The organism is Lysinibacillus sp. NPDC059133, from assembly GCF_042755925.1.
In the GTDB taxonomy this organism is placed as follows: Bacteria; Bacillota; Bacilli; order Bacillales_A; family Planococcaceae; genus Lysinibacillus.
Genome location: NZ_JBHZDH010000002.1, coordinates 115344 through 173014, shown reverse-complemented (window position 1 = coordinate 173014; position 57671 = coordinate 115344). Strand labels below are relative to the sequence as shown.

The following is a 57671-nucleotide window of genomic DNA, read 5'->3' as shown; positions in this document are numbered from 1 at the left end:
AAAATTCGTGCTGGACAAATGTAAGCTAAAACAAAAAGTGTATCCATTAGATAAGCTAATGGATACACTTTTTGGACTTTTTAGTTCTGAATAATATAACTCCAATTACAAATAGAACAAAAAGTGAAAAGGTGCTTTATGAACAAAGACCGCCTTTATCCACTGGTAATTTTCTTTTACTGCAATTGCAATGGAAGTTGATGTCCCTTTTATTTTGGATAATAGTTTAAGGCGTCTCCGTACTATTTTCCAGTCATATCATTGGTCTTTACTTTCCCTATAAATATCGCTAACCTCCACCGCTTGTTTTTCAAAAGTATCTTCACTTCTAATAGGTAAGTTGTAATCACTAATTATTTTGTGAAGCTGTTTAAGTTCTTCCGCGCGAGAATAAAATATCAAGCATCGTTTTTCCGTACTTCAGAGTCCTCACTTATATGACACCCTCTTAAAATTTATAGACTTAGTGATTAGTCATCCAATTAACTTTTGTATGGCTCATTTTTTGATTTTATATTTAAAAAGTAACTATTTCTAACAATATTCAACTTATTATGTCTGTATTTGTTGAACGATTTTTAAAGGTACGAAACCTTTTTTGCGAAATTTATATATAATAGAGGTGAATGTTATGTCTGATATAGTCGTTATAACTCATACATTAATTGGAAATAATTAACGTTTAATAGAAAATAGTTTCGTGGAAATATCGGAGCTACGTCTGTCTTGCTTGACTTAAAAAAGTTGTGTGTTCAAAATAATAGAAAGTAGTGAATTCTATACAATAAATCGAAAGTTTTTTCATTGAGGGATACCATTAGCAAATGCCGTTAAGGATATCAATATAAAATTCCAATATCTCAATGATATACATGAGAATTCTGGGATTTTAATTTTCTTAAAAAAGCATAAATACTAAAGCTTTTTAGATTAAATTTATATTATTAAGAAAATGGTCTGAGAGGACGATGTTATGTTAAATGGTGAAAAGTTAGTACAATCTATAATTAATATATTTGGAGACTTGTTACAAGTGGAAGTAGCTTATTTTACTTCAGAAGGTGAAATTTTTATAGCCACTGATGAATATAGAAAACGAAAAGGAGTGCAAGTACATTTACCATTTTTTCAAAAGTACTACTCTGAGCCAATTCAATACGTGCAGAGACCTGGAAAAATGAAAACATGTTCGGGGTGTAGGTTTCAAAACAATTGTCCTTCCAAAGTAGAAATACTTATGAACTTAGTCAAAGACGGTCGGCATTTTGGCTATTTAACGTTTGTAAGTTTTACAGATGAGGGTGAAAAAAAATTATCTACTGAACAAAAAAAATATCAATACTGGTTAGCTCGTTTAGGTGAAATTGTTATCAATGTTCTAAATAGTGAAGGATCTTATTTATTATTTGAAACAAAAAATGGATTTGACACAAAGTATGCGCTGGGCAATGCTCCCCATTTTCAATTTATTAAAAGCAAACTAAATAGTATTGCAAATAGTTCATCTTCAATAGTCATAACTGGAGAAACGGGGACTGGAAAAAGTTTGTTAGCTAAGTATATTCACTCAAACAGTATTACACATAAAGGTAAGTTTGTGGAGTTAAACTGTGCTAGTATTCCAGAAGCTTTATTTGAAAGTGAATTATTTGGCTATGAGGAAGGGGCATTTACTGGCGCTAGGAGAAAAGGGAAACAGGGGTATTTTGAAGTTGCAGATAAAGGTACCTTATTTCTTGATGAAATTACAGAATTACCATTGCATCTACAAGCTAAACTACTAACAGTTTTACAGAATGGTCTTATTTATAGAGTGGGAGCAATTGAGCCTAGAAAGGTAAACGTAAGAATTATTGCTGCAACAAATAGACCGTTAGAAGAAATGGTGAAAAAGGGAGAGTTTCGGGCGGATTTATACTATCGATTAAATGTTATTCCTTTAACTTTGCCACCTTTAAAAGAAAGAAAAGGTGAAATGGATTACTTAATTTCTACATTACTGGAAAAGGTTCAGCATAAAACAGGTAAATTTATAAAGGATTTTTCAGATGAATTTTTAGAAGAATTGAATGCTTATCATTGGCCTGGTAACATCCGGGAATTAGAAAATGTTTTAGAGTACAGTATGGTAATGGAAGATTCCTTGCAATTAACTAAAGAAAGTCTACCAAGTTATATTATCGAGCATAATAGAATGCAAAATTCTCACGTAACGCCTCAGTTGTTAAGAACTATGGAAATGGAAATAATAAACCAAAAACTATCTGAGTACGGAAATGATGCTGCGGGCAAGGAACGTGTTGCAGAAGAGCTAGGTATCAGTACAAGGACTCTTTATAGAAAATTAAAAAGTAATTAAAAAAGTTACGCTAACTGTTAAAGAGGCTGGGACAAAAGGATTTTAGCCAATAAAAAACCCGAACTATATCATGAAACGCTCATTCTGTGTTTCGTAATAGTTCGGGTTTTCTGTTTATATTCTTTGTTAATTTAAAAATTATCCGTCTTTCATAAAGGACAAATTAGTTTTGTCCCATCCTCTTTATTGTTTACTCTTATTCTACTACCACAGATTTATCTTCAAGAGGTAGCTGATACCGTCAATTATTAAGTTCAACTCACTTTACAATTAAATGCTTTTTCTACTTTTGAACGGAGATTTCACCATATTTATAACCCCATTATTCCCCATCGTTGTCTCTCGTAACAAAACTTCATAATACTTATTTTTCCGCATGTCGTTACAATAGCAACTTTAAATAACTAAAATTAAAAAAGTCTTGTTTTTGTCATGACAATCAAATACCGTTCTTATTCAAATGTCTGGATTTTTTGTCAAAGATGGAATTTGAAATGACAAATGTGACAAAAAATTAAGGATTTATTATTTATGAATCTCGCAAAATCAACTTTTTAAACTTGGCATGATTTTTGCTTTATATATAGTGAGAAAAAAAGGGGGTATATTTATTTGCTAGATTACTTTCAATTAGGTGGGAAGATTGCTGTTGTAACAGGAGGTGCTTCGGGAATAGGTCTTGCAACCGCTAAATTACTGAGTGAGGTGGGGACTAAAACCATCATTCTCGATATCGATCAGCAAAAGGGAAAGGAAACAGAAGAAACACTTCGAGCAGCTGGCTTAGATATTGAGTTTGTAAAGTGTGATGTGACGAATTCACAAGATTGCCAAAGTGTCGCGAAGTTAATAGGAGAAAAACATGGAAAAGTCGATGTGCTCTTTAACAATGCAGGCATTATTCGTAGAAAAACAGTGGTGGACTTAGATGAATCTGATTGGGATGCCGTAATTAATGTCTCTTTAAAAGGTGTTTATCTACTTTCTAAATATTTAATTCCACTTATGCAAAACTATGGTGGCGGCAGTATTATCAATACCGGTTCTGGTTGGGGATTAAAAGGTGGAGACAAAGCAGCATCTTACTGTGCTGCGAAAGCAGGGGTTGTAAATTTAACAAAAGCTATGGCTATTGACCATGGATCAGAGAATATTCGTGTAAATTGTATTTGCCCTGGAGATACAGATACGCCGCTACTTCGAGGTGAAGCAAAACAACTAGATATAGAGGAATCAAGTTTTTTACGTAGTTCGGCGGTTGATAGACCATTGGCAAGGTTGGGAACACCTGAAGATATTGCTAAGGGGGTATTATTCCTTGCAAGTGATTTATCTGCTTGGGTTACAGGAACTACATTAACCGTTGATGGTGGCGGTTTAGCATAAAAAATACAGAGGAGGTATTTTAAATGAGTAAAAAAGTTCATCCATACATTCCAAACATGGTGCCTGATGTAAAACAAAAGATGTTAGATGAAATTGGTGTGCATTCAATTAAAGAACTCTATTCTTGTATTCCAGAGAAATTAAAGTATAAAGGTACGATGAATATCCCGAAAGCTTTGAACGAATTAGAGTTACGACGACATATTGAAGGGCTATTAAATAAAAATTTAAGTACTAATGAATATCTTAACTTTTTAGGGGCTGGTTGTTGGCAACATTTTATACCAGCAGTATGTGATGAAGTGAATCAAAGAGCAGAATTTTTAACTGCTTATGCAGGGGAACCTTACGAAGATCATGGCCGTTTCCAAGCTTTATTTGAATACCAAAGTTTAATGGCAGAACTTGTGGATATGGAAGTAGTGAATGTCCCAACATTTGATTGGGCACAGGCTGCAGCTACATCGATTCGAATGGCTAGTCGTATTACCAAACGTACTAGGGTCTTATTTGCTAATACAGTGTCCCCTGAGAGAAAAAAGATAATTACAAACTATGGTACACCTCAATTAACATTTGAAGATGTGAATTTTAATCTTAACACAGGGTTAATGGATTTAACCGATTTAGAACGGAAATTATCGAATGATGTTGCGGCGATTTATTTTGAAAATCCATCATACCTAGGATTTATTGAATCACAAGGCCAAGAAATTTCAAATCTTGCAAAAAAATACGGTGCGATAATGATAGTAGGAGTAGATCCAATTTCTCTCGGAATACTTGCACCACCAAGTCAATATGGAGCTGGTATTGTTTGTGGAGATCTTCAACCACTAGGTATGCATATGAATTTCAGCGGAGGGCAAGCTGGATTCATTGCGACACATAATGATCCAACATTCATCAATGAATACCCATCTCGATTATTTGGTATTATTCCGACCGTAAAAGAAGGCGAGTATGGTTTTGGAGACATTGCGTATGACCGTACGTCTTTCGCAGATAGAGAAAACGGTAAAGAATCAGTGGGTACGCAAACAGCTCTATGGGGCATTACAGCAGGTGTTTATTTATCGTTAATGGGACCAAACGGTATGTACGATTTAGGTCAAGCAATTATGCAAAATAGTCAGTATGCAGTGATGCAACTTAATAAAATTAAGAACATTAGAGGTTCAAGAATCACATCTCCATTTTTCAAAGAATTTATTATCGACTTTAATGATACAGGGTTAACTGTAGAAGAAATCAATAAACAATTATTAGAACACAAGATTTTCGGAGGGAAGGATCTATCGAAAGAGTTTCCTCAATATGGTCAGTCGGCGCTTTGTTGCGTAACTGAAGTGCATACCAAAGAAGATATCGACAAACTAGTAAGTGTTTTATCAAAAGTTGTGACGAAATAGTGAGACAGAAAGGAGTATTAACATGATAAAAATTCAAAGACAGTCTGTAAATATAGATTTTCATCAAGCCAAGTGGAATGAGCCTATTATTTTCGAACTACATCAGCCTGGTGAAGTTGGAGTTGAAGTACCGCAAGCTTCCCAGGAAGTTGTAGATGTAGTGGGAGATGGTGTTTCAGTTCTACCGCAAAGTATAAAGCGAGCAAGTAAGCCGAACTTACCAGAAATCGGGCAAGCACGTGTTTTACGACATTATGTTCGCCTTTCACAAGAAACATTAGGTTCGGATTTTAATGTGGAAATTGGGCAAGGCACTTGTACGATGAAGTACATTCCAAAAATTAACGAGTTACTAATTCGTAATACCAAAATAACGGAATTACATCCACTACAAGATGTTAGGACCGTACAAGGTATGTTAGAAATCATTCATAATATGGATTTAGCGATGCGTGAGATTTCAGGTATGGATGCATTCTCTTTCCAACCGAGTGGTGGTACACAAGCGTTGTTTGCGATGGCATCGATTGTACGTAAGTATTTCGAAGTTAAAGGTGAGGCAGATCAACGTAATGAAATCATTACAACCATTTTCTCTCATCCATCTCAAGCAGCAACGGCAGTTGTAAAGGGATATAAAATTATTACCCTACACCCAGATGAAAATGGATTCCCTGATATTGAAAAGTTAAAAGAAGTTGTATCCGAAAGAACTGCTGGCTTTGTCGTAGCTAACCCAGAAGATACAGGAATTTACAATTCGAAAATTGAAGAATTTACAAAAATTGTACATGATGCTGGTGGTATCTGTTACTACGATCAAGCGAATGCAAACGGCTTATTAGGAATTACACGTGCAAAAGAAGCAGGTTTCGATATGTGTTTCTTTAATTTACACAAGACATTCGCAGCGCCACACATGTGTGGGGGGCCAGCAACGGGTGCATTAGGAGTAACAGAGGAATTAAAATCGTATTTACCAGGACCTATTGTCGAAAAAAATGGTGATCAGTATGTATTAAATGATCAATTAGAGCACTCCATTGGAAAAGTACGTGCTTTCCACGGAGTAGCACAAACCATCTTACGTTCTTATGCATGGATTCGAGCTTTAGGACAAGAGGGACTTAAAGCAGTGGCAGAAATCGCTGTACTAAATAATAACTATTTATATAGTAAAGTATCGAAAATTCGTGGCGCAAGTGTACCTTATGTACAAGGACAACGTCTGGAGCAGGTTCGTTATAGTTGGGAGCAGCTGGAGAAAGAAACAGGTGTAACAACAGAGGATGTACAACGTCGTATGACAGACTTTGGTTTGCATTATTGGACAAGTCATCATCCATATATTGTGCCACAACCATTTACACTAGAACCAACAGAATCCTATTCTAAAGCAGACTTGGACGAATATATCCATGCACTTGAGCAGATTTCGAAGGAAGCATATGAAAATCCAGAAGTTGTTAAAAACGCACCGCAAAATAGCACAATTCATCAATTAATCGAAGCAGATTATTTAGATGATCCTGCTAAATGGTGTACTTCATGGAGGGTATATCAAGAAAAGGTGAAAAATGCGGCGGAAATAACAAGTTAAAATCATTTGGGGGTGTTTTAATGAGATCGAGGCATAGTAGTTTAGAAAAGAAGAGGGTTGTTATTACAGGAGGGGCTAGTGGTATAGGATTAGCCACAGCACAACGTTTTGTAGAAGAGGAATCAGTAGTAGCTATTTTAGATATTAATGAAGAAAGTATTGAAAAGTCGATAAAAAAAAACCCTGGAATTACTAAAGGGTATGTAGCGGATGTTAGTAACCCTGAAAGTGTAAATGATGTCTTTAAAAATATTAAAGAAGATTTAGGAGGAGTGGACATTTTTATAGCGAACGCAGGTATTAGCGTTCGCTCTAAATTTCTTGATATTACTCCAGAACAATGGAATAAGGTTTTAAATATTAATCTAAATGGTGTGTTCTATACTTCCCAAGCGGCCGCAAAAATCATGGTTGAACAGGGCAAAGGCGTTATACTCATGACAGCATCTACAAACGGAGTTACGGGACATCCATTCTATGCAGATTATAACGCTTCAAAAGCAGGTGTTAATCTTTTAGCAAGAACGATGGCATTAGAACTGGCACCAATAATTCGAGTTAACACAATATGTCCGGGGTATGTATTAACGCCGATGCAAAAGGCTGAGTATACACCTGAGATGTTAGCGGTTGTAAATGAAGGGATTCCTTTAAAACGGCATGCAGATCCAAAAGAAGTAGGGGCGTTATATGCCTTCCTTGCTTCAGATGAATCAGCTTATATTACTGGGCAAACAATTGCCATTGATGGCGGAGAATTAGCTTAAACATAAAACAAGGGGGATGGGTTTTTATGAAGAGAAGTCTATTCTATTCTTTATTGGTGTTAGTCATTTCATTGATGGTTGCGTGTTCAGAAAAAGATTCAAATGTACAAACTGATACATCTGCAAGTAGTGGAGGAAAAACAGAAGAAGGAAATAGCGCAACAGCAGATATGAAATTAGTGAATGATGGTAAGTTAACATTTGCAATGAGTGGTTTACTAAAACCTTTAAACTATAAGGAAAATGAAAAATTAGTTGGTTTCGATGTAGAAATTGGAAACGAAATTGCAAAGCGAATTGGTCTTGATCCCAACCCTGTTACAAATCCATGGGAAACGATCCTCCAGGGGTTACGAGGAGAGAAATATGATGCAATTATTGGGAGTATGACAGCTACTGAGGAGAGGAAAAAACAGGTTGACTTCTCAGTTCCATATTATATTTCTGGAGCCACAGTATTTATTTCAAGTAAAAACAAAGATATCAAATCTTTAGATGATTTAAAGGGAAAAACTATAGGTGTTATGCAAGCTAGTACTTACGTTGAAGATGCAAAAAAATATACAGATAAAATTAAAGAATTTCCTAGTGAGATCTATGCATTACAAGACCTTCCTCCAGGACGTTTAGATGCAGTAATTACAGATAAAATTGTAGGTATTACGGCGATGAAAGAATCAGGTCTAGAAATTCAAACATTGGGAGAAGAGATTAAAAGAGAAGAAATTGCAGTAGCTATTAATAAGAATAATCAAGTGTTATTAGAAGCAATTAACAAAGCAATTGCAGATATGGTTGCAGACGGAACTTATAAAGAAATAAGTACAAAATGGTTTGGCAAAGATTTATTGGAATGATCAAATTATGGAAATGGAGAACGCTTAGTATGATAGAAACATACTAGAATTGGCTATTAAACTTGTTCTTGGATATGAGATTATATAAAATAGTTTGAAAATTCATTCAATTTCACTTCTTTGAACAGTGTCTAGTTTCATCGCCAAAGCCCTCCTTGAGATTGTTTCGGTATCTATCTTTGTGCGAGCATACTTTCGTCAGGTACTGTCAGCACTTATCGGAGCTAAGCAGGGCACTTGCGCTTTTCATCATTAAACAGATTTTAGCTTAAGGTAAGACAAAATAAATGTCCGCCTTCTACACCCACACAATTAAAAAGGTTAGGTGATTTATATGGAGTTTTTAGTCAATATAGCATCTATATTCGAAAAACATGGGGTTGAATTTTTAAAAGCAACTGTTTTGACAGTTGAGTTAACAGTTGTTTCCCTATTAATTGCTTGTGTTATTGGGCTGATTTTTGCCTTCTTCAAGGTTTCTAATATAAAGGTATTAGAAAAGATTGCTAACGCTTACATTTTTATTATTCGTGGTATGCCACTTATCGTACAACTTATGTTCCTGTACTATGGTATTTCTAGTATTTTTGTTCTATCTGATTTTGCAGCTGGAGCTCTTGCACTTGGAATCCATTCTGGGGCCTATATTGCAGAAATTTTTCGAGGAGCCATTCAATCTATTGATAAGGGCCAAATGGAGGCAGGGCGATCTTTAGGAATGACATATTTTAAAACAATGAGACGAATTATCTTACCACAAAGTTTTAAGAGAGCTATTCCTGCATTGGCCAATCAATTCATTATTGGATTAAAAGATTCTTCTTTAGTAGCCTATATTGCAGTTTCAGAATTATTTAACCATGCCTTATCGGCTCAAGCATACAATTACATGCCTTTAGAAACATACTTTGTAGTAGGCGTATATTATTTAATTTTAGTTCTAATATTCACACTATTGTTTAATAAACTTGAAAGCAGAATGGATGTTGGAAAGGGGAAAAAGCATGATAAAGTTGAGGTCGCTTTCTAAATCATTTGGTAAATTGCAGGTTTTAAAAGGCATAAACCTCGAGATAAATAAATCAGAAGTAGTTGTTTTAATTGGAGCCAGTGGTTCGGGAAAAAGCACTTTGTTACGTTGTATGAATTTTTTAGAGATATTAGATGAGGGTACTATAAGCATTAACGATGAGATCATTGATATAGAAAAAACTAATTTAAATAGTGTCAGAGAAAATATGGGCATGGTATTTCAACACTTCAATTTATTTCCGCATTTAAGTGTTTTACAAAACATAACTGAAGCACCCATTCAGGTGAAAAAACAAAGTAGAGAAGAAGCGAATAAAAAAGCAATGGAGTTATTAACTAGGGTTGGGCTTGTTGATAAAGCTAATTATTATCCTGAACAATTATCTGGGGGGCAAAAGCAACGGGTTGCTATCGCAAGAGCACTTGCTATGAACCCAAGCGTTATGCTGTTTGACGAACCAACATCGGCGCTAGATCCTGAATTAGTTGGCGAAGTATTAGAAACTATGAAAAGTTTAGCAAGAGATGGTATGACAATGGTAATTGTAACGCATGAAATGGGCTTTGCAAAGGAGGTTGCGGATAGAGTAATTATGTTAGCTGATGGAAAAATAATTGAAGAAGGACCTCCAGCAGAATTCTTTAAAACCCCAAAGGAAGAGAGAACAGTTAGGTTTTTACAACAGGTTTTATAATGATTATCTTAAGTTAGGGGTTGGTATGATGTTAAAAACGTATGATGAAGTATTAAAAGTTACTAATGATCTTGTCAATATTGAAAGTATTGTAAATACCGAAGGAGAAATCGATATATCAAAATCACTTGCGAAAACGATTTCTAACCTACCATACTTTCAAAAAAATCCAGACTATGTGTTTACTTCACAAACGGTAGATGATGAGGTTGAGAGATATAACGTATTTGCTTTTGTAAGAGGTACAAAAGCAAATAGTGATAAAACCATTGTATTAATGGGACATACCGATACGGTAGGAATAGATGATTATAATAGCTTGAAAGAGAAAGCCTGTTTTCCTAATGATCTTCAAGAAGCATTAAAACACGAAAAGGTTCCTCCGTTGGTTAAAAAGCATTTGGAATCGAATGAATGGTTATTTGGCAGAGGAACACTAGATATGAAAAGCGGTGTTGCAAGCAATTATTATCTATTAAAGCATTATTCAGAACACCCTGAAGAATTGAAAGGAAATATTGTGTTTTTTGCTGAGTGTGACGAGGAGGATAGTTCGCACGGGGTATTATCGGGTTTAAATGATTTGAAAAAAATTAAGGGAGAATATGGATTTGAATATGAAGCATTAATTAATTCTGATTTTGTTGCACCTAGGTATGAAGAGGATGAAAACAGATATATTTATAAAGGCAGTGTTGGGAAGCTACTTCCATCTTTTTATATAACTGGAGCTGAAAGTCATGTGGGGTCTAGCTTTGAAGGACTTGATCCTAACTATATCGCAGCAGAGTTAACTAGACAAATTGCATATAATCCGGAGCTATGTGATAAATCATTAGGTGAAACACCTATGCCACCAGTAACGTTGAAGCAAACGGATTTTAAAGAAACTTATACAGTTCAAACAGCACTTGCTTCATATGTATATTATAACTTCTTTGTTCAATCATGGTCTCCTAAAGATGTCCTTGAAAAACTAAAGATTCAAGCTGAAATTGCATTTAATAATGTAGTGAAAAATCTAAATAGTCATTATAAGAGGTATTGTGAAATTAGCGAACAGGAATATACAAAATTACCATGGGTAACTAGGGTGTTATTCTATGAAGAACTAGAACAATCGATTATTTCACAATCTGGTGAAAGTTACAAAGAGCATATGAAGAGATTTAAAGAAGACTTATTAGAAAATAAAGAATTAGATGTACGTATGTTTTCAGCGAGAGTCGTAGAAGAAACATGGAAATGGGCAAAGGACAAGAGCCCAGCTATCATTATTTTTTATTCTTCACTTTATTCACCACGCGTAGAGGTGACTGGAAAAAATCAAAAAGAAAAAAATCTATTAGTAGCTTTAGATTATGCTATTGCAAAAGTTCAACCACATTATAATAAGCCAATCGTACAGAGAAATTATTTTCCTTATATCTTATATCTGTGACATGAGCTGTGTAGCTATAAATGACGATGAAGAAAGCATAAAATCAGTTATTAACAATAACCCAAGTTGGGGAACAAAACATTTTGTTGACTATAATGCAATTAGAGACCTAAATATTCCAGCAATTAATATTGGACCATATGGTTATGACGCACATAACAGATACGAAAGAACTGAATTAAAATATACAATGGAAATAATGCCTAATTTAACGAAACTAGTAATAGATAAGTTACTTGATTATTAACTAATATCTGCGATTATAACCCCTGTTACTGCATTAAGAAGAGGCTTTACTCTCTTTCGTAGTAAAGCCTTCGTTCTTTAAAATTTATAAACGGTTGCTTTACTCGTATTTAAATAGATTTAAAAAAATTGCGAAAAGTAAAGTTAATTCCACGATTCCTCTTTTTGTGTATGTAAGATTATTCATTTAAAGAAGGATACATTTTCATAATGAAATATCTATCTACAAAAATCATACATGATGGGAAAACTGTATAAGATGAATAAACGAATACAAAACGAATAAAATAATTCCATCTAGAGAAACTAAAAAATAAATACATAATAAATTTGAAAAGCGGGGTGTTTTCGTGGATCCAACAAATTGCGATTTTTCACCAATGAAACAAACATTAAAGGAAGAGCTTCTGCAGGTCATTCATTCATTACAGCAAAGTGTAGAAGCTATGGATACTGATGCAAACTGTCTTCTTGGAAATTTCGAAAAAATTAAAGAGAAATTTGTAACGATTGAAATGAAAGCTGCAACATTTTATTTAAATTGCTATCTTTCCCCGTTTACTGAAAAATATCCTGAGCTTTCGCATTGCGTACAAAATATGTCTAAAAGAAGACACGGTGGACTAATTGTGATTGAACGGGAGGATTCGCTGACACCTCATATACAGCCTGGTATTCATATTGGCGCAGAAGTGACGCATTCCTTATTAGAATCTATTTTTTTTCCTGGAAATCCGCTACATGATGGCGCAGTTTTAATAAGCCAAAATCAAATTAAATCAGCAGCAAATGTACTGCCACTGTCAGAGAGATATACGGGGGAAAAGAAATTAGGTACAAGACATCGAGCAGCATTAGGGTTAAGTGAAGTAAGTGATGCGCTTGTCATGGTAGTGTCCGAAGAAACAGGGAGAATTTCCTTTGCCTTTAAAGGAAACTTATATCCAATTACGACGCATGGCATTATATAAGTGTGAGCTTCACACTGAAAAATATCTCGAATTCAAGATATTTTCCTTGCTTATTTATCGCTTGCGTTGTAAAGTGATGAATGAGAGGAGGAGGAAGCGATGCGAAAACACACGCTCGGATCACTGACATGGATTCGGATGATGCGCTTTACAAATCAAAGTAACCAGCTATCCAATGAGTTTTTAAAGCGCTTTGACTTAACGACTGCACAATTTGATGTCCTAATACAAATAAAGACATATGCACCGTTAACGCAATCACAATTAGCAGAGAAAGTGACAGTGACGCAAGGTGGTATGTCTCGGATGCTTGCTCGTCTTGAAAAAGAGGAACTTATTGAACGTAAGCAAAATTGGAAGACTAAAACAATCTCACTAACAGCTAAAGGCGAGCAAATGATTGATGCGGCAACTCCAAGTCAGCTACAATTTCAATCTTCATTGTTTGAAGAAGTATTAACAGAAGAAGAAATGAAAACTTTAAATATACTCATGTCAAAATTAGAGAAGCATAGTCGTGAAAAAAAATTACCACCAGCGTGATTTTTTTTACAACATCACTTGCTTAGTCAAGTGAAAATGAGGAGGAAACATTCATGAACAAATTAAGTGGACATCATCATATATCAATGCTAACAAAAAACGGCAAACGTAATAATGATTTTTATACAAAAATTCTCGGCTTACGTCGTGTTAAGAAATCAGTAAACCAAGATTCGCCTTCCATGTATCACTTGTTTTATGGAGACTTAACAGGTGCTGCAGGTACAGAATTAACATTTTTTGAAATGCCTGTAGCAGGACGGACAGTTCGAGGAACAAATGCCATTACACGTATTGGACTACTAGTGCCAAGCTATGACAGTTTGCAATATTGGAAAAATCGTTTTCAAGAATTAGAGGTTGAACATAGTGAAATTACAACTTTTGCAGGAAAAGATGCATTGTTTTTTGAGGATCATGAAGGGTTACGAATGGTGCTTCTAAACAACCATGGTCACGAAACACCAGCTCATTGGCAACCGTGGGACGGCTCTGATATCCCGGCGGAACATCGCATTTTAGGGATGGGTACAATTGAAATTACAGTTCGTTACTTGCAACGGACAGTTAGCTTATTGAAAGAGCTATTTAATTACACAGCTGTAGCAGAAAGTGAAAAAGAAGCAGTCTTGCAATCCATTCCTGGTGAAGTGCTTGGAGAAATCGTCGTTCAAGAATTAGAAGGACCAAGTGAGAAACCTGGTCGTGGTAGTATTCATCATCTTGCACTACGCGTCGGAACAGTGGAGGAATTACAACAGTGGGATCTCAAAATTAAGGAGCTAGGCTTTGATAGTACTGGCATTGTGGATCGTTATTATTTCCAAAGTCTTTACTTCAGAGATCGTAATGGAATTTTATTTGAAATGGCGACAGATGGACCAGGGTTTACCGTTGATTCGGCAGTAGAGGATCTTGGAAAAGAACTTGATCTTCCACCATTTTTAGAAGAAAGACGTGCAGAAATCGAAGCTATTTTAGAACCACTAGATTAAGGAGAGGTTTAATCATGGAAAAATACCGCATTGATCAATCGAAAGGCATCGAATTTGGCCTCTATTCATTAGGGGATCATATTCCAAATCCATTAACAGGTGGACGAATTTCAGCTCAGCAACGAATCCAAGAGCTAGTTGAAGCAAGTCAGCTTGCAGAACAAGCAGGTATTGATGTGTTTGGTGTGGGAGAAAGTCACCAATCGTACTTTACTACACAGGCACACACGGTTGTTTTAGGAGCGATCGCACAAGCTACATCAAAAATTAAATTAACAAGCTCCGCGACAGTACTAAGTGTTTCTGATCCGGTACGTGTATATGAAGATTTTGCAACGATTGATTTAATTTCAGATGGACGTGCAGAAATAGTCGCAGGGCGTGGCTCTCGAGTTGGTGCATATCAATTACTAGGCGTTGATTTAAAGGATTACGAAGACATTTTTGAAGAAAAATTAGAGTTACTGAAAAAAATAAATGACAACGAACTGGTCACTTGGGAAGGACAATTCCGTGCACCACTTCATAATGCGCAAATTTTGCCACAACCTAAAAATGGCTCGTTACCAATTTGGCGAGCTGTCGGCGGACCACCTGCAAGTGCCATTAAAGCAGGTTATATGGGCATTCCGATGATGCTAACGACATTAGGTGGTCCTGCAGTTAACTTTAAGCCATCAGTAGATGCCTACAGAGAAGCGGCAGAGAGAAGTGGCTTTGATCCGCAAGAGTTACCGATTGCTACAGCAAGCCTATTTTATGTTGCTGATACGACACAAGAGGCACTAGAAGGGATGTACCCACATTTAAATGGTGGATTCCAAGCAATTCGTGGCGCCGGTTATCCAAAGCAACAATTGGCGCAAGCGCCAGATACACGCGACGCCTTAATGGTCGGAAGTAAGGAACAAATTATTGAAAAATTACTATATCAATACGAGCTCTATGGCATGCAACGATTTATGGCACAAATTGATTTTGGCGGTGTGCCGTTCGATAAATTAATGAAGAACATTGAAATTATAGGGAACGATATTCTACCTGCGATCAAAAAATATACCGCGAAATAAGGAGAGTAACAGATAGAAGATAGCCCGACGCCCACAATAAAGCGCCCAGCCGGAACGGAGATCAACCCCTCGTTTTGTCGGAGGGCCATACTTTATGACGCTGCATGAGATTAAATCTTATGCAGCGTTTTTGTTAATGTTTAGTTTTGGTTGGACCACTTGAACCATCGAGCATGACCATCAGGGCGTTCCATTATTCGTATAGATTCTATTTCCCCTTGATCAATAAAATCTTGATGTAGTTGCATATCAAATAAATTGTTATAACAATGGTAAAGAGATCGTTCCATACTGATCTCTTTTAATTGCTCCATTAATTCAAGGCGTAACTCCATGGGGATTTGATTGGCCACATGTGTATGGTAAACAACTAATATCGCATCTTTATTAATATCTCTACTAATCTCTTTTATAAGTTTAATGGCATCTCCTTTTATCAGTTGTAAATCGAGCTCTTTTAAAATAGGGAGCGCTTGATTTAACAAAAGTCTTCGTTCTTGATGCTCTGGCCAAATTAATGCTTGGAGCCATTGGAGCTCTTCCTCATTATGAATATCAATAGGATTTAAATCGATGCCCACTCGCTGACAAACAACGGGAGCATTTGTAATGGAAGCTGGGAGCGGTTGTCCTTGATTTTCTGAGGACAAAACAAAATCGCTATTAGAATTGTTTATATGAAGCTGTTGATTATAGCAGTAATTGTATTGATCCATTCCAAGTTGAAGCCCTGCACTTGCTCCGATTTCAATGAAGGCTAATGGTTTTTGGTGGCGTTTGTAAATTTCTGTCATCATCGGATAAAGGTAAGAACAACGGCGAATTTCATTAGTCTGAACAAGTTTTTCTTGAAATAAAGTCTTCAATTCTTCTAAATGGGATAAGACGAATGCTTTAAAAACTGGGTACACTTCATTTAATGCTTTGGGTGTTGACGTTAAAGATGGATAAAAATGAACTAAATCGTCCTTTGATGATGACAGCAAATACTGAACAACAGCTAATAATAAATTAGGTGCAGGTTGTCCTTGAGGTATAAATGTCGCAACTTTTAATAGTTCATCATCATCGGCAATCTTATTCGCTAAATGTTCATACAGTGGACTTGAGTTTGCACATTCATCTTTTGCAAAAGTACGAAATTGCTTACTTAATTTAGCTAACATACGATTCTCCCCTTTGTGTAAAAGTATCGATCTAATTTTAGTTTATTATTGTTGGATAATTTAGTAAATTAAATATAGTTAATGAAGTTGATTAAGAACATTAATGAAAGAGGTGACATTTTGGATTATAAATGGATACAGTCTTTTGTAGTAGCCGCAAAATCTTGTAATTTTCGAGTAGCCGCAGAAGAATTACATTTATCGCAGCCAAGTATTACAGTTCATATTCATCAGTTAGAACAATTTTTAAATGTCAAATTATTCAAACGTGAAAAGAATCGTGTGCAATTAACGGAGGCAGGGCAGCTTTTTCTAATAGAAGCTCAGCAAATCATTCATCAATGGGAAAAAAGTATAGAACGTTTCCAGTTAGCAACAAAGGGAATTGAAGAAAAGCTAATTATTGCAATGACCCCGTTAATGGTGGAAACAATATTGCCCCATGTTATCTATCAGTTTATCAATGAAAATCCTACCATTGAAATATCGATTCTAGTGGAGGAGTCAGCAAAAATTGAAGATTTAATAAATAGTGATAAGGCTCATATTGGTATTTCCTTATTCCCAACGCGTTACCGCCATTGGCACCAAGAGCTTCTTGTAGAGAGTCCTTTAGAATTGGTTATTCCACTGGATGCTTCCGATGATGAGACAGGGGCTTATATTGATTATGAGGAATTATTTCAAACCTACACTTTATTTACACACCATCATCCAACTATTTGGGAGGATTTATTACATAAACTACAGGAAAAATATGTAGTGACCAAGCAAGTGTCCATATCCCAATCCTATGTGGTAAAGCGCTTGATAAAAGATGGATTAGGGATGTCATTTTTGCCACGGATGATTGTGAGAAGAGAGCGGATGGAAGGTCGGTTTAATATCGTTCCCTTCGATGAAATTACTTTGCCAAGTGTTCCTGTATATCTTTTTTATAAGGATTCAGTAAATGTTCCTGAAGAGTTATTATGTTTATTTCAGACGAGGGATTATTTGTGAAATTATAAGCAAACCATTCCTATTTATAGGGCTCAGAACACTGTGATACCGTATTCGTGATACCGACGCTATGCATTCGCAGAGTGAAGTAACTATCAAGATGTGATAAGAGGAACATATATAAATCTGTTTTTAGAATCCGATTGACGAAAATATCCAACTAAATCCTAATTAGCTTTTTGATTGATTTTATACAACAGACAATTCCAGACGTGAAAATACTGGACTAGGGTTATCTATTGTCAGGTTGCTAGCAGAAAAATTAGGTGGAAGTGCAACAGCCAAAATAGAAGATGGAGTGATTGAGTTTTTAGTGTGCTTAAAAAAGAATTTGTAATAATAGTAGCCAAGAAGCTTAGTGCATCTTTGCTACTATTATTACATAAAACGTTTACAACAATGTTGTAACTAATGTGGCAATGTAAAATTATTTATGGTAATTATAGTATATGTGGTAATGATTATGTTGGTGGCGATTTCATCATTTAGTGGATTCACTGGAAAAGTTCGACTATTTTTTATCTGTATGGCTGGATGAACACGATGATAACTACTATAAATGCGGTGAATATCAATCTAATTTTTATGAGTTAATGGAGAAGGCATGGAAACTAAATTAAATAGTGATGAAATAAAAAATATATGCGGATTTCTTCCTATTGCAAAATCAAAAGAAAATTTTACACCCATTGAGCAACGAATTAAAGAAAGAGTTGGGAAATATTGTGTGTATCTTGATGGTCCAGGTGAAAATAAATCAAAAGTGCTCTTAGCAGTAAAAAAAGAGACTGGTCTATCATTCAATGAAATACGAAACCGATTAAATAGTAATGGATTTCTACTAGCTGAGTTGGGGAAAATACTTTAGTTTTGGCTGACTATTTTATTTCGTTAGGCGCCAAAGTAAGAACTGAGCAGAAATGAAATATTCTAGTGGGTTAAATAATAAGAAATGGAGGCTTTATGAGAAAATTAAATCCTAGTCAAGAAATGTTTTTTAGGGCATTACATGAAATTCAAGAAGATGTGGTTCAGGTTGCTCTTTGTAAATGTAAATGCAGTTGTGAAAATATTGAAAAAATATTATACGATGTAACCTATGACACCATTTTCAATATAATGGAACTTTTTGATGGCTATACAAAAGATGATTTACAGTTAGATATTATTGAAAAAGATAGTAAAAAATCTTTGAAGGAAAATATTCAGCTACATGATGTATGTGTAGATTTCATCAAAGCGTGAGTTTCAAATTCTAAAACATTATACATATATCCTTTCGTATATACCAGAAAAAATTCGTGGCTGAATTGTGAAAGTGAAAATATGGAATTTATTATGAGTGACGGAAAAATAATTGTGGGATTTTGAAACTATACGGGGATCTCCAGATGATGAAGATATGGTTTTAATAGAACTCTCAATTTCTGGTGACACAAATATGTTTTAAACATGAAAATATTTTCCTAGTACTTCAAGGTAGAGTATACACACATTTGTACATATCATTAGTTAGTAAGTACTTGTCTGTAATTGTGTACGGGTTGGTTTATTAATTTAAAATTTCTTTGTTGGTTTATTTTTTGTGTACATAGATAATGCGTAAAGGGGTATAAATTCTTGAGAAATAAAAGCGATGTGTTATAATTAGGGTAAGAAAAAGACCGTATGGTGCGGTAACACCATACGGTCAAGTAACAAAACAAACGCTATAAGAGCGATTGGCAAGACGAAAGTAAAAGCACTTTAACCCTGCTTAGGTTTTAAAGGGTGCTTTTACTTTTTTTGTGAAAAAGTATATGACAATGCAAGGATAGCAATAATTAAAGTACCAAGACCAATAGCTACGCTTAATGCTTCATATGTTGTCATAAGCAATCCCTCCTTTCTCTCCTAGAACTAAATAGCAAAATTTGAATTAGGAGTAGTAGAGAAGATCGCCAATCACCCTTAAATACCTTTATTCTGTTACTCTTTAATTATATCATTTCCTCTATTATTATCATAGATTTGCTATCTCTTACTAGATTCTAATTCCTCTAACAGATAAGTTATTCTCTTCCTCGATTTTATAAACTTCATCACTCAATAGCTCAATTGATTATTCTCCAATTAATTCATTTATCCATGGTTTGTATTTGCCAATTTACAGATTACGTGTAATGGGGCTGCGTTAAATGTGATTCTTCAACAATGCAGCTATCGATGGGATCGGACGTTTAGCATATAAAATGAAGTTTAGAAAACCAGCTTTAATAAAAGATATAGTTGACATATTTGAGTTTGACGAGGATTTGAGCTTTGTAGAAATCGAAGAACAATACAGTTACTATATTAGCTGGTTAAAAAGTTTAGAAGGTTAGGTTTGTTAGTTGAAGAAGAGTTATCGCTATATAAGCATATGCAAGAAGGTGTTCGTAATTCTTCTTTTACATATGCTTTTTTCGTTTTACATTGGCATCAGAACACACAGGTAAGTAAAAACGAATTAGTTATTTTACAAAAGTGAGTAGGGGTAGCTATATATTTGTGATACTAATATTTTCGAATGCAGTTTCATTGATGGAAGCCTTGAAACTTAGGTTTTTGATTCAGATACTTACTTTTGCTAAAATTACAATTAAGGTAATTTATAGTATTGTTGTTAATGATATAAGTATATGTGTTGGATCGACTAACGATAAACAAGTTTGGTCAAGTGAGTTAGGTATTTATTGTCGGAAAAAAACAGCTGTATAGATAAGGTGGTAAATATTGACTAGGAAGTTATAAATAAGGGTGGTGTTGAAAAATGTCAATGGAAGTTATTTTTAAAGATGTGGAAAATGAATCCATTGTAGCTCGTCTTGGCGGATATAGCTTTTTGCCTGAAAATATTGATTGGCCATTAAATCCAGATGGAGATAAATTAACACTTGTATTATGTTTACCAACGGATTTTCTTAATGAAACTCTAAATGTAAATTTACCAAAAGAACGAGTGCTATCCGTTTTTACAACGTATAAAAAAGATGATTACTTTTTAGATTCAATCACTTTTCATGGAGATCAAGAAGAGTTGAAAAATATTAAAAAAGGATATACAAAAGTTTTATTACACAAAGCTGGTGATATTCGAAATGAATCAGATTTTCTAATACCAGCACAAAAGTTCATTCTGGGAGAAGAAGTAGATTTAGAAGAAGTTGATGAAGAATGTTTAGATGATATAGAGATTTACTGTGGTTCATTGATTGGACATAAACCATCTCTGTTACAAGTAGAAGATATGGGTTTGGATGGTTATCAATTTTGCCTACAAATTTATGGAGGTGATTTTCCTGAAGGATTCCATGATGTGTTTAGCCTTAGTGACTCGGTCGGATATTTGTTTTTAAATAAAAATGTTGATCAGAATCATGCAGGTGTATTTTTTACACAATGTACTTAAGAAAAGTAGGAAGTAGAACTCAAATGAACAATAATACTAAAGGTAACATTAATGAATTTCTGAATAAAGATATTTTATTTGGAAATTATTGGAATGTGATATCAGCTTCCAAGATTAACGAAATTGTATCTGACGAGTTTCCAGGGAAAAAAGATTTTATAGCGTTTTATCTTGCTAAAAAATGGAGGGGTGTTTACTGACGGGGCCTATATTTACCTTGATCATTTTTATGAACTATCCAACGATTATTTCTCGATAGGGCATTACCTTTGTCCCTTCAAATGAAGCTGATGTGTATAAACCTTAATATAATAGCGATTATTTTTCAGAAATAGCGAACTGTTAGTATTTTGTTTAAAAATTTTTGTTTGAGAGAGTAGGGGAGATCAAAGGATGGTATTTTCTCTTTTTAAGAAAAAGAAAGAGCCACAGCAATTGAAAAATAGAGTAGAGTTTTGCATCACAAACTTATCACTGGGTGCAGCAGATGCCTATGATGTACTAGTTGAAAGATCCGATATTGAAATTGAAGAATCCGGCTGTACATCACATTGTGAAATTTGTGAGCAAGGGATCTTCGCCATCGTCAATGGAGAAGTCGTCACTGCAGATGATGCAGTGACGTTAGTGAAGGCAATTGATGAAGAAATTAAACAAAATCCTCTTTATTGAATGAAAACAGCTTGTTAACATAAATCAACAAGCTGTTTTTTACATTATGGTGAATCTATCCTGTTTTTTACCAGCCTCGTACGTATTGCATTGGTGGTTGAACTTCTTCTCCTAACTCCTTGGCCGCATGAAGTGGCCAATAGGGTTCACGAAGAAGAACACGTGCTAGCAAAATTAAGTCAGCACGGTTATTTTGTAAAATTTCCTCTGCTTGAATGGCTGTCGTAATAAGGCCGACCGCTCCAGTTGGAATATCAGCACCATGCTTAATCTCTTCAGCATGAGGCACTTGGTAGCCTGGAAAAACATTTATATGAGCTTGCACGACACCACCTGTAGAAACATCCACTAAATCGACACTCTGTGATTTCATCCAGCGACTGAAGACGATAAAGTCATCCATTGTTGTACCATCTTCTGCATAGTCTTCAGCGGAAACACGCACAAGCAAAGGACCTTCCCAAACACTACGAATAGCATCGATGACCTGGCGTAATAATCGATAACGATTTTCTTGAGAGCCACCGTATTGGTCATTGCGTTTATTCGTTGCTGGTGATAAAAATTCACTAATTAAATAGCCGTGTGCTCCATGGATTTCTAGAACGTCAAAGCCTGCTTTAGTTGCTCGAATAGCTGCTTGCTTAAATGCTTCTATAACATATTCAATGTCTTCTAATGTCATCTCAGTTGGCGTTTTATAAGCATCGCTAAATGCAATGGCTGATGGCGCAAATATTTCTCCATCTACAGTTGCTTTACGTCCAGCGTGTGCAAGCTGTATGCCGATTTTTGCTCCGTATGCCTTCATTCCTTGAACTAATTGGCTTAAACCTTCTATATGAGCGTCATCCCAAATTCCGAGATCGTTACTAGATATACGACCTTCTGGTACAACACCAGTAGCTTCGACGATGATTAAACCAACTTGACCAGCAGCCCGTGTTGCATAATGTACTTGGTGGAAAGGTGTGACAAGTCCATCATCCTGCGCCGAGTACATACACATCGGTGCCATCACAACACGATTTTTTAAAGAGATAGTTTGTAATTGATAAGGTTCAAATAATTTAGCCAATATAAAGCCCCCTAATCCCTAGTGATATACTCTATTTTGCACCCATTATTTACTATTTGCAAGTGAACGGGATCGAGCTTCTGCTTCTTTAATACATGCTTCTATAGCTTCATTAAATTGATATTGTTCAAGGGCCTTTATTCCAGCTTCTGTTGTACCGCCTGGACTTGTTACTTTACGGCGTAATACATCAGGCTCTTCGACGGATTGCTTTAGCATTTCCGCAGTACCAGCTAGTGTTTGCGTCATTAATAGTCGTACTATTTCCTTTGAGAGACCGACCTTTGTACCTACCCGTTCAAATGCCTCCATTAAATAATAAATATAAGCTGGGCCACTCCCTGAAAGTGCAGTTACAGCATGTAATTGATCCTCATCCACCTCAATTACTGAACCAACCGCCTCTAGTAGCTGTAAGAAAATGGAGCGCTGTTCTGCAGTCACTTTGTCATTAAAGGCAATTCCACTTGCAGACATCCCAATAGTAGCAGAAGTGTTAGGCATAACGCGTGCGACTGGGCGAGCACCTAAATGTTCTATAATAGTAGTAATAGCGATACCGGCTAAAATAGAAAGAACGGCTGAGTGCTCTGCAATTTTAGGCTTTAACTCACGCATCGCTGTAACGGCATCTTTAGGCTTCATCGCTAAAATGATTAAATCAGCGTGCTGATAAATATCATGGTCAATATTGCAATTTACACCATATGTGTCGTGTAAAAAATGTAAGCGGTCTTTGTCTGAGCGGTTGGTGACGTAAATTTCTTGCGCTGTAAATACTTTTTCTTTAATCCATCCCTGAATCAATGCCTCTGCCATAGAGCCTGCACCAATAAATAGTATTTTTTTCATGATAAAACCTCCAGTTCAAAATCAATTTCGCCTTGGCGTAATTGCGTCCGGATTTTGAATTGTGCTAGCACAATTCATTCCTTTGAAAATCCGTGACATCCGCCGGAGGCTTTATCTTCATTCAGCTGTCGCTACTAAAACATTTGCTGAATGAAGATAAAAAAGCGCTCTCGTCCTTATAAAGAAGGACGAAAACGCTGTAGTTTCCGCGGTACCACCTTTGTTTGCCAATTGGCACAACTCATAGCCCTTTTATCGCAAGGGAAACGGTTATGTTTTCATAACTGCTCAGAAGTAGGTTCGGTAATGGAAGTGGGTGATGTTACTTTCAGCAAATGTAACACTCTCTATGACACCTTCACCAACTACGTACTTGGCTTCATCAACGCATAAAAATAATTAGATTATTCAAAATTATATTGATAATACGTCAACCTGTCAACTGGAGGGTGACGAAAAGAAGAAAAACTTGTAAAATAGAATGAATCGGTATTCACTAGTTGCATAAAAGGGGGAAACAGCTTTTGTCTATATACAAAATAGAAATACCAACACCCTATGACGTAGGAGATGTAAATGCATTTGTTGTCAAAGGCGATGCGTTGACAATTTTTGATGTTGGTCCTAAAACAACGGAAGCCTATGACGCGCTAAAATGGGGTATTCGCGCAGCGGGCTTTGATATGAGAGATATTGAACAGGTTGTATTAACCCATCACCATCCAGACCATGCAGGTTGGGTGGATGCCTTTCCAAACGCAGAAATTTTAGGGCATGCCTATAACGATAAATGGCTTCGTCATGACGAGGATTTTTTACGTTACCATGTGCAGTTTTACAGTGAACGTTTATTTGAGCACGGTGTTCCTCAAGAATATATCCAGCCGAGTGTACATGTCCGCCGTGAAATAGAGCTTGTAGGCGAACGACCATTAACACAAATTCTTAACGATGGGGATGAAGTGCCAGGACATCCTGGATTAAAGGCTATTGAAACATTAGGACACGCACAAAGTCACTTAATCTTCTGGGATGAAAAAACTCATCATGTTATCGGTGGAGATTTATTGCTTGAAAAAATAACGCCAAACCCGTTAATTGAGCCACCACTAGACCGTGCATTAGGACGTACGAAATCGTTACTACAATATAATGAATCGCTAGAAATATTACGACGATTACCAGTTAAAACAATGTATACAGGACATGGTGCAGAGTTGCAGAATATTCCTGATTTAATTGATAAACGATTACAACGCCAGCATCAGCAAGCTTTGAAGGTTTGCGAATTATTTGGTGATGAATCATTAACTGCTGTACAAGTAACGAAGCGTTTTTACCCAGCAGTTTTTCAACGTCAGCTTGGTCTGACACTGTCTAAAACGCTCGGTTATTTAGATTACTTAGAGGCCAACAATTTGATTACATCTACAAAAACGGAAGAAGGTATTTTTTTATTTCATAGAAAGTAGGTGTAAACATGAGCGTGAATAAAAAGACTATCTTCGTGACAGGTGCAACAAGTGGTGTTGGACTGAAAATTACAGAATTATTAGTAGCACAAGGTCATACGGTTTATGCGACAGGACGCAATACAGTCGCATTGAAAGCATTAGAGCGCGTGGGCGCAAATGTGATCCAAGCAGATTTAACGAATGTAGCTACAATAGATGAAGTATGTGCTCAGCTACCGCCTCTTGATGTAGCTATTCTATCTGCCGGGGTAGGTAAATTTGGTATGGCACCTGACTTATCAGATGAAGCTATTAGACAAATGGTTGAGTTAAATGTCAATGTACCGATATATTTAGCAAAACGTTTAGCAGCGCCTATGATACAACGTCAACAAGGTCAGCTCATCTTTATCGGCTCACAGGCAGGAAAGGTAGCGACACCGAAGGCAAGTGTTTATGCTGCTACAAAGCACGCAATTGTCGGTTTTACGAATGGACTTCGCATGGAACTGGCTCCCTATAATGTGAAAGTCACTGCGATACATCCAGGTCCAATTGATACACCATTTCTAGACAAGGCGAGTGATGAAAGTGGCTATCGCGAGTCTTTAGGAAGATTTTTATTAACAGCTGAAGAAGTGGCACAAGCTACGATAAATACAATCGAGCGTCCTGTCCGAGAGGTTAATTTACCACGGATCATGGGGTTAACAAGCAAGCTATATGCAATGGCACCTGCAACCGTTGAGTTTTTAGGCAAATCATTTTTTAATAAAAAATAGGTAATCAACTGTAAATATACTCGAGTGAAAATCGAGTGTGTTTACAGTTTTTTTATGTTAGGAATGATATCTGTTAAAACGCTTGTCATTTGCTCATCGGACGCCCCCAGGAAAGCGCCCATCAGACTCCTTGTCTTGTAGAAGAGCCATTTACTATCCTAAAATTTATACTATATACATTCATGTAGCGAGTAAAAAATCGTTTTTCCGAGTAAAAATATTCATAGTTTGTACAAGCGCTTAAAGTGTTAGAATGACACACTTTTTACAATAAACATAAAAGTCTATTAATTTATAAAAATACACTTGTTTTTATTTTTATAACATGATACTATTCGTGTATAAACTTTTAGTTGGATGTATAAACATACATATATTATAGATTAATTGGAGGCGCATTTTTTATGGCAAATAAAAAAGTAGTATTAGCATATTCAGGAGGTCTTGATACTTCTGTAGCAATTCCGTGGTTAAAAGAACAAGGTTGGGACGTTATTGCAGTGTGCCTTGACGTTGGTGAAGGTAAGGACCTTGAATTCGTAAAAAATAAAGCTCTTCAAGTAGGAGCAATTGAATCATATATGGTAGATGCGAAGGATGAGTTTGCGGAAGAATATGCATTAATCTCAATACAAGCTCATACTTGGTACGAACAAAAATATCCATTAGTATCGGCGCTTTCTCGTCCATTAATTTCAAAAAAATTAGTGGAAATTGCAAATCAAGTAAGTGCGGACGCAGTAGCTCATGGTTGCACAGGTAAAGGGAATGACCAAGTTCGTTTCGAAGTTTCCATCAAAGCTTTAAATCCAGATTTAGAGGTATTAGCGCCTGTACGTGAGTGGGGCTGGAGCCGTGATGAGGAAATCGAATATGCCATGAAACATGATGTACCGATTCCTGCAACATTAGATTCACCATTCTCTATCGACCAAAACTTATGGGGCCGTGCAAATGAAGCGGGCGTAATGGAAGATCCATGGGTATCTCCACCAGAAGAAGCATATGGTTTAACAGTTTCTGTGGAAAACGCTCCAGACGAAGCGGAATACGTAGAACTTGAATTCGTTGCTGGTAAGCCAGTAGCTTTAAACGGAAAAGAAATGAAGCTTGCTGATTTAATCCAAGAGCTAAATGCAGTAGCTGGTGCACACGGTGTTGGTCGTATCGATCACGTAGAAAACCGATTAGTTGGTATTAAATCCCGTGAAGTATATGAAATTCCAGGAGCAAAAGTGTTATTAACGGCTCATAAAGAGCTTGAAGACTTAACGCTTGTAAAAGAGTTAGCACACTTCAAGCCAGTCATTGAGAAAAAATTATCTGAATTAATTTATGATGGTTTATGGTTCTCTCCATTACGTGTAGCACTGGAATCATTCCTTGCTGAATCACAAAAATTTGTGAACGGAACTGTACGTGTGAAGCTTTACAAAGGTCATGCAATTGTGGAAGGACGTAAATCTCCAAATTCACTTTATAGTGAAAAGCTTGCAACCTACTCTAAAGAAGACCAATTCAACCATGCTTCAGCAGTAGGCTTCATCGAATTATGGGGTCTGCCAACAGTGGTTAACTCTTCAGTAAATAAATAAAAACTAATTTTGACAAACAAGGTGTAGGATAGCTTTGTGCTATGCTGCACCTTTTCAAAAAGAAATGAAGGAAAAGGTGAGCTGTTATGACAAAACTTTGGGGCGGACGTTTCCAAAAATCAGCAGAAGCATGGGTGGACGAGTTCGGCGCATCGATTGGCTTTGACCAACAGCTTGTTCTAGAAGACCTTGAAGGTAGCGTAGCACATGTTACGATGCTTGGCGCAACAGGAATTTTACCAGCAGCTGACGTAGAGGCAATTCTCGGTGGACTTGTACAATTACAAGAAAAAGCAATTGCAGGGGAGCTTGAATTTACAGTTGCTAATGAAGATATTCACTTGAATTTGGAAAAAATGCTCATTGATTTAATTGGTCCTGTAGGTGGTAAGCTTCACACAGGCCGTAGCCGAAATGACCAAGTAGCAACGGATATGCATATTTTCTTGAAAAAACGTGTGAAGGAAGCAATCGGTTTAATAGAGACATTCCAAAAGACATTGCTAGATAAAGCTGAGGAGCATGTGGAAACAATTGCACCAGGCTATACACATTTGCAACGTGCACAACCAATCTCATTTGCGCATCACTTAATGGCTTATTTCTGGATGTTAGAGCGTGATAAACAACGCTTTACGGAGTCACTTAAACGTATCGATATTTTGCCTTTAGGTGCAGGTGCCATGGCGGGGACAACTTTTCCAATCGACCGCTTAAAATCCGCGGAGCTTCTAGGCTTTAGCGAGGTTTATGCAAACTCTATGGATGCAGTAAGTGATCGTGATTTTATCGTTGAATTTTTAAGTAATTCATCATTATTAATGGCGCATCTATCTCGCTTTGCCGAGGAAATTATTTTGTGGTCGACAGATGAATTCAAATTTATCGAACTAGATGATGCCTTCTCAACAGGTTCTTCTATTATGCCACAAAAGAAAAACCCTGATATGGCGGAGTTAATCCGTGGAAAAACGGGACGTGTTTATGGTAACTTAATGGGCTTATTAACAGTTCTTAAAGGAACACCGTTAACATACAACAAAGATATGCAGGAAGATAAGGAAGGTATGTTCGATACAGTCCATACAATTCTTGGTTCTCTAAAAATCTTTGAAGGTATGATTCGCACAATGACTGTCAATACAGAGCGTTTGCACCAGGCAGTACACTCTGACTTCTCCAATGCTACGGAGCTTGCAGATTATCTAGCAACAAAAGGTATGCCTTTCCGTGAAGCGCATGAAGTGACAGGAAAACTTGTATTCACATGTATTCAAAAGGGCATCTACTTATTAGATTTACCGCTTGAAGATATGAAAAAAGAAAGTGAGCTTATCGAAGCAGATATTTACGATGTATTAGCACCTGAAGCTGCCGTTCGTCGTCGTCATTCATTGGGTGGTACAGGGTTTGATCAAGTAATCATCCAAATCGAAAAGGCAAAAGCTTGTCTTGCGTAACCATTACCTTAGCGTGCATGTCCTTGTGACTTTTGCATAGATATTCATTAAAGCTGTCCAGTGAGGCACTATGATAAAACATTTCCTTTTTCGTTAGAGCCAGAGGGTGAAATGAAAAAGAGCCCCTTACATAGGTGAAGGACAATCCCCAATTCTGGAGACGCGGAATTGGGGTTTTTGTGTAATGAAATAATAATGGGAGGGATTTTCAATGAATGAGCGTTTTACAAAGGGGATCGAAACAATAAAGCAGTATGTGACAAAGGAAGAAGCGGCAAGAATGATTGAGGCGGATGCACTAGCTGACATCGCACCAGATTTACGCAAAATGATTATTGAATTTGCCTATGGTGATGTTTATTCACGACCAGGGCTAGAGGCAAAAAGCCGTGCACTTGTTGTCATTACAGCAGTAGTAACGCAAGGTGCTGCCCCACAAACAAAAACACATATTATACGTGGTTTACATGCAGGTTTGACTCAAACAGAAATTGTGGAAGCACTATTACAATTAGTGCCATACATAGGTTTTCCGCGTGTGCAAAACGCTTTAACTATAGCGCAACAGGTTTTTAAAGAAGAAGCGTAAAATTTCCTTGGCGTTTCAAGCTATATGAAGGCACTTTAATAAAAATGAGCACCACATGAATAAACATTTATGAAACGGTTCATATTAAGAACGGAACCACTTATTAATCTAATGTGATTAGGAGGATGTAGAATGAGTAGTCAAACACCCAAAGACCAGGAATCTCAGGAAAGTCCGCCACAACTGTATAGGGTGAGCTTTTAAAATCTTAAGGAATAGGTAAGGCAGAGGATATTCTGTTTTGCTGTATCTTAAGAAGAAGCAAAAACCGATACAGATACAATCAAATAGAAATAAGTGTTCTTGGGATCCAGAATTTTTCTGGATCCTTTTTTTATTTCGTATTCATTGTCCTAAAGCTCGATTGGTGAATACAATCAGCAGGGAAAGAAACCCCGCTGATTAAGTTTTACTTTATCCCGCATTAACGGGCAGTAGAACTCCCACTTTAAAGTTCAACGCAAGAAAAGAAGTAAGGTATGAGATTAACTGCCCATAAAAGCCCGATTGGTGAAGACTAATAATCAGTGGGGGAAAGAAACCCCACTGATTAAATTTCACTTTATAGAAAAAATTGACTCTTTCAGAAAACTGTATTACTCTGTGTATGACAGATTTCTGTTTGGTGATAAGCGGTACAGATGGGAGGGGTAAGATGAATATTCATTTAGACCCAAGCAGTGAATTACAGCTCTACAAACAGTTAGCAAATCAGTTAATTGAGTTAATTGCTAAGGGAGAGCTGAAAAATGGTGATACATTACCCTCAGTTCGTTCAATGGCTACGGATTTAGGTATTAATGTCAGTACGGTAAGTAAAAGCTATCATGAACTTGAAGAAAAAGGGTTAATCGAATTAAAGCCGAAAGCAAAGGCTATCATTATCGGTGGTCAAAAAAAAGAGCTGGAAGAGACGGAAGTTGAAAAAGTAGAACATGCTTTAAAGCCAATTATGGCTGAGGCATTTGCACGTGGTCTCGAAAAAGATCAGATGACAAGTTTGTTTCATCGAATTTTAAAACAATGGAAGTAGGGGGAATATGCTTATTATAGTAAGCATTTTTATCTTCGTAGGAGTACTGGAAACAATAACACCATATTTAACGAGAAAAACATCAGTGTTTGGCGTTTCAATTCCGGAGCCCTATGTGCAGCATCGGCAATTACAAACATTTAGAAAGCACTACAGCATGTTGGTAGGGAGCATAGCAGCTGCATTTCTTTTAGGCCAAATTTTACTTCTATTTACATCCATTCAGGAAGAGCAATTTGTTTTATTATCCTTTATCTTGCTATATGTCATGCTTCTTATATCAGTTGGACTTTATATGTTTTATCAAAAAAAAAAAAACTAAAAAAACAAGAAAATTGGGAAGCATATGTGAAAACTGTTTATGTGATGGATTTATCTATACGAGATCGATATGAAGTACTTTCACCTACATTTTTTGCATTACCAATTATTATCACTTTAGCATTGATTACTTTTACCTATATGAATTACAATTCCATCCCAGATGTATTTGCTACCCATTGGAATGCAGCAGGTGAGGTAGACGGTTGGACTGAAAAAACATGGCTATCAGTTATTGTAATGCCGCTTATTTTACTAGGGACACAAATTAGCTTTTTCATCATAAGTATAGGTATGAAAAGTGCCAAAATACAATTGAGCGCACAGGCGAAAACAGCTTCGGCCAATAGAGAGCTTACACAGCGTAAATATGGCAGCTGGTACTTAGCGGCGATTAATTATAGTATGACCATTCTTCTTGTTGTTTTACATTACACGACAGTGATATAAAAAAATCAAACAGCTCCTTACTTCTTCCCTCTTTTTATCGTTTTTATGATCGTCTCTTTAGGGGGACTTATCCTCTTCATTTGGAAGTTAAGTAAAAATAATGAGCGCTTTGATGATTTACATACAAACGAAACAGCTGCAGCCGATGATCGATACTGGAAATGGGGTATTGTTTACATCAATAAAAATGATCCTTCACTTTTAGTGCAAAAGAAATACGGTGTTGGTTGGACTGTGAACTTGGCGAATAAATGGAGCTATATCATTTTACTTGTCATATTTTTACCAATCTTGTTAGTCATCTTCATATAGAGGGAGAGATTTTATGAAAAAACTATTATTTTTATGTTGTGCACTCTTATTATTAGCAGCATGTGCTCAAAAGGAAGACAATACAAAAGGTAAAGAGACGAAGGGGGACAATAAAATGAATGAACAGCTAGTAGGTAAATGGGAAGGGAATATTGAAACGCCAAACGGAGCACTTCCAATTATCGTTGATTTGCAAAAAGATAATGGGACATTATCAGTACCGGCACAAGGATTATCCAATTATCCATTTAAAAGCATTAAATACGATGGTGATCAAGTGAGTGTTTCGATCAATTTAAATGGCTCGGCAGTTGAAATTAACGGAACATTAAAAGATGGGCAAATTGAAGCGACGTTTCAACAAAATGGTGGCAAATTCCCACTTGTCTTAAAACCATTCAAAGAACAACCAGAACAACCAGTTACGTATGAAACGTTAAAGATTCCCGTTAAAGATGGTGAGTTAACAGTGGCTCTTCAAAAGGCTAGTAAGGAGCCATCTCCAGTTACACTTATTATAGCAGGCTCTGGCCCAACTGATAAGAATGGAAATTCAGCTATAGCTGGTAAAAATGACAGCTTAAAAATGATTGCGGAAGGGTTAGCAAAAGACGGTATTGCAACTGTTCGCTATGATAAACGTGGACTTGGCGATAATCAATCCCTTTTAACAAAGGAAGAGGATATCACGATTGACCAATACGTAGATGACGCAGTTCAAGTAATTAATACCCTATTAGCCAATAAAGCGTATTCAAGCGTTCATATTATTGGACATAGCGAAGGCTCACTAATTGGTTTACTAGCAGCACAAAAAACAAAAGTAGAGTCCTATGTTTCCATAGCGGGCTCTGGAAGACCAGCAGATGAAATTTTGTTAGAGCAATTAAAAGGTCAATTATCGCCAGAGCTTCTAAAAGAATCAACAGATGCTCTTGCATCCTTGAAAAAAGGAGAGCTAGTGAAGAACGTTTCTCTAGATTTACAATCACTCTTCCGTTCTTCCGTTCAACCGTATATGATTTCATGGTTAAAATATAACCCTGCAAGTGAGTTAGCAAAAGTGAATAGCCGAGTTTTAATTCTTCAAGGAACAACCGACTTACAAGTAGTTGCAACGGATGCGGAAGCGTTAAAGAAAGGCAAACCAGATGCCAAGCTGGAATATATGGAAGGAATGAATCATGTGTTAAAAAATGCTCCAGCAGATCGCGCGGAAAATTTAGCGACGTATTCAGACCCATCACTACCACTTCATAAAGAATTGCTGCCAGCCATTCAGCAATTTATTCTAAATGAAAAATAGAGACTAATCATCATGTATGCCATTGTTTGGTTCATCATAATGATTCCGTTCCTAATATTTGCAATTGTTTTATCACAAGGAAAAGGTGCATTTTTACTCGCGGGCTATAATACGATGTCCGACAGTGAGAAAGAAAAATATAACGAAAAAGCACTCGCGAAATTTGTGGGCAAAGTGATGTACGGCTACTGTTTTTGCTTACTATTATGGGCGCTGAATGAGCTATTCAAAACCGAATGGCTATTTATCATCGGGCTCGTTCTCTTTATAGTTCTTACAATTTTTGTAGTTGTCTATGCCAATACACGTAATCGCTTTAAAAAATAAAATTCTATATAGGGAAATTCATCACCCACTTATTAGCAAGGTGAACCGAGCGAAATAGGCAGATACCCGCGCAAAATGGGAGAATACCCGCGGAAGCAGGGAAAATATCCGCGGAAGCAAGGCGAATACCCGCGAAAGAGGCAAATACCCGCGGAAGCAAGGTAAATACCCGCGGAAGCAGGGAAAATACCCGCGGAAGCAGGGAAAATACCCGCGGAAGCAGAGTAAATACCCGCGGAAGCAAGGCGAATACCCGCGAAAGCAGGGAAAATACCCGCGGAAGCAAGGTAAATATCCGCGGAAGCAGAGTAAATACCCGCGGAAGCAAGGTAAATACCCGCGGAAGCAGGGAAAATACCCGCGAAAGTAAGGTAAATATCCATGGGAACAAGTTAATGCTCATACGAAACAAATTAGTATATAACCAAAAGAAGTATGCTCAAATCAAAAATGATGAGCTACTCTTTTGGTTTTTAGGCGTCCTTTCGCCTTTTGTATTTGGGCAAGTTGTCGTTGATATTTGTTAAAACGTATATCATGTTTATATGTTGATTAGAGTGAAAGCTAATTGTTGTGACATAGAGCAAGACGATTCATCGTACTCCTAAATCAACCTCACGTTATAGTGAAGCACATTATATTGAAACAATTACTACAACTTTATCGTACAATAACTAAGCAAGGAGAGGTTTATTTTAATTCATTCAAAATGGAAGATATAGCATGATGAATCGAAATCAACTAAATTAAAAAGAAGGTGTCTTATGTATAGCATTGGGAAATTTTCGAACCTGTGTAATGTTCCTGTAAAAACTATTCGTTACTATAGCGATATTGGATTACTCGAACCATCTTTTATAGATGAAGTGACCGGCTATCGTTATTTTGATTACGATAAAATGAAAGAGCTAAATAAGATTCAGGTACTAAAAAATTGTCATTTTTCATTAAAAGAGATTGAACAGATAATGAAAGGAAAAAATGATCGGCAAGATTTAGAGCTAAGATTACATAAAAAAGTTCAGGAATTAGAGCATCAACAAGAAATAATTGCTGAACAAATTCAAAATATTGTCCAAGTGAAAAATTCTATTCAGAACGCTCAGACATTTAATCTAAAGCCAACATTATCAAGTTGTTATATAGAGGAACGACCAAAAATACAGGTGCTTGCCATCCGTGAAAAGATCAATATTATTGAAATGGATAGGCTAGTACGAAAATTATTTGAACGAATCTATGCATATCAATTAGAGATAGAAGGGAAGCTTACTGCAATTTTTCATCAACAGGACAGGAAGCAAAATATAGCGGATGTTGAACTACTGTTGCCAGTAAAAGCAACTCAACTGGCAGAGTATATTAAAGTAATACCAGAAGGCAGGTATGCTTGTATAAATATAAAGGGACCATATTCAGAGTTGAATTTTGGCTATAGTCGTTTGCAGGAATGGCTGACTGAACAATCCCTTCATGTAGAAGGATTGTTTATGGAGCAATACATAAAGGGGTTAATCCCAACTGAAGTAGCAAATCCAATTAATATTAGACCCAATATTGAGCTACATCCTAATGATTTTTTGACAAAAGTGTTTGTGAAAATAAGAAACTAGCTAAACTCTCCAGTAGATGGAGACTTTATTCTATATGTAGCAAGGGTAGAAATGTCTTGCAAGTACTATATGGAATGGAGTATATCAATGAAAACAAATACAGGACAGTTTGCATTTCTTCAAGGTAGTTCATACGAGATAGGACAACAACAAGCTCGGGAATTTCAAAAAAATCCTTTTGCGAAATCGCTATTCTTTACGGAAAAATTAACTTCGGACAACGCTTATTTTCAAATGAAGGCACAAATAGAGCAGTACTGTCCAGGTTTAAATAAAGAATTAGATGGTTTTGCGGAAGGCTTTGGCTATGAGCCCGAACAACTAAATTTTTATCAAAATGCGTGGTTAATTCCTGGAGGGTGTAGTTTAGGGGCTATTTTGCCAGGAAAAATGGCGGATGGTAAAACCTATGTCATAAGAAATTATGATCTTTCACCTAACATTTCAGATATGCGCTTATGTACAACAATCGTCGAAGGGAAATATTCTTATACAGGATTTTCTGTTTCTACATTCGGTCGGAGCGAAGGCTTAAATGAGAAGGGGCTATGTGTTGCCTATGCATCGTGTGGCATGCCCATTGGCAAATATCCTGGTATGAGACCACCAGTAGTACCTGGATTACAGTTTATGGTTATTGTCAGAGCTCTATTAGAAAATTGTAAAAATGTAGAAGAAGCCATTTATATGGTTAATAATATGCCTGTAGGAACGAATATGAATCTACTTATAGCTGATGCAAATGGCGACGCAGCTATAATTGGAACATATGACGGAATAAAAGAAGTGAAACGTGCAGAATTAGATTATCTTATTGCCACTAACCATGGTCTATTTTCTACAATACAAAAAATGGAGCCTGGCAAGCTCGAGCATTCTCAATTAAGATATGATATTTTAGAGGGGAAATTGAAGGAAAGTGGCAAAAGATCTGTTAATGAAATACAAGAGCTTCTTTTAACAGAGTTTCCTAAAGGATTATCCGTCCATAATTACAATGAAAGCTTTGGAACAGTGCATTCAATTTTGTTTAACCTTACTGATTTGCAACTGGAATTTTCATTTGGCTCACCATTACAAAATGGAGTAAATAAGATAGACGTTGGCGACAACTTTGCGAAAGCACAAATACCTGTTGAATTTTCTAACAAAAGCTATGGAACAGAATTTTGGAAAATAATAAAATCCTAAATATCAAAAAGACCTCCCACGGTGAGAGGTCTTTTGCATGTACCCGAAAGCCTCGGTGTTGCCAGTTACTAAAGCGTAATTAAATAGGAAAAATATATAGTGGTCATTTTTTTATAGTGAATTTTTTTAAGACATACTTGTTTAATAACTTAATTCGTTCGTTACTACTTGGATAAATTCATCTCGATGTTGAGATTCAAAAATAGTAATCCCTTTTTCTCTAGAAAGTTGTAGTAACTTTTGAATCTTAGCTTCATCTTTTTCCATAAAGGCTTTTTCTACATAGTTTAAATCTTGCAAGATATGATGAATAAATGTATCCCCTTCTCTTTTAATATCTATAGCAATAAAGTCGAAAGATAATTTTGTTTTAGGTGGAGTAATAATTGTATCAAACAAATAGTTTAAAGCTTTAAAGGGGACATAAGGGATACCTTTTTTATATTCATATTTCTCAATAATTGGTAAAACCCTATCGATAAATTTTCGTATTTTATCAATATTGTAAAGCTTTGTATTTTCTAAATTATTCTTCTTAATAATTTGTTGTATTTTTTCATATTGATTTTGTTCTAACAGTTGTTTCATATATAAAAGTTCTTTTTTGAAGTTGGATCGTTCTTTTTTACTTAATTGTCGATGTTCAATAACAGCGTATTCGATTAGCTCCCAGCCTATCTTCAAACCAAAATGAGGTTCTAAAAAATACTTAAGTTCTTCAAAATCTCGCACTTAGGTAACTCCCTTTAAATTAATATTATTTATCGTGCAGGAAAACAAGATAAAAATTTTTTGTCCTAACCGTTCATCAGACATCTTTAGTCAGAGCCATATTAAAATGGTATTCCTTTATCTTTACTAAATTTCCAACAATTATTTATTTTACATAAAAAATCATTTTGTAGAAACATATAATTTTATTTCATTTTTTTAAAAATAAAATGAACCTTTTCCAATTGCCGTTTGTATAGTCAGTGAACATAAACATAAGGAGGGATTATTTTGGAGCTTATTGTGAAGGATATTGTGAAAAAATATAATGGTGTGAACGTTTTGGATGGTGTGTCGGCCACATTTAAAATGGGGTATTGTTATTTATTATTAGGTCAGAATGGAGCGGGTAAATCTACTTTGTCAAAATGTATAGCTGGAGATGTAAAACCTGATGCAGGTACCATTGTATTCAATGAGACGTCTCAACATGTACAAGAGCAAGTTGCGCTGCAGTACCAATTTTTTTCGAGTTATCAGCATCTGAAAATTCGTGAAGTAATGGCTCTTTTTACTAAACTGACGAACAATAAAGCTGATTTGGGAGAACTTTATGAAATATTGGGATTACCGACTTATGACCACATATTGTTGAAAAATGCTTCAGGCGGTCAGCGAAAAGCAGTATCGATCTTCCTTTCTTTTTTATTAAATAAACCGATTATCATATTAGATGAGCCGTTTGCTGATTTAGATTTAACAAAGAAAAAGCAATTGATGTTTTACTTACAAGGTGAAATTCGTCAACGTAACAAAATGATCATCATTATTAGTCATGAGGTGGCAGGATTAGAACCGTTATTTGATTATGTAGTGATCTTAAAAGACGGGAAGCTTATTGAAAATAGCACACAGGATGAGCTCTATCAAAAATACACAGATGCGAAATTGCCAGGAATCGAAGGTATCTACTATGAAGTGACAGGTCAAATTTTAGGAGGAAGAGCGGGATGACTAAACAAATTGCAAAAATGTATATGTTGGAAAGTATTCGCAATCCAGGAATGACTATTGGTAATTTATTACCATCTTTTATATTTATGATTACTTCAGTGATTTGTAAAAATATAGTGACTGGAGATGCGATAGATTTTATGATTAAAGGTCAGTTTTTACCATTTTCAATTTTAATGTTAATTTTCTCATTTGCATTTTCTAGCGCTACTATATATTTGGCAGATATGAAGGCCCATAAAACGTTACAATGGGTACAGAGAACAGGCGTTAAGCCACACACTTACTATATTGGGATGGGAATCGGTGTTTTTACATTATTAAATATATTTTTAGTGTTACTACTCATTGGCTATTCCTTCATCATTGATATTTCACTTTCATCTTTTTTTATGATTATTTTGATTAGTAATTTTGTTTTATTGGCATTATATCCATTGAGTTTTATATTAGCAGGTCTATTTAAAAATGAGAAAGTAGCTCAAAGCATGTTAACGCCAATTATGATTTTATTCATGTTTTCAGTAACGATGACAACGATGTTTTTAATGCTTGCGGAAAAAAATCCCCAAGATTATTTTATTTTCCTAATATGGAATCCGATGTTATATTTATTTGATAGCTTGCAAGTGTCTTTAAATTTAATGGACGAAACATGGCTCCCACAATATCAGTATTTTATGATTTTAACAGTTCTTAGCTTGGTGTTAGCAGCCATCGCTAAAAAAGTATATAACAGTAAGTAGGTGATTTTATGGGAATCGGATGGATTGTATCTTTTTTTATAGCTGGCTTTTGGATTATTATTACTTCCGTAATTACAATTCAGATGAATAAAAAATACATTGTTCGCGAAAATGGAAAAATTAATTATAAAAAAACAACAATTTATTTACGTTGGAATGTATTTGATACTTTAACGCTTGTTTTAGCCATATATACAATACTTTGTATGCAGGCACTCAACATGCTTTTGTCTTTCTCACAAACAATCGAAAATCCATATGTGCAGTTTTTTACAAATCAATCGCAAGCATTTGTCATTGTAATAGTCGTCAACTTAGTTTCACGTGTGTCCATGACATTGAAGTCCATTAAGGCTCATTGGGGGGATGAGCTAGATGATAAGCAATGAGGAGTGGATGGAGGCCTATAAAAACGGCGAAGTCGAGGGCTTTGAACAGCTCTATAGTCGTTTGTATGAGCCATTGTACTGCTTTTTATTTCGCTATACTCGGGAAGATCAGCTAAGCATTGATATTGTGCAAGATACCTTTGAGCGTTTACAATATATAAAAGAAGATTTTGATGAGCAAAAGGGAACGGTAAAAGCTTTTTTATTTCAAATCGCTTATCGCTTAATGATTAATAAATTGAATCGGCGCAAAAAATGGCGCACGCTGTTCCCGTTTTTAGTACCGACGTCCAGTCATCGTATGTCTGCTGACGAGAAATTAACAATACAAGAGGCAATACTTCAATTACCCGAAAAGCAACGAGCGGTTATTTTGCTTGTTTACTATCATGATTTGCCGCAGGAGGAAATTGCACAAATTTTGTCCATTCCACTTGGCACAGTTAAATCAAGGCTACATAATGCGATAAGGACTTTAAAGGAAGAGCTAAAGGAGGATTTCGATGCTTAAGGATGAATTTCAAAAGGAGCAATGGTTAAAAGACAGCTTAGATCAAGATAAAGTGGAGATTCCTAAGCAGCTAATCACGTACAAGAAAAGTCGCTGGCAACGTCTTATTCAATATTTAGCGTCACCAACGAAGGATCCGTTAGAGCCAATTTGTACATCTTCAGTAGGTTACACCTCTTTGAAAGTAGTTCCTATTGTTGCGGCATTATTTATTACAATTCTCCAAATTTTATTGCAATAAATTTTATCAACTAAGCTGACGCTTTGCTTTCGCTACCAAAACATATGTAACTGCCGTTTCACTTACGTTACATAAAACAACAATTGCTGAAAGAAGTTAAATTTCTCACTGCCACAATCTTTAGATTGTGGTATTTTAAATGAATAAAATACTATTCATTGCCCATTTTAAGGAAAGATTTGGATTAATTTGGAGGTTAGTGCTTTGAGGGTTTTTAAAAAATTTCCACGACCAAACACGATAAAAGGTCAGCTTCATCGAGCGCTTGTTTGGATTACTTTTATTATTGGTCTATGTATTTTTATTCCAACGCTTTATATCGAATATCGGCAAACCATTCAGCATCAGAATGAAGAGATGACGCAATATTTAGATGCTCAAACATATTTTTTTGAAAGCTGGTTATCAGAACGATCCAGTGATATACATACAATAGCTAATTTAGATTTTGTAAAGGACTATAATTTTGAAAAATCGCAAACTTTTTTTCGGAATTTTAAAGAAAAAACAAATTTTACAGACTTAATATTTGTCAATAAAGAGGGCATCGTACAATTTGATACAGTTACTGAATATAGTACAGCTGGTGTTGGAATGGATGTAAAGGATCGAAAGTATTTTCAGGTTGCTAAAAAAACGAAACAACCATATATAACAGATATTTTAATGAGTAAAGTTACTAAGAAGCCTATTATTGCACTTGCTTCACCGATTCTAAATGCACAACAACAATTCAATGGTGTAGTTTTTGGCGCAGTAAATTTAGACACGATCGATCAACTGCTACATGAATCAAGAGTCGGCTTTTTAGGTCAAGCTTACATTATCGATCAGGAAGGTACTATGCTCACTGAATTTAATAATAAACAACAACGGTCTTCTAGCAATTATTTAGTGGATGAGCATATCCTGAACGCAGCTAAAAAAAATAAAACAAGTGACCTAGAGCTTTATAAAGACGCGAATAATAAGCGGGTTCTTGCTAAAAGTAAGCCTATAAATGAAGGGAAATGGTTTATCATATCAGAAATGGGTCTGTTGGAGGCGTATAAACCATTCATCATTAGAATTTTATCAATAACCTTTTGTTTAGTAGTAGGTTCATTTTTTACGATTAAAATGATGTTACATCTTTCTAAAAAAATTGAAGAACCAATCCAGCAGCTTCTTACAGGCGTTAGAAAGGTAGAACAAGGTTTTTATGATTATCAAATAGATGAACATCAGCTGGCACCTTATGCGCATGAATTTCAGGAGCTTTGCGCGTCCTTCAACGAAATGAGCGCTAAGGTGAGAAAAGATACCATCTTACTGAAAGAATTATCGGTTACTTGTCAGCTGACGAAGCTGTACAATCGTCGTTATTTGATTGAGCAGGGGGAACTTGTTTTTCAGAAATGTTTAGAAGAACAAAACTATTGTTCATGTATAGCGATTGATATTGATTTTTTCAAAAAGGTCAATGACACATATGGACATTTAATCGGTGATGAAGTCCTAAAGCACGTCGCAAATATCATTACAAATTCTGTGCGGAAAATCGACATTATTACAAGGTATGGGGGAGAGGAGTTTGTCATTTTATCCCCAAATACTACGTTAGAGAGCGCAGTAAAGATAGCGGAAAGAGTTCGAAAGCATGTTGAACATTATCCTTATTATGCGGATGATGTTGAGATCAATGTGACAGTGAGTATTGGCATCGCAGGGTACGGTCATTCTAAAAACATTTCAACATTTTACGAGCTACTTGACAGGGCGGATCAAGCACTTTATATTGCAAAGGAAAGCGGTCGAAACCAACTAAGAGTATGTAATCATACAGGTATAGTTGATACAAACCAGACGCTTTAAAAGACTAAATTTGGAAAGTGGTATTTACATGAAGGAAATTATACGAAGTAAATTAAAAGAAATTGAAAAAGAGTATCAAGTGAAAATTTTATATGCTGTAGAATCGGGTAGTCGTGCTTGGGGATTTCCTTCCAAGGATAGTGATTATGATGTTCGTTTCATATATATTCATCAACCACAGTGGTATCTTTCAATCGATCCTCAAGGAATTGGTGCGAAGAGGGATGTTATTGAAGTGCCTATTAATGATTTGTTGGATATTAGTGGTTGGGAAATAACAAAAGCATTAAGGCTATTTCGCAAAAGTAATCCACCTCTATTAGAATGGTTACGAAGCAATATTGTGTATGAACAACAATATTCATTTATTGACAATGTACGGTTACTGGAAAGAGAAGTTTTTTATCCAAATGCAAGTTTGTATCACTATTTAAATATGGCTAAAAACAATTATCGAGAGTATTTACAGGGCTCAGAAGTGAAAATAAAAAAATATTTCTATGTCCTCAGACCAGTTTTAGCATGTAAATGGATAGAGAAAAACAATACGGTTCCACCAATTGATTTTCAGGAATTGTTAAATGCAATTATTTCTGAGGGGCCTTTAAAAACCGAAATTCAGCAACTTTTACAGAGAAAAATGGCTGGTGACGAACTAAATATGGAGCCACGAATTGAACGTATTAATGAGTATTTAGATAAAGAAATAGAGCATGTTGAGACATACTGTAAAAATCTCAACGTTAAAGTCGATGATCCTACACAAAGATTAGATGCGTTATTTAGAAATACATTGCAAGAAGTGTGGGGATAATAGTGATAGAAAACTGAATAATTTTTAATCGCAAGGTCATACTAAAAAAGGTTTCACTTATGAAATCTATATTGATGAGGAGGATGGCACGAATGAGTAGGTTCGAACAACTAGACCCAAAATCTCAAAAAATCCACCGCAACTGGTCAAGGATTAAGCGTTCAAAATCTCAAGTAAATGGTGAAACGGAGATTACTCTCCATAACCGTATCTTGAGAAGCGAAGCAAAAGCCCGACAGTTTTAATCATGCTAGAAAAGTAAGTGTCATCAAGCCCAGAACATATTCTGGGTTTTTTTATTTTTACGGAATTGTAAAATCGACCAATTATTATTTTATCTTCGATTATTTGTAATTAACCCGATATAATCTTTAACACAAATAAAGGGGAGACATTTTTATTATGAAGATAACGTCCAATGCTAATACGGTAAATTTTCTTCAATCTACGAATGTTCAAACTATGGGGGAAATTCCTCAAGCAGTAAAAAAAGAACAGGATGCTGTAACAATTGGAGCGGAAGCACGTCGATTATTCGATAGTCAAATTCAATTGCAAGGTGTTCCAGATGAGATAGCTCAAAAAATAGCTTCCATTTTCAAGGATGGTGGAAAAATAAATTTTGTTGAAAGTGAAGAGCAACAAGCTATTCGTGCGGAACAGCAGGCTAGGCTTGACGAAGAGATAGAGCATAATGTTCTTGCTATCATTATTCCACATATTCAAACAAATGATAAGCTCGCCAATAGTTTAAAGGGAGCGAGTCAGCAAGTATTTGATGCTACATACATAACAATATCTCAAAACTTTTTAGTGCGCGATGTTGGGGATATGACTGAGGAACAACGTCAAGCCATGATCTCACTTGGTTTAGAAAAAGCACAATATATTGCAGATAACTATTTAACTGGGCAGCAGGCAAAAGATTAGATGGATGCCATGACAACAATTGCAAAATTTGCTGTTAATGGCGTGAAAAATGACAATGGTAAAGTAGTTTTTGCTATCGAAAAGGGCCCATTAGTACATGCACCTGATGATTATATTCATATAGATGATCTTGTGAAAGAAGCTTTCCCTGAAAAATGGCAGAGTTTTAAAGATAAAATATTAGCTGCTACTGAAAAACAGGATAAAGACGCACTTCTTGAAGCATTTAAGGATTATAACCAACTAGTTAAGTCAATTTATTCAAATCAATCCCATCTAGTACAAAAGAAAGTAGAGAATTATAGTGACTGGCAAGAAACGATTAAAAATACGGTGATTTCAAATCATTTTAGTCGGTTAGATAAAACATCTCTTTCAAACTTTGTTGGTGATATAATGACAAAAAATTCTTGGTTATCAGATGAATTTTTAGCGAAGGATTTAAAAAATTTCCAAAGATATCTGACTAGAAATCATTAAAAAATATAAATTCTGAAGTCTCTTTGGATGAAATATTTTTGGTATTTTATCGTCGGAGGTTTATCTGGATTAATATTTTCATATATTGCAAACGAAATATCAAGAACATTAGCTATAATAATCTTTTCGTAGTGGTAACTATAGCTTATTTCAATTAAAAGGCATTTAATTAATTTATAAACACGGAGGAGGAATTTAATATGTCATTAATTGCAGAATATGAATGTGAAGCATGTGGGCAGCATGTTGCTTTTGATTCTGATGAAGATTGTGAACCATTTGATGAAGGGTTATGTAAAATTTGTTATGATAACGAATTTGTAGTGTACTGTGTATTGCATTTTGAAGGTGAATTAGATTATGAAATGTTTGTTAATATTAAAGATGATTCTAGTATTAGGTCATATATTAGAGAAAATGGTGAGTACGAAAAAGGTACAACAGTGACGATAGAACCCCTCGAATACAATTCAGACATTCAAGAAGAAATTGATTTCTATACATCAGAAGGACGTAATCAATTTACTATATAAGCAACAGATAAACACAATAAACAATATGCTTCTATACTAAGCATACTTGTATAGGATGGTAGCAAACAAAAAATGAAAGGAAAATAGGTTACCATGAAAAAATATAATTTCACACAAGAATTGGCTAATCAAATTAATAATTATCAATCAATAGATGCTTTTTATACGAAAATCATGAAAACAGCGGAACCTGCCAATATTGGCTTCATTTATATAGAGCCTGGTGGTGTTGTTGGGATGCATGAGGCGCCTGTCCCACAGTTATTTATTGTGATTCAAGGGGAAGGATGGGTTTGCGGTGAGGATCAAGAAAAAGTAATGATAAAGACTGGGGAAGGTGTTCTATGGCAAAAAGGGGAGGTACATGAATCTGGGAGTCATTCAGGTTTAACAGCACTTGTCATCCAATCTGAGCAAATTCCTCTTGCATAGATTACATATAAAATGTGTAACGGAGTGAGTTTTTACTCCGTTATACTAAGCAGTTAGTGTTAAGCCAAGTTTAACAGTTTTCAATAAATGACCATCAAATAACTCATCAAACTCCTCCAATTTCTTGAAGCCCTTCGCTTGATAAAAGTTCATGCCAATCGTATTTTCCTTTTCTACACAAACTAAAAGTGATGTTAAATCTGGAAGCATTTTGATTCCTTCTTGTAATAGGGCTGTACCAATACCTTTGCCCTGAGTTTCAGGAAGTAAATATATTGAGAATAGTTCTGCCTCTCCATCTACAACATTTGAAAAATTTGCAAAGCCTACGATCGATTCTTCAAGTATAGCAACTAAAAATAGACTTTTTTCCAAACGACCTAGTAATCGATCATTATTATAAGCAACTTGTAAAAAACGAACTTGAATCTCATTTGGGATAATCCCTTCGTATGTTTGATGCCAACTTTTTTTGGCAATTTTCTTGCACAAAAATGATGTCATTCTTTTGCATATGTCGTATAATTGAACTCAATACTTTTCACCTACAATTCCAATTTTTCCGTTTATTGTAACATTAAATCACGAGAAAGGGGATGACTTCATGCAAGTTGTTGAAAAAGCATTTGGCTATATTACGAGAGAGCATGAGGGTCAGTTACAAGTGCTAGTATTTGAGCAAAATACAGAAGGAGCAGGGATTCAAATTCCTAAAGGCACGGTAGAGGAAGGGGAAACACCGCTAGAAGCTGTAACACGGGAGATGTTTGAGGAGACAGGGTTAGCCTATTTAGTAGTGAAGGGGTTAATTGCCCAAGATTATTTTAATCATCATTCAGGGGTATTACAAAAGCGCTATTTCTATCATTTAACGACAAATGAAAAAAGAGATTCGTGGAAGCATTGTCCGACAGGTGTAAACGAGGCAGGCTTAGAATTTTCATTTTACTGGATAACAGATGAACAAGAAGTAACACTGGCAAAGGGACATGGAGATTATTTATATCGAGTACTAGCTCGTGTGAACAACTGATTGTTAAACATTTAAAATTGTACATTTAATAAAAAATTGACTATGACATAAATATAGTTCAAAGCAAAAATGCTATATCAAAAAAGCGCAAGAAATCAACGTTTCTAAAATTGATTTCTTGCGCTTTTTAAGATTTTGACCTATTATGTCTATCTTTAAATAACCTTTGCGGCAACCTCTAATGCCTGAGCGAAATCTGCAATCAGATCGTCAACATGCTCAAGCCCTACTGAGAAACGTAATAAACCATCAGTAATACCACGTTTTGCACGCTCCTCAGGCTCCATTGCTGCATGACTCATTTTTGCAGGGTAGGATAAAATCGATTCAACGCCACCTAGAGAGACAGCGAACACTGGAATTTTCATCGCTTCCACAAGTGCCTTTGCAGCTTCATAACTTGGTAGGCGGAAGGATAGTACTGCACCTGCACTCGTAGTCTGACTTTGATGAATCTCATAACCAGGATGTGATGTAAGCCCAGGGTAGTATACTTGCTCGACAAGATCATTTGTGTCTAAAAAAGCCGCAATCTTTTGTGCCGATTCAGCAGATCGACTAAAACGCACATCTGTTGTTTTCATATTTTGCAATAAAGTAAAGCAGTCCTGTACACCTAATATATTGCCGAATGAATTTTGGATAAAGTAAAGATCCTGACCAATCTTTTCGTCAGCAGTTACTGTTAATCCTGCGATAATATCAGAGTGCCCAGATAAAAACTTTGTAGCACTATGAATAACAACATCAACACCTAGCTCAAGTGGACGTTGGTGTAAAGGCGTCATAAAAGTATTGTCTAAAAACGTTAAGCAATTATGCTGCTTGGCAAGTGCTACTACTCCGCGAATATCTGTGATGCCAAGTGTTGGATTCGACGGTGTTTCCATATATAGTAGTTTTGTAGCTGGTGTAATGGCTGCTTCTACCGCCGCTAAATCTGTGAAATCAACGAAAGTATGGGAAATACCGAAGCGTGGTAAGACTTTTGAAACGAAGCGGTATGTTCCTCCATAAACATCCTCTGTAATGACTATATGATCACCTTGAGATAATAACATTAATGCTGCAGATACCGCGGCAATTCCAGAAGAATATGCATGCGCTCGTACACCACCTTCAAGCTCTGCTACTGCTTTTTCTAATGCATCACGCGTAGGGTTGCCAGAACGTGCATAATCATATTCACCGAATTCATCGATACTCTCCTGATGGAAAGTTGATGATACATACATAGGCACATTGACTGCACCTTTTTTATTTTCATAGCCGTCACGAACACCTGCGTGAATTAAGCTTGTTTCAATATGCTGCTTCATCATTAAGCCTCTTTTCTAAGGATATCGAATACTTGTTTTAAATCCGCAATTAAATCTTCAGCCTCTTCAACTCCAATAGAGAAGCGGAGTAATCGATCACATACACCACGTTCAATGCGCTCTTCATAAGGCATATCCGCATGTGTTTGAGTAGCAGGATACGTAATAAAGCTTTCAACACCACCAAGACTTTCAGCGAAGGTAATTAACTTCAAGTTTCGAAGGAATGGGTCAATCCACTCGGCCTTTTTCAAGCGGAATGAAAGCATACCACCTTTTCCTGTGTAGAGCACGTCTGTTACAAGCTCTTCTTCCTCTAAATAGGCAGCAATTGCTTTCGCGTTCGCATCATGTTGCTTTAATCGAAGATGCAATGTTTTTAATCCGCGAATAAGTAACCAGGAATCCATCGGACCTAACACCATACCGCTGCCATTATGAATAAAGCCAATACGTTCTGCTAATTCAGCACCTTTGGCGACAACTAAACCAGCTAACACATCATTATGTCCGCCAATATATTTAGTCGCCGAATGAATGACAATGTCTGCACCTAATTCGATCGGACGTTGGAAATATGGTGTATAGAACGTGTTATCGACAATTAACCATGCCCCATGCTTGTGAGCTAATTCCGCATATGCTTGCAAATCAAATTCCTGCATAAGCGGATTTGTCGGCGTTTCAATGAATAGAGCACGCGTATTGTCGTTGATTAATGCTTCTACCTGTTCCACTGATTCAAATTTTGAGTAAACAGGCTTAATGTTATATGTTTCTTCAAAGAAATTAAAAAGTCGATATGTACCACCATATAAATCATCAGGCATCACTAATTCATCACCAGGCTTAAACAAGGATAGAACTAGTTGAATAGCAGCCATCCCAGAGCTACAGGCAAAGCCCGCATCTCCGCCCTCTAAATCTGCAATTCCTTCTTCTAATAGAGCACGAGTTGGATTTTTTGTACGTGCATAATCAAAACCAGTGGATTCACCGATCCCTGTATGTTTGTAAGCTGTCGATAAATGGATTGGTGGGCTGACAGCACCTGTTATAGGATCACTTAAATTCCCAAGTTGTACGAGTTTTGTTTCAATACTTCTGCTGTTTGTCATGTCGTCACTCTTTTCTTCATCATAATCACGGGGAGTCAAAATATCTAAAAGACTAGTACTTCTTGTCCCAATATTCTCAATAATTGTTACCAATTTAACATGTATACTTAAGAAGAACAAGATAATTTCAGAAAATTAGAGAGATTGTTTATATTAAAACGTCTAGGAATAGTAGGAGATAAGGAAGGAGAGAAAATTAAATGAAAAATTGGCTAGTAATAGGTGGAACAGGAATGCTAAAGGATGTTTCTGTATGGCTTATACAGCAAGATAATCATGTAACCGTTATCGGGAGACAACAAAAGAAAATGCAAAATTTGATAAATGAAGCTAAAAATGATTCGAAATTGTCACCTTTATTAGTTGATTATACGAATTACAATAGTTTTAAATCGGTATTAATAGAGTCCCAAAAAACTAGTGGATCATTTGATTGTATTATTGCTTGGATTCATGGCTCGGATAAAAGAATTTGGGAGTCACTTTTTGAAGCAATTTCTACTACGAAAAATTTGATTATATACCATATAAAAGGAAGTAGCTCTTATGTAAATAATGACCGTACAAAAAATTATTTACCTTCTAATATAGTTTATCGGGAGGTGAAGCTTGGATTTATCATAGAAGACAATAATTCTTCGAGATGGCTAACAAATGGTGAAATTGCACAAGGGATTATTGATGCAATAAAACAGGAAGTACCGGAAACACATGTCGGCGTATTTGAACCATGGGATTTGCGTCCATAAAAAATCTCTTCAATAAAAAAGAATCTGCCTCTTATCGCGGCTTATCCGTGGTAAGAGGCAGATTCTTTTTGAATATGATTTAAGCTTGCTCTTTTTTTAATAAATCTCGAATTTCTTTTAGAAGCTCTTCTTTAGAATCCAATTCTGGTGTTGGTTCTTCCACAACAGCCTCTTCTTTTTTACGAGATAGTTTGGTCATAATTCGTAATGCCATGAAAATTGCAAAGGCGATAATGAAAAAGTCAAGAATAGACTGTAAAAATACACCTAATTTTATTTGTGCATCACCTGAACCATAAGCAAAGCTTTTTGTTAAATCAACACCACCAGTTAAGACACCGACTAATGGCATAATGATATTTTCAACTAAGGAGGTAACAATTTTACCGAAAGCACCACCGATTACTACTGCCACTGCTAGATCGACAATATTGCCTTTCATAGCAAACTCTTTAAAGTCTTTCCACAAAACAAATTCCTCCTATAATTATCCCTATAAATTAATCGAATTATATTTTACTATATTTTTCCCTTTCTTTTCAACTGTTAAAGTAGTGGTAATTATATTCGGAAAAATCTACTACATAAAACGGTAATTTTGGTAAAATAGAAATAGTATAAGAGAGATTAGGTGTGACATATGGCGAAAAAAAAGAAGACAAAACCGATGCTATCGCCTTCCGTTCAATTAGGCATGATAGCTTTACTAATACCAATAGCGATAACTGTGTGCGTTTTCGCCTTTTTTGCATGGAAGGAGCTGCAAACATTAACTATATTTGAAAAATTAGCAAAGCAAAAAGAACTAGAAGAAATCCAACAAAATTTCGATATGAACATTCCTGAGCAATATATTCCCATCTATGTAGCAGCGGAAGAGAAATACGGTGTGCCTTGGACGTTGCTTGCCGCCCATCATCGAATTGAAACACGCTTCTCTACAATGAAATCGCTCGTTTCATCAGCTGGGGCTGAAGGTCCGATGCAATTTATGCCTTGTACATTTGTCGGCTGGAAACATCCTTCCTGCTCGGGATTAGGAAAAGGGGATATATCGAAGGCAGAATTAATGAATTTAGAAGCCATAAAAAAATATGGTGGATATGGCGTAGATGCTAATGGAGACGGCATTGCAGATCCTTATGATATTGAGGACGCTATATTTAGTGCTGCGAATTATTTATCGAAAAATGGTGCAGCAGATGATCATATTCAGCAAGCGGTCTATACATACAATCACAGTGATGAATATGTTAAAAAGGTATTACATTATTTCAATTTGTATAATGATTATCATGATGAGCTAAAGGAAGTAGTCCTTTATAAAGAAAAGTAAAGAGCCAGGAAAGCGCCCAGTCGGAACGGAAATCAACCACTCGTTTTGCCGAAGAGCCATTTTATTTTTATGGACACAATTTTTTTAGAACAAGTAAAGAGCCATCAAAAATGATGGCTCTTTATTACATATTTAGGTTGCTTTACGCATACCCTTTAAAATAATGCTTACAATGAAGATCAGCACGACAGCACCGATTAATGCGGGGAATACGTAAAAATTACTAACTCGCCAACCCCAGTTGCCAAGAACCATACTACCGATCCACGAACCGACAACCCCTGCAACAATATTCCCAATGATGCCACCGGGTACATTTTTACCTAAAATGACGCCAGCCAACCAACCTAATACTCCGCCGATGATTAAATACCAAATGAAGCTAATCATTTTTTTCATCTCCTTAAACTAAGATATAATGGCGATTATTTAGTTATGCCCTGAATGGAGTATATTACGCGTCTTGCTTCTTAGTAATTATTACAAATTCTCAATAAGGTTTTTATCTTCATTCAGCTTATGCTAACGCTTCGATTTTGCATAGACAAAAGTCATTTTTTGACGCTTCATTTTTGCGCAAAAAATATCTGTAAGTATTTTTTTCTGTAGCAAAGAAACTACAATGACGCCAAATTGATTAATTAACAAACTGTTGCACCTAATGTATGTTCAATATGACGCAATGCCCATTCATGACCTGCAGCGTCAAAACTTGCAACACCATCTGCATAAACAACCGTTGAAATGCTCAAATTATAAGCATCAACGGCTGTATGTAAAATACAAATATCAGTACAAACGCCAACTAAATGAATTTCTTTGATTCCTCGCTCATTCAATAAAATCGATAAATTGGTTCCGGCAAATGCGCTATAACGCGTTTTATCGAGCCACATCACTTTATCTTTGTGAAGGTTATACATTTTACCAACTTGTCCGTATAAGTGACGTCCTTTAGTGTCGCGAATATTAGGAGGAGGAAATAGCTTGGTTTCAGGATGGAATGGATCATCTTCCTCATGTAGATCATTCGCAAAAACAACAAACTCTTTTTCAGCAATAAATTTTTGAATTAAGGATGAGATTTTTTTATCTTCATTCAGCAGAGTTATCCATTTCTATAGGTGTGAGTTGAATGCAGTTACTTTTGTGGATATCCAAATATCAATTGAATGAAGATAAAGCCTCCGGCGGATGTCACGTATTTTGAATTGTGCGTACACAATTACGCCAAAGCGAAATTGATCTAATAATACTTGACCGGGCTCCCCGCATGTTAGTTTTCCATCAGAAGCGACAAAATCATACGTATAATCAATTACTAATAAAGCCTTTTTCAACTTTTTCACTATCCCTATAGGTATAATTTCACTTTTATCATGCCATATTTGGGCCTGTTTGTCAGAAAAATGAATCATATTTAATATTACGAATAGTTTGAAAATTGATTTTTCTGAGCGTATAATGTGAAAAAAGGAGAGTGGTCTATATGAATATGACAGCTATGAAACGATTAAATCGCCAAGGAATTCTTATTGCGGGTTTACATCTGCTAGTTTTGTTGAATTTAGCAGCGGATTTTATATTCTCCTCGTAATCTCTAAAAAATAGAAAGGTGAGTTAAATGCTTGTCCATTATTAAAACAACCGTGAAGACAAATTTGATTACATGTCCACGGTTGTTTTTTATTTGTCCTGATAGAATTTGCATAGAAAAACCTTACTAAAAGGAATTTCTAAGGTAAATGTCAAAGACAAAGTACAAACAAAGGAGTGATAGGATGACCACTAGATTTGATCGAGCGTTCCATGAACTAGAGCGTCCATTTGCTTGGTTGGACTTTGATGCACTGGATCACAATATTGCTACTGTACACGACTCTTGTGGGCAGAAAAATATACGTATTGCTACGAAATCGATTCGTTCTGTAGAGATATTACGCTATTTACAAAGTAATCTCTCCAATGTGAAAGGATTTATGACATTTACAGCGGCAGAAACACTATTTTTACTGCAACAGCATTTTGATGATTTACTGCTAGGATATCCGGTGATGGAAGAAGCTTCTGTTCGTCAGTTATTGCACTTTGTAAAAGCGGGGAAAACTATCACTTTTATGGTGGATAAGCAGGAGCATGTCAAATTTTTGGCGGAGCTAGGGCAAGAGCTAGATGTTCGTGTGCAGGTATGTATTGATATTAATGTATCCAATGATTTTAAGCTGCTTTATTTTGGTACAAAACGCTCTTCGCTTCATTCACAGGAGTCACTAACACCATTCCTCGAATATATTAAAAATCAAGCATTTATTGAAGTGGTTGGAGCGATGGGCTACGAGGCTCAAATTGCAGGAGTCGGTAATCGTCCAGCAAATGCTGTGAAAGGAAAACTTATTGAAGTAATGCAGTTGCAAGCTAAAAAGCAAGTTACCCAGTTTCGTAGATTAGCCATTGCACATATAAAAGCATATTTTCCAAGCTTGCACTTTGTAAATGGTGGAGGTTCAGGAAGTATGGCATACACGGCACAACAGAAGGAGGTAACAGAAATAACGGTTGGCTCTGCATTTTATGCACCAGCTTTGTTTGATCAATTTACGCATTTACAGCTGGAAAAGGCAGCTGGATTTGCTTTAAGTGTAACAAGAAAGCCAGAAAAAAATATTGTTGTTTGCCATGGTGGAGGTTATACGGCATCTGGAGCAATTAGTGCTGATCGATTACCGGTATTCTATGAACCAACCTTTTTTTCATATCTTAACCTAGAAGGAGCAGGAGAAGTTCAGACACCCGTTAAGGTAAAACATAAAAAAGTCAATGTAGGGGACACGCTATATTTCCGACATGCGAAGGCTGGAGAACTTTGTGAAAGATTTCAAGAACTACATGGGATTAGAGGGGACAAGCATGTAGGAGCTTATTCAACCTATAGGGGGGATGGTCAATGTTTTCTATAGATAAGTGGAAAAATGGTCAGAAGTGGACAAACTGGGCTGGTAATGTCATCTCGTATCCGTCTGAGATGTACTTACCTCAATCTATTGAAGAGGTGACAAATATCGTGAGGCATGCACGTGAATTAGGAAAAACGATTCGTGTCACAGGTGCAGCTCACTCCTTTAGCGCTGTTGCGATGCCTGAGCATTTAGCACTTTCTTTACATAATATGCGTGGGCTTATAGCTGTGAATGAAGAGAAACAAGAAGCGACTCTTTCGGCTGGAACGTATTTATATGAAATAGGCCCATTACTTGCGAAGCATGGCTTTGCCCTAATAAATATGGGCGATATTCAGGAGCAAACGATTGCAGGAGCAGTGTCAACGGGTACCCATGGAACGGGTGTAAAACTCGGGTCGTTATCCTCAGCTGTAACAAGATGGGGTTTTGTAGATGGTACTGGTACTTATAGGGAGCATATGAGAGGAATGGATGATTTATCTGAAGCTTTGCATGTTTCACTAGGTATGCTAGGTGTACTTGTGAAAGTAACGATTAAGGTGATACCTCTATATAGCTTACATTATGTGAGCACAAGAGATACTTTAGAAAACGGGATGGCGATTTTTGCTGAAGATATTCGACAGAATCGACATGTAGAGTGGTTTTATTTCCCGGGTAGCGAAACAATTCAAGTGAAGCGTATGAACGCTGTAGAGCCTGTTTATCAAAGTGATTGGAGTAAGAGGATAGAAACATTGAAACTGCAAATAGTAGAGAACGGTGCTTTTTTTGCTATGTCTGAGCTTTGCAAATGGAAGCCTTCATTAAGTGGTGCTATGAGTAAATTAGCAGCAGCCAATGTTGTCGAAGGGGAGAAAACAGGGATTAGCTATGAAATTTATCCTTCTCCTCGTAGCGTAAAGTTCCAAGAAAGTGAATATGCTATTCCATTAACGCAATTTGAGTCATGTATGGAGGAGATCCACGCAACCTTTAAAAGTGGAATTTTTAATGTGCATTTTCCGTTAGAATGTCGGACGACAGCAGGTGAAGCAGGTTTTTTAAGTCCTACCCAAGGGCAAGAATCAGCGTTTATTGCCTTTCATATGTATAAAGGAATGCAGGAAGGGCCTTATTTTGAATGGGTCCATACGATGATGAAGAAATATAAGGGACGACCACATTGGGGCAAACTAAGTCATTTAACTGCTAATTATGTATATGAGCTATACCCAGATGTTGAAAAATTTTTAGCGATTCGAAGTCAATATGATCCTGATAATGTGTTTTTGACAGGGTACTTAAGAAAGTTATTTACATTATAAGCGCAATCTCCTTAATTGCCGTTCATCGCTTTTGAAGGATTTGGTAAAAATATTGATAGATTATTAAAAAAATTAAAATTTGAACGAAATGTCAAAATATTCACTAAAGCGAGATAAAAACGATAATTAATCAGCATGAAAACGATTTCAAATTTTGAAGATTATTTAAATTGTTTGGACAATTCAAAAAATACTGTTGACGAGACCTTTTTTTCGTACTATGATTACAACAATTTAACACGTTCGTTACAGCAGTTAGTCGTCTTCTAGGCGATTGACATATACGTAAAAACGGAATAGACAGAACATTTTGTATATAGCAACGAACATAGCAATAAATGAGGGGCGTTTAAAATGAGAAGTGACATGATTAAAGTAGGCGTAGATCGTGCGCCACATCGAAGTCTTTTATATGCAACAGGCAAAGTAAAAGCGAAAGATTTAGGCAAGCCATTTATCGGGGTTTGTAATTCTTATATCGACATTATACCAGGTCACGTTCATTTACGAACATTTGCTGATGTAGTCAAAGAGGCCATTATTGAAGCGGGTGGAATTCCATTCGAATTTAATACAATCGGTGTAGATGATGGTATTGCAATGGGGCATATTGGTATGCGTTACTCGTTACCAAGCCGTGAAATTATCGCAGACTCTGCTGAAACAGTTATTAATGCACACTGGTTCGATGGCGTGTTCTATATTCCTAACTGTGACAAAATCACACCGGGGATGTTAATGGCAGCAGTTCGTACCAATGTACCATCAATCTTCGTATCGGGTGGTCCAATGGAGGCAGGTACTTCTGCTAGTGGCAAGCAGCTTTCATTAACTTCAGTTTTTGAAGGTGTAGGAGCTCTTAAATCAGGCAAAATGTCATCTGAAGAGCTGTTAGATATTGAAAACAATGCATGTCCAACATGTGGTTCATGTTCAGGAATGTTTACTGCAAACTCTATGAACTGCTTAATGGAAATGCTAGGAGTAGCTTTACCTGGTAATGGAACAATCGTAGCTACTTCTGAAGAGCGCCATAAGCTTATTAAAGAAGCTGCTAAACAATTAGTCCGTATGATTAAAGAGGACATCAAGCCTCGTGACATTATTACTAAAGAAGCAATTGATGATGCATTTGCACTTGATATGGCGATGGGTGGTTCGACTAATACAGTTCTCCATACATTAGCAATCGCCAATGAAGCTGAAATCGATTATAACATTGAAGATATTAATAAAGTAGCAGAGCGTGTTCCATATCTAGCGAAAATTATGCCTGCTTCAGATATTTCAATGGATGATATAAATAAAGCAGGTGGCGTTAGTGCCATTATTAATGAATTAACATCTATTCCAGGTGCTATTCACCCAGATCGACCGACAGTTGCAGGAGTAACAATGGGTGAGCTTGTAAAGGATTATCATATTATAAATGATGAAGTTATTCGTACGAAAGACAATCCGTATAGCCCAGTTGGTGGATTATCGGTGTTATTTGGTAATATCGCGCCAGAGGGTTCTGTTATTAAAGTAGGCGCTGTAGACCCTTCTATTAAAGTATTCAGGGGCGAAGCAGTCGTCTTTGATTCACAAGAAGCAGCACAGGAAAATATCGATAACGGGACGGTAAAAGAGGGCCATGTAGTCGTCATTCGCTACGAAGGACCAAAAGGTGGCCCAGGGATGCCTGAAATGCTTGCACCAACGTCTGCGATTCAAGGACGTGGACTTGGTACAAAGGTTGCGTTAATCACAGATGGACGTTTCTCAGGTGCATCTCGTGGTATTTCAATCGGACATATTTCACCAGAGGCAGCAGAAGGCGGTCCAATCGCTTTAGTAGAGAACGGAGACATGATCACAATTGATCTACCAAATCGTACGATCAATTTAGAAGTTTCAGATGAAGTATTAGCTGAACGCCGTGCAAAACTACCGGTATTTGAACCGAAAATTAAGCGCGGTTGGCTAGCAAGATATTCAAAACTAGTAACAAACGCCTCTACAGGTGGCGTTATGAAAATTTAAATAGTTAAAGCGTTGATGAGGTTAAAGGTTCTAGAGCCTTGTATCTACCAGAGAGCCGGTCGTGCTGGAAGCCGGCGATACAACTAGATCCGACATCCCCTCGGAGCGAGCTATTAAAAGCGTGTTCGCCATTAGATAGCTCCGGGCATAATCGAAAGTGCTCGTTATTAATGAATAAATAATTTATGACACCATATTGGATGCGAATGATCTCGCATTGGTGCATAAATGCTTATATTTATTCACGAGGTAGCAATTATTTGCTATAAAAAAGGGTGGTACCATGGAAAGTCTTTTTCATCCCTACGTAAGGTAATTCTTTGCGTGTGGAGAAAAGGGCTTTTTATCTTTTTTCGAAGTTAGAAAGAGTCTGTCATCTCTTTTCAAGGAGATAACCAGCTTGTAATACTTCAATGATGCGCATTACTGATGTGAAATTGAATGATAAGAAGGAGGCATATTTGATGAGTACGAATGTTTCTATCGATGAAAAAGAAGAATTAGCAACAACAGCAAAAGCTGAACAAACCTATCAAGCGAAAGATGGTGCTGACGTATTAGTGCAAGCACTACATGAACAAGGTGTTGAAATTGTTTTTGGTTACCCTGGTGGAGCGGTACTACCAATTTATGATGCCATGTATAAAAATCCGGTTCGTCATATTTTAACTAGACATGAACAAGGTGCAATCCATGCAGCGGAAGGTTATGCACGTGTTTCCAATAAACCTGGTGTTGTTATTGCAACAAGCGGTCCGGGGGCAACAAACTTAGTAACTGGTATTGCCGATGCGATGATTGATTCCATTCCATTAGTTGTATTCACAGGTCAAGTTTCAACATCTGTGATTGGTACGGATGCTTTCCAAGAAGCGGACATTATGGGCATTACGACACCAATTACGAAGCACAATTATCAGGTGCAGGATGTTAATGATATCCCGCGTATTGTTAAAGAGGCTTTCCATATTGCAAGCACTGGTCGAAAGGGACCTGTTGTAGTAGATTTCCCGAAAAACGTATCTCAAATGTTGTTTGATGTGGAGAACCCACCACAGGCTCCTGAAGAAATATATTTACCGGGTTATCAACCAACGTACAAACCAAATTATTTACAAATTCAAAAGGCTATACAGGCGATTTCATTGGCCAAAAATCCAGT

60 protein-coding genes and 4 pseudogenes (2 of these 64 cut by a window edge) are annotated in these 57671 nt (G+C 36.3%); 51 read left to right on the top strand and 13 right to left on the bottom strand.

Features of this window, described 5'->3' with window-relative positions:
* A protein-coding gene (locus tag ACFXN8_RS02175) for an acyl-phosphate glycerol 3-phosphate acyltransferase (protein ID WP_349661459.1) crosses the window boundary here: on the top strand, positions 1 to 24 show its 3' end. It extends 207 nt beyond the left edge of the window; 24 of the gene's 231 nt are visible here — the last part of the coding sequence; its start codon lies beyond the left edge, outside the window; its stop codon occupies positions 22 to 24.
* Between the two features lie 234 nt (positions 25 to 258).
* On the opposite strand, the gene ACFXN8_RS02170 is transcribed toward ACFXN8_RS02175, so the two are convergent.
* The gene (locus ACFXN8_RS02170) at positions 259 to 402 is read right to left on the bottom strand and encodes a DUF6097 family protein (RefSeq protein WP_386842445.1); all 144 of its coding nucleotides are present in this window, start codon (positions 400 to 402) and stop codon (positions 259 to 261) included.
* A gap of 571 nt (positions 403 to 973) precedes the next feature.
* On the opposite strand from ACFXN8_RS02170, the gene ACFXN8_RS02165 reads away from it, so the two are divergent.
* From ACFXN8_RS02165 to ACFXN8_RS02105, 13 genes and pseudogenes are all read left to right on the top strand, one after another.
* Positions 974 to 2359, top strand: coding sequence for a sigma-54 interaction domain-containing protein (locus ACFXN8_RS02165; RefSeq protein WP_386842443.1), 1386 nt, complete (start codon positions 974 to 976; stop codon positions 2357 to 2359).
* A 612-nt stretch (positions 2360 to 2971) separates the two neighbouring features.
* A complete protein-coding gene (locus ACFXN8_RS02160) occupies positions 2972 to 3745 on the top strand; it encodes an SDR family NAD(P)-dependent oxidoreductase (protein ID WP_386842441.1) in 774 nt (257 codons plus the stop codon).
* A 23-nt stretch (positions 3746 to 3768) separates the two neighbouring features.
* On the top strand, positions 3769 to 5157 hold the full coding sequence (gene gcvPA, locus ACFXN8_RS02155; protein ID WP_386842439.1) for an aminomethyl-transferring glycine dehydrogenase subunit GcvPA: 1389 nt from the start codon (positions 3769 to 3771) through the stop codon (positions 5155 to 5157).
* A 22-nt stretch (positions 5158 to 5179) separates the two neighbouring features.
* Positions 5180 to 6757 (top strand): aminomethyl-transferring glycine dehydrogenase subunit GcvPB, encoded by a 1578-nt coding sequence (gene gcvPB / locus ACFXN8_RS02150; protein ID WP_386842437.1) that lies wholly within the window; start codon positions 5180 to 5182, stop codon positions 6755 to 6757.
* 20 nt (positions 6758 to 6777) lie between these two features.
* On the top strand, positions 6778 to 7524 hold the full coding sequence (locus ACFXN8_RS02145; RefSeq protein ID WP_386842435.1) for an SDR family NAD(P)-dependent oxidoreductase: 747 nt from the start codon (positions 6778 to 6780) through the stop codon (positions 7522 to 7524).
* A 26-nt stretch (positions 7525 to 7550) separates the two neighbouring features.
* Positions 7551 to 8381, top strand: coding sequence for a transporter substrate-binding domain-containing protein (locus tag ACFXN8_RS02140; RefSeq protein WP_386842433.1), 831 nt, complete (start codon positions 7551 to 7553; stop codon positions 8379 to 8381).
* A gap of 334 nt (positions 8382 to 8715) precedes the next feature.
* On the top strand, positions 8716 to 9411 hold the full coding sequence (locus ACFXN8_RS02135) for an amino acid ABC transporter permease (RefSeq protein ID WP_386842431.1): 696 nt from the start codon (positions 8716 to 8718) through the stop codon (positions 9409 to 9411).
* Complete coding sequence (locus ACFXN8_RS02130; protein ID WP_386842429.1) at positions 9386 to 10108, top strand: amino acid ABC transporter ATP-binding protein; 723 nt, start codon at positions 9386 to 9388, stop codon at positions 10106 to 10108. Before ACFXN8_RS02135 ends, ACFXN8_RS02130 begins: the two co-directional genes overlap by 26 nt.
* Before the next feature lie 28 nt (positions 10109 to 10136).
* Positions 10137 to 11796: pseudogene (locus ACFXN8_RS02125) on the top strand (M20/M25/M40 family metallo-hydrolase).
* 349 nt (positions 11797 to 12145) lie between these two features.
* Positions 12146 to 12766 carry a sporulation-specific diadenylate cyclase CdaS gene (gene cdaS / locus ACFXN8_RS02120; protein WP_386842427.1) on the top strand — a complete coding sequence of 207 codons (621 nt, stop codon included), beginning with the start codon at positions 12146 to 12148 and terminating at the stop codon, positions 12764 to 12766.
* Between the two features lie 99 nt (positions 12767 to 12865).
* On the top strand, positions 12866 to 13309 hold the full coding sequence (locus tag ACFXN8_RS02115) for a MarR family winged helix-turn-helix transcriptional regulator (protein WP_386842425.1): 444 nt from the start codon (positions 12866 to 12868) through the stop codon (positions 13307 to 13309).
* Positions 13310 to 13362: 53 nt separating this feature from the next.
* Positions 13363 to 14304, top strand: a complete 942-nt coding sequence (locus tag ACFXN8_RS02110) for a ring-cleaving dioxygenase (RefSeq protein WP_386842423.1) — start codon at positions 13363 to 13365, stop codon at positions 14302 to 14304.
* Positions 14305 to 14318: 14 nt separating this feature from the next.
* Positions 14319 to 15374, top strand: a complete 1056-nt coding sequence (locus ACFXN8_RS02105) for an LLM class flavin-dependent oxidoreductase (RefSeq protein WP_376070777.1) — start codon at positions 14319 to 14321, stop codon at positions 15372 to 15374.
* 140 nt (positions 15375 to 15514) lie between these two features.
* On the opposite strand, the gene ACFXN8_RS02100 is transcribed toward ACFXN8_RS02105, so the two are convergent.
* Positions 15515 to 16540 carry a DUF2332 domain-containing protein gene (locus tag ACFXN8_RS02100; protein WP_386842420.1) on the bottom strand — a complete coding sequence of 342 codons (1026 nt, stop codon included), beginning with the start codon at positions 16538 to 16540 and terminating at the stop codon, positions 15515 to 15517.
* A gap of 120 nt (positions 16541 to 16660) precedes the next feature.
* Here ACFXN8_RS02100 and ACFXN8_RS02095 point away from each other — a divergent pair, with 120 nt between their 5' ends.
* From ACFXN8_RS02095 to ACFXN8_RS02085, 3 genes are all read left to right on the top strand, one after another.
* Entirely contained in the window at positions 16661 to 17542 is an 882-nt protein-coding gene (locus tag ACFXN8_RS02095; RefSeq protein WP_386842418.1) for a LysR family transcriptional regulator, read from the top strand.
* Between the two features lie 604 nt (positions 17543 to 18146).
* A complete protein-coding gene (locus tag ACFXN8_RS02090; RefSeq protein ID WP_386842416.1) occupies positions 18147 to 18410 on the top strand; it encodes a hypothetical protein in 264 nt (87 codons plus the stop codon).
* 95 nt (positions 18411 to 18505) lie between these two features.
* Positions 18506 to 18787 carry a hypothetical protein gene (locus ACFXN8_RS02085; RefSeq protein ID WP_386842414.1) on the top strand — a complete coding sequence of 94 codons (282 nt, stop codon included), beginning with the start codon at positions 18506 to 18508 and terminating at the stop codon, positions 18785 to 18787.
* A gap of 531 nt (positions 18788 to 19318) precedes the next feature.
* Here ACFXN8_RS02085 and ACFXN8_RS02080 read toward each other — a convergent pair.
* The gene (locus ACFXN8_RS02080) at positions 19319 to 19414 is read right to left on the bottom strand and encodes a putative holin-like toxin (protein ID WP_386842412.1); all 96 of its coding nucleotides are present in this window, start codon (positions 19412 to 19414) and stop codon (positions 19319 to 19321) included.
* Positions 19415 to 20333: 919 nt separating this feature from the next.
* Between ACFXN8_RS02080 and ACFXN8_RS02075 the strand changes: the two genes are divergently transcribed.
* The gene (locus tag ACFXN8_RS02075; protein WP_386842410.1) at positions 20334 to 20972 is read left to right on the top strand and encodes a DUF1963 domain-containing protein; all 639 of its coding nucleotides are present in this window, start codon (positions 20334 to 20336) and stop codon (positions 20970 to 20972) included.
* Positions 20973 to 21365: 393 nt separating this feature from the next.
* Entirely contained in the window at positions 21366 to 21644 is a 279-nt protein-coding gene (locus tag ACFXN8_RS02070; protein ID WP_386842408.1) for a YuzB family protein, read from the top strand.
* Positions 21645 to 21711: 67 nt separating this feature from the next.
* Here the strand turns inward: ACFXN8_RS02070 and namA are convergent, their stop codons facing one another.
* Positions 21712 to 22722, bottom strand: coding sequence for an NADPH dehydrogenase NamA (gene namA, locus ACFXN8_RS02065; protein WP_386842406.1), 1011 nt, complete (start codon positions 22720 to 22722; stop codon positions 21712 to 21714).
* A gap of 45 nt (positions 22723 to 22767) precedes the next feature.
* Positions 22768 to 23574, bottom strand: a complete 807-nt coding sequence (gene proC / locus ACFXN8_RS02060; RefSeq protein ID WP_386842404.1) for a pyrroline-5-carboxylate reductase — start codon at positions 23572 to 23574, stop codon at positions 22768 to 22770.
* A gap of 524 nt (positions 23575 to 24098) precedes the next feature.
* Between proC and ACFXN8_RS02055 the strand changes: the two genes are divergently transcribed.
* The 13 genes from ACFXN8_RS02055 (at position 24099) to ACFXN8_RS01995 (ending at position 36007) form a co-directional block, all read left to right on the top strand.
* Positions 24099 to 25046 (top strand): MBL fold metallo-hydrolase, encoded by a 948-nt coding sequence (locus ACFXN8_RS02055; protein ID WP_386842402.1) that lies wholly within the window; start codon positions 24099 to 24101, stop codon positions 25044 to 25046.
* 8 nt (positions 25047 to 25054) lie between these two features.
* Positions 25055 to 25810 carry an SDR family NAD(P)-dependent oxidoreductase gene (locus tag ACFXN8_RS02050; RefSeq protein ID WP_386842400.1) on the top strand — a complete coding sequence of 252 codons (756 nt, stop codon included), beginning with the start codon at positions 25055 to 25057 and terminating at the stop codon, positions 25808 to 25810.
* A 404-nt stretch (positions 25811 to 26214) separates the two neighbouring features.
* Positions 26215 to 27405 (top strand): argininosuccinate synthase, encoded by a 1191-nt coding sequence (locus ACFXN8_RS02045; RefSeq protein ID WP_386842398.1) that lies wholly within the window; start codon positions 26215 to 26217, stop codon positions 27403 to 27405.
* Positions 27406 to 27491: 86 nt separating this feature from the next.
* Positions 27492 to 28865 carry an argininosuccinate lyase gene (argH, locus tag ACFXN8_RS02040; RefSeq protein WP_386842396.1) on the top strand — a complete coding sequence of 458 codons (1374 nt, stop codon included), beginning with the start codon at positions 27492 to 27494 and terminating at the stop codon, positions 28863 to 28865.
* 211 nt (positions 28866 to 29076) lie between these two features.
* Complete coding sequence (locus ACFXN8_RS02035; protein WP_386842394.1) at positions 29077 to 29454, top strand: carboxymuconolactone decarboxylase family protein; 378 nt, start codon at positions 29077 to 29079, stop codon at positions 29452 to 29454.
* A gap of 655 nt (positions 29455 to 30109) precedes the next feature.
* Positions 30110 to 30487 carry a GntR family transcriptional regulator gene (locus ACFXN8_RS02030; RefSeq protein ID WP_376070820.1) on the top strand — a complete coding sequence of 126 codons (378 nt, stop codon included), beginning with the start codon at positions 30110 to 30112 and terminating at the stop codon, positions 30485 to 30487.
* A 7-nt stretch (positions 30488 to 30494) separates the two neighbouring features.
* Positions 30495 to 30809: a hypothetical protein gene (locus ACFXN8_RS02025; protein WP_386842392.1), complete on the top strand. Its 315-nt coding sequence runs from the start codon at positions 30495 to 30497 to the stop codon at positions 30807 to 30809.
* Between the two features lie 26 nt (positions 30810 to 30835).
* A complete protein-coding gene (locus tag ACFXN8_RS02020) occupies positions 30836 to 31258 on the top strand; it encodes a DUF1648 domain-containing protein (RefSeq protein ID WP_386842390.1) in 423 nt (140 codons plus the stop codon).
* Positions 31259 to 31303: 45 nt separating this feature from the next.
* Positions 31304 to 31570: a DUF5808 domain-containing protein gene (locus ACFXN8_RS02015; RefSeq protein WP_386842388.1), complete on the top strand. Its 267-nt coding sequence runs from the start codon at positions 31304 to 31306 to the stop codon at positions 31568 to 31570.
* A 13-nt stretch (positions 31571 to 31583) separates the two neighbouring features.
* Entirely contained in the window at positions 31584 to 32876 is a 1293-nt protein-coding gene (locus ACFXN8_RS02010; RefSeq protein WP_386842386.1) for an alpha/beta hydrolase, read from the top strand.
* A 12-nt stretch (positions 32877 to 32888) separates the two neighbouring features.
* Positions 32889 to 33203, top strand: a complete 315-nt coding sequence (locus tag ACFXN8_RS02005; RefSeq protein WP_386842384.1) for a DUF3784 domain-containing protein — start codon at positions 32889 to 32891, stop codon at positions 33201 to 33203.
* A 764-nt stretch (positions 33204 to 33967) separates the two neighbouring features.
* A complete protein-coding gene (locus ACFXN8_RS02000; RefSeq protein WP_376070836.1) occupies positions 33968 to 34816 on the top strand; it encodes a MerR family transcriptional regulator in 849 nt (282 codons plus the stop codon).
* Positions 34817 to 34903: 87 nt separating this feature from the next.
* A complete protein-coding gene (locus ACFXN8_RS01995; protein ID WP_386842382.1) occupies positions 34904 to 36007 on the top strand; it encodes a C45 family autoproteolytic acyltransferase/hydrolase in 1104 nt (367 codons plus the stop codon).
* 141 nt (positions 36008 to 36148) lie between these two features.
* Here ACFXN8_RS01995 and ACFXN8_RS01990 read toward each other — a convergent pair whose 3' ends face one another.
* Complete coding sequence (locus ACFXN8_RS01990; protein ID WP_386842380.1) at positions 36149 to 36739, bottom strand: hypothetical protein; 591 nt, start codon at positions 36737 to 36739, stop codon at positions 36149 to 36151.
* A gap of 270 nt (positions 36740 to 37009) precedes the next feature.
* Between ACFXN8_RS01990 and ACFXN8_RS01985 the strand changes: the two genes are divergently transcribed.
* The 12 genes from ACFXN8_RS01985 (at position 37010) to ACFXN8_RS01930 (ending at position 44662) form a co-directional block, all read left to right on the top strand.
* Positions 37010 to 37732 (top strand): ATP-binding cassette domain-containing protein, encoded by a 723-nt coding sequence (locus ACFXN8_RS01985; RefSeq protein ID WP_386842378.1) that lies wholly within the window; start codon positions 37010 to 37012, stop codon positions 37730 to 37732.
* Positions 37729 to 38478 carry an ABC transporter permease gene (locus tag ACFXN8_RS01980; RefSeq protein ID WP_386842376.1) on the top strand — a complete coding sequence of 250 codons (750 nt, stop codon included), beginning with the start codon at positions 37729 to 37731 and terminating at the stop codon, positions 38476 to 38478. The genes ACFXN8_RS01985 and ACFXN8_RS01980 overlap by 4 nt, the downstream gene beginning before the upstream one ends.
* An 8-nt stretch (positions 38479 to 38486) precedes the next feature.
* Positions 38487 to 38867: a group-specific protein gene (locus tag ACFXN8_RS01975; RefSeq protein WP_376070850.1), complete on the top strand. Its 381-nt coding sequence runs from the start codon at positions 38487 to 38489 to the stop codon at positions 38865 to 38867.
* A gap of 7 nt (positions 38868 to 38874) precedes the next feature.
* A complete protein-coding gene (locus ACFXN8_RS01970; RefSeq protein ID WP_376071218.1) occupies positions 38875 to 39378 on the top strand; it encodes an RNA polymerase sigma factor in 504 nt (167 codons plus the stop codon).
* Positions 39371 to 39619, top strand: a complete 249-nt coding sequence (locus ACFXN8_RS01965) for a hypothetical protein (protein WP_386842374.1) — start codon at positions 39371 to 39373, stop codon at positions 39617 to 39619. Before ACFXN8_RS01970 ends, ACFXN8_RS01965 begins: the two co-directional genes overlap by 8 nt.
* Positions 39620 to 39823: 204 nt before the next feature.
* The gene (locus tag ACFXN8_RS01960; protein WP_386842372.1) at positions 39824 to 41473 is read left to right on the top strand and encodes a sensor domain-containing diguanylate cyclase; all 1650 of its coding nucleotides are present in this window, start codon (positions 39824 to 39826) and stop codon (positions 41471 to 41473) included.
* Between the two features lie 28 nt (positions 41474 to 41501).
* Positions 41502 to 42287, top strand: a complete 786-nt coding sequence (locus ACFXN8_RS01955) for a nucleotidyltransferase domain-containing protein (RefSeq protein WP_386842370.1) — start codon at positions 41502 to 41504, stop codon at positions 42285 to 42287.
* Between the two features lie 59 nt (positions 42288 to 42346).
* On the top strand, positions 42347 to 42532 hold the full coding sequence (locus tag ACFXN8_RS01950) for a YpzG family protein (RefSeq protein WP_386842368.1): 186 nt from the start codon (positions 42347 to 42349) through the stop codon (positions 42530 to 42532).
* A gap of 157 nt (positions 42533 to 42689) precedes the next feature.
* A complete protein-coding gene (locus ACFXN8_RS01945; RefSeq protein WP_386842366.1) occupies positions 42690 to 43217 on the top strand; it encodes a hypothetical protein in 528 nt (175 codons plus the stop codon).
* A complete protein-coding gene (locus ACFXN8_RS01940) occupies positions 43218 to 43697 on the top strand; it encodes a hypothetical protein (RefSeq protein ID WP_386842364.1) in 480 nt (159 codons plus the stop codon).
* Between the two features lie 200 nt (positions 43698 to 43897).
* Positions 43898 to 44230 carry a hypothetical protein gene (locus tag ACFXN8_RS01935; RefSeq protein ID WP_386842362.1) on the top strand — a complete coding sequence of 111 codons (333 nt, stop codon included), beginning with the start codon at positions 43898 to 43900 and terminating at the stop codon, positions 44228 to 44230.
* Between the two features lie 93 nt (positions 44231 to 44323).
* Complete coding sequence (locus tag ACFXN8_RS01930; protein ID WP_386842360.1) at positions 44324 to 44662, top strand: cupin domain-containing protein; 339 nt, start codon at positions 44324 to 44326, stop codon at positions 44660 to 44662.
* A gap of 45 nt (positions 44663 to 44707) precedes the next feature.
* Here the strand turns inward: ACFXN8_RS01930 and ACFXN8_RS01925 are convergent.
* Positions 44708 to 45176: pseudogene (locus ACFXN8_RS01925) on the bottom strand (N-acetyltransferase family protein).
* A 90-nt stretch (positions 45177 to 45266) separates the two neighbouring features.
* Between ACFXN8_RS01925 and ACFXN8_RS01920 the strand changes: the two are divergent.
* Positions 45267 to 45695, top strand: coding sequence for an NUDIX hydrolase (locus tag ACFXN8_RS01920; protein ID WP_386842358.1), 429 nt, complete (start codon positions 45267 to 45269; stop codon positions 45693 to 45695).
* Between the two features lie 155 nt (positions 45696 to 45850).
* On the opposite strand, the gene ACFXN8_RS01915 is transcribed toward ACFXN8_RS01920, so the two are convergent.
* Together ACFXN8_RS01915 and ACFXN8_RS01910 are read right to left on the bottom strand one after the other, a co-directional pair.
* A complete protein-coding gene (locus tag ACFXN8_RS01915) occupies positions 45851 to 47014 on the bottom strand; it encodes an aminotransferase class I/II-fold pyridoxal phosphate-dependent enzyme (protein WP_386842533.1) in 1164 nt (387 codons plus the stop codon).
* 2 nt (positions 47015 to 47016) lie between these two features.
* Positions 47017 to 48132, bottom strand: a complete 1116-nt coding sequence (locus ACFXN8_RS01910) for a methionine biosynthesis PLP-dependent protein (RefSeq protein ID WP_386842356.1) — start codon at positions 48130 to 48132, stop codon at positions 47017 to 47019.
* Positions 48133 to 48332: 200 nt separating this feature from the next.
* Between ACFXN8_RS01910 and ACFXN8_RS01905 the strand changes: the two genes are divergently transcribed.
* Positions 48333 to 48881 (top strand): Rossmann-fold NAD(P)-binding domain-containing protein, encoded by a 549-nt coding sequence (locus ACFXN8_RS01905; RefSeq protein ID WP_386842355.1) that lies wholly within the window; start codon positions 48333 to 48335, stop codon positions 48879 to 48881.
* A 79-nt stretch (positions 48882 to 48960) separates the two neighbouring features.
* Here the strand turns inward: ACFXN8_RS01905 and mscL are convergent, their stop codons facing one another.
* Positions 48961 to 49350, bottom strand: a complete 390-nt coding sequence (mscL, locus tag ACFXN8_RS01900; protein WP_386842353.1) for a large conductance mechanosensitive channel protein MscL — start codon at positions 49348 to 49350, stop codon at positions 48961 to 48963.
* A gap of 171 nt (positions 49351 to 49521) precedes the next feature.
* On the opposite strand from mscL, the gene ACFXN8_RS01895 reads away from it, so the two are divergent.
* Complete coding sequence (locus ACFXN8_RS01895) at positions 49522 to 50217, top strand: lytic transglycosylase domain-containing protein (RefSeq protein ID WP_386842351.1); 696 nt, start codon at positions 49522 to 49524, stop codon at positions 50215 to 50217.
* A gap of 132 nt (positions 50218 to 50349) precedes the next feature.
* On the opposite strand, the gene ACFXN8_RS01890 is transcribed toward ACFXN8_RS01895, so the two are convergent.
* The 3 genes and pseudogenes from ACFXN8_RS01890 to ACFXN8_RS01880 all read right to left on the bottom strand — a co-directional run.
* Positions 50350 to 50607 carry a GlsB/YeaQ/YmgE family stress response membrane protein gene (locus ACFXN8_RS01890; RefSeq protein WP_370080445.1) on the bottom strand — a complete coding sequence of 86 codons (258 nt, stop codon included), beginning with the start codon at positions 50605 to 50607 and terminating at the stop codon, positions 50350 to 50352.
* 251 nt (positions 50608 to 50858) lie between these two features.
* A pseudogene (locus ACFXN8_RS01885) lies at positions 50859 to 51305 on the bottom strand (cysteine hydrolase family protein); the annotation flags it as partial.
* Positions 51306 to 51467: 162 nt separating this feature from the next.
* Positions 51468 to 51557 (bottom strand): annotated as a pseudogene (locus tag ACFXN8_RS01880) (cysteine hydrolase family protein); the annotation flags it as partial.
* 441 nt (positions 51558 to 51998) lie between these two features.
* Between ACFXN8_RS01880 and ACFXN8_RS01875 the strand changes: the two are divergent.
* The 4 genes from ACFXN8_RS01875 to ilvB form a co-directional block, all read left to right on the top strand.
* Positions 51999 to 53174, top strand: a complete 1176-nt coding sequence (locus ACFXN8_RS01875) for an amino acid deaminase/aldolase (RefSeq protein WP_376070891.1) — start codon at positions 51999 to 52001, stop codon at positions 53172 to 53174.
* Positions 53162 to 54484, top strand: a complete 1323-nt coding sequence (locus ACFXN8_RS01870) for a D-arabinono-1,4-lactone oxidase (protein WP_386842348.1) — start codon at positions 53162 to 53164, stop codon at positions 54482 to 54484. The genes ACFXN8_RS01875 and ACFXN8_RS01870 overlap by 13 nt, the downstream gene beginning before the upstream one ends.
* A 354-nt stretch (positions 54485 to 54838) precedes the next feature.
* Positions 54839 to 56509: a dihydroxy-acid dehydratase gene (gene ilvD, locus ACFXN8_RS01865; RefSeq protein WP_376070896.1), complete on the top strand. Its 1671-nt coding sequence runs from the start codon at positions 54839 to 54841 to the stop codon at positions 56507 to 56509.
* Positions 56510 to 56973: 464 nt separating this feature from the next.
* Positions 56974 to 57671: the beginning of a biosynthetic-type acetolactate synthase large subunit gene (ilvB, locus tag ACFXN8_RS01860; protein ID WP_376070899.1), read on the top strand. 1069 nt of this gene lie beyond the right edge of the window; only the first 698 of its 1767 coding nucleotides appear in the window; its start codon is at positions 56974 to 56976; its stop codon lies beyond the right edge, outside the window.

Excerpts from the sequence above, each read along its gene's own strand:
- ACFXN8_RS01955 (WP_386842370.1), top strand. The coding sequence starts at position 41,502 with ATGAAGGAAATTATACGAAGTAAATTAAAAGAAATTGAAAAAGAGTAT.
- ACFXN8_RS02015 (WP_386842388.1), top strand. The coding sequence starts at position 31,304 with ATGATCGTCTCTTTAGGGGGACTTATCCTCTTCATTTGGAAGTTAAGT.
- ACFXN8_RS01890 (WP_370080445.1), bottom strand. The coding sequence starts at position 50,607 with ATGATTAGCTTCATTTGGTATTTAATCATCGGCGGAGTATTAGGTTGG.
- ACFXN8_RS02130 (WP_386842429.1), top strand. The coding sequence starts at position 9,386 with ATGATAAAGTTGAGGTCGCTTTCTAAATCATTTGGTAAATTGCAGGTT.
- ACFXN8_RS01950 (WP_386842368.1), top strand. The coding sequence starts at position 42,347 with ATGAAATCTATATTGATGAGGAGGATGGCACGAATGAGTAGGTTCGAA.
- ACFXN8_RS02070 (WP_386842408.1), top strand. The coding sequence starts at position 21,366 with ATGGTATTTTCTCTTTTTAAGAAAAAGAAAGAGCCACAGCAATTGAAA.
- ACFXN8_RS01895 (WP_386842351.1), top strand. The coding sequence starts at position 49,522 with ATGGCGAAAAAAAAGAAGACAAAACCGATGCTATCGCCTTCCGTTCAA.
- ACFXN8_RS02000 (WP_376070836.1), top strand. The coding sequence starts at position 33,968 with ATGTATAGCATTGGGAAATTTTCGAACCTGTGTAATGTTCCTGTAAAA.
- ACFXN8_RS01870 (WP_386842348.1), top strand. The coding sequence starts at position 53,162 with ATGTTTTCTATAGATAAGTGGAAAAATGGTCAGAAGTGGACAAACTGG.
- ACFXN8_RS02010 (WP_386842386.1), top strand. The coding sequence starts at position 31,584 with ATGAAAAAACTATTATTTTTATGTTGTGCACTCTTATTATTAGCAGCA.
- ACFXN8_RS02140 (WP_386842433.1), top strand. The coding sequence starts at position 7,551 with ATGAAGAGAAGTCTATTCTATTCTTTATTGGTGTTAGTCATTTCATTG.
- ACFXN8_RS01965 (WP_386842374.1), top strand. The coding sequence starts at position 39,371 with ATGCTTAAGGATGAATTTCAAAAGGAGCAATGGTTAAAAGACAGCTTA.
- ACFXN8_RS01995 (WP_386842382.1), top strand. The coding sequence starts at position 34,904 with ATGAAAACAAATACAGGACAGTTTGCATTTCTTCAAGGTAGTTCATAC.
- ACFXN8_RS02045 (WP_386842398.1), top strand. The coding sequence starts at position 26,215 with ATGGCAAATAAAAAAGTAGTATTAGCATATTCAGGAGGTCTTGATACT.
- ACFXN8_RS01920 (WP_386842358.1), top strand. The coding sequence starts at position 45,267 with ATGCAAGTTGTTGAAAAAGCATTTGGCTATATTACGAGAGAGCATGAG.
- ACFXN8_RS01910 (WP_386842356.1), bottom strand. The coding sequence starts at position 48,132 with ATGACAAACAGCAGAAGTATTGAAACAAAACTCGTACAACTTGGGAAT.
- ACFXN8_RS02080 (WP_386842412.1), bottom strand. The coding sequence starts at position 19,414 with ATGACAACATATGAAGCATTAAGCGTAGCTATTGGTCTTGGTACTTTA.
- ACFXN8_RS02075 (WP_386842410.1), top strand. The coding sequence starts at position 20,334 with ATGTCAATGGAAGTTATTTTTAAAGATGTGGAAAATGAATCCATTGTA.
- ACFXN8_RS02100 (WP_386842420.1), bottom strand. The coding sequence starts at position 16,540 with ATGTTAGCTAAATTAAGTAAGCAATTTCGTACTTTTGCAAAAGATGAA.
- ACFXN8_RS01935 (WP_386842362.1), top strand. The coding sequence starts at position 43,898 with ATGTCATTAATTGCAGAATATGAATGTGAAGCATGTGGGCAGCATGTT.
- ACFXN8_RS02165 (WP_386842443.1), top strand. The coding sequence starts at position 974 with ATGTTAAATGGTGAAAAGTTAGTACAATCTATAATTAATATATTTGGA.
- proC (WP_386842404.1), bottom strand. The coding sequence starts at position 23,574 with ATGAAAAAAATACTATTTATTGGTGCAGGCTCTATGGCAGAGGCATTG.
- ACFXN8_RS01915 (WP_386842533.1), bottom strand. The coding sequence starts at position 47,014 with ATGAAGCAGCATATTGAAACAAGCTTAATTCACGCAGGTGTTCGTGAC.
- ACFXN8_RS01970 (WP_376071218.1), top strand. The coding sequence starts at position 38,875 with ATGGAGGCCTATAAAAACGGCGAAGTCGAGGGCTTTGAACAGCTCTAT.
- argH (WP_386842396.1), top strand. The coding sequence starts at position 27,492 with ATGACAAAACTTTGGGGCGGACGTTTCCAAAAATCAGCAGAAGCATGG.
- ACFXN8_RS02025 (WP_386842392.1), top strand. The coding sequence starts at position 30,495 with ATGCTTATTATAGTAAGCATTTTTATCTTCGTAGGAGTACTGGAAACA.
- ACFXN8_RS01945 (WP_386842366.1), top strand. The coding sequence starts at position 42,690 with ATGAAGATAACGTCCAATGCTAATACGGTAAATTTTCTTCAATCTACG.
- gcvPB (WP_386842437.1), top strand. The coding sequence starts at position 5,180 with ATGATAAAAATTCAAAGACAGTCTGTAAATATAGATTTTCATCAAGCC.
- ACFXN8_RS02030 (WP_376070820.1), top strand. The coding sequence starts at position 30,110 with ATGAATATTCATTTAGACCCAAGCAGTGAATTACAGCTCTACAAACAG.
- ACFXN8_RS01980 (WP_386842376.1), top strand. The coding sequence starts at position 37,729 with ATGACTAAACAAATTGCAAAAATGTATATGTTGGAAAGTATTCGCAAT.
- ACFXN8_RS02005 (WP_386842384.1), top strand. The coding sequence starts at position 32,889 with ATGTATGCCATTGTTTGGTTCATCATAATGATTCCGTTCCTAATATTT.
- ACFXN8_RS01930 (WP_386842360.1), top strand. The coding sequence starts at position 44,324 with ATGAAAAAATATAATTTCACACAAGAATTGGCTAATCAAATTAATAAT.
- ilvD (WP_376070896.1), top strand. The coding sequence starts at position 54,839 with ATGAGAAGTGACATGATTAAAGTAGGCGTAGATCGTGCGCCACATCGA.
- ACFXN8_RS02090 (WP_386842416.1), top strand. The coding sequence starts at position 18,147 with ATGGAAACTAAATTAAATAGTGATGAAATAAAAAATATATGCGGATTT.
- ACFXN8_RS02135 (WP_386842431.1), top strand. The coding sequence starts at position 8,716 with ATGGAGTTTTTAGTCAATATAGCATCTATATTCGAAAAACATGGGGTT.
- ACFXN8_RS01875 (WP_376070891.1), top strand. The coding sequence starts at position 51,999 with ATGACCACTAGATTTGATCGAGCGTTCCATGAACTAGAGCGTCCATTT.
- gcvPA (WP_386842439.1), top strand. The coding sequence starts at position 3,769 with ATGAGTAAAAAAGTTCATCCATACATTCCAAACATGGTGCCTGATGTA.
- ACFXN8_RS02115 (WP_386842425.1), top strand. The coding sequence starts at position 12,866 with ATGCGAAAACACACGCTCGGATCACTGACATGGATTCGGATGATGCGC.
- ACFXN8_RS02050 (WP_386842400.1), top strand. The coding sequence starts at position 25,055 with ATGAGCGTGAATAAAAAGACTATCTTCGTGACAGGTGCAACAAGTGGT.
- ACFXN8_RS02085 (WP_386842414.1), top strand. The coding sequence starts at position 18,506 with ATGAGAAAATTAAATCCTAGTCAAGAAATGTTTTTTAGGGCATTACAT.
- ACFXN8_RS01905 (WP_386842355.1), top strand. The coding sequence starts at position 48,333 with ATGAAAAATTGGCTAGTAATAGGTGGAACAGGAATGCTAAAGGATGTT.
- ACFXN8_RS02110 (WP_386842423.1), top strand. The coding sequence starts at position 13,363 with ATGAACAAATTAAGTGGACATCATCATATATCAATGCTAACAAAAAAC.
- ACFXN8_RS02145 (WP_386842435.1), top strand. The coding sequence starts at position 6,778 with ATGAGATCGAGGCATAGTAGTTTAGAAAAGAAGAGGGTTGTTATTACA.
- ACFXN8_RS01940 (WP_386842364.1), top strand. The coding sequence starts at position 43,218 with ATGGATGCCATGACAACAATTGCAAAATTTGCTGTTAATGGCGTGAAA.
- ACFXN8_RS02035 (WP_386842394.1), top strand. The coding sequence starts at position 29,077 with ATGAATGAGCGTTTTACAAAGGGGATCGAAACAATAAAGCAGTATGTG.
- ACFXN8_RS02105 (WP_376070777.1), top strand. The coding sequence starts at position 14,319 with ATGGAAAAATACCGCATTGATCAATCGAAAGGCATCGAATTTGGCCTC.
- ACFXN8_RS01975 (WP_376070850.1), top strand. The coding sequence starts at position 38,487 with ATGGGAATCGGATGGATTGTATCTTTTTTTATAGCTGGCTTTTGGATT.